The 53,160-nt window shown below is 64.4% G+C and carries 39 protein-coding genes and 6 pseudogenes; 19 read left to right on the top strand and 26 right to left on the bottom strand.

Features of this window, described 5'->3' with window-relative positions:
* A pseudogene (locus ACH49N_RS23655) lies at nt 1–791 on the top strand (MFS transporter); the annotation flags it as partial.
* A 253-nt stretch (nt 792–1,044) separates the two neighbouring features.
* Here the strand turns inward: ACH49N_RS23655 and ACH49N_RS23650 are convergent.
* Nucleotides 1,045–1,335 (bottom strand): annotated as a pseudogene (locus ACH49N_RS23650) (ATP-binding protein); the annotation flags it as partial.
* A gap of 193 nt (nt 1,336–1,528) precedes the next feature.
* Here ACH49N_RS23650 and ACH49N_RS23645 point away from each other — a divergent pair.
* The 3 genes from ACH49N_RS23645 to ACH49N_RS23635 are packed head-to-tail and all read left to right on the top strand — an operon-like array spanning nt 1,529 to nt 4,658.
* Nucleotides 1,529–2,728 (top strand): tyrosine-type recombinase/integrase, encoded by a 1,200-nt coding sequence (locus tag ACH49N_RS23645; protein ID WP_012687128.1) that lies wholly within the window; start codon nt 1,529–1,531, stop codon nt 2,726–2,728.
* Nucleotides 2,725–3,672 (top strand): tyrosine-type recombinase/integrase, encoded by a 948-nt coding sequence (locus ACH49N_RS23640; protein WP_012687129.1) that lies wholly within the window; start codon nt 2,725–2,727, stop codon nt 3,670–3,672. The genes ACH49N_RS23645 and ACH49N_RS23640 overlap by 4 nt, the downstream gene beginning before the upstream one ends.
* Complete coding sequence (locus ACH49N_RS23635; protein WP_012687130.1) at nt 3,669–4,658, top strand: tyrosine-type recombinase/integrase; 990 nt, start codon at nt 3,669–3,671, stop codon at nt 4,656–4,658. Before ACH49N_RS23640 ends, ACH49N_RS23635 begins: the two co-directional genes overlap by 4 nt.
* Here the strand turns inward: ACH49N_RS23635 and ACH49N_RS23630 are convergent.
* The 3 genes from ACH49N_RS23630 to ACH49N_RS23620 form a co-directional block, all read right to left on the bottom strand.
* Complete coding sequence (locus ACH49N_RS23630) at nt 4,628–5,320, bottom strand: ATP-binding protein (RefSeq protein ID WP_012687131.1); 693 nt, start codon at nt 5,318–5,320, stop codon at nt 4,628–4,630. The two genes, ACH49N_RS23635 and ACH49N_RS23630, sit on opposite strands and share 31 nt — an antisense overlap.
* Nucleotides 5,317–6,696: a Mu transposase domain-containing protein gene (locus tag ACH49N_RS23625; protein WP_012687132.1), complete on the bottom strand. Its 1,380-nt coding sequence runs from the start codon at nt 6,694–6,696 to the stop codon at nt 5,317–5,319. The genes ACH49N_RS23630 and ACH49N_RS23625 overlap by 4 nt, the downstream gene beginning before the upstream one ends.
* Nucleotides 6,697–6,862: 166 nt before the next feature.
* Nucleotides 6,863–8,446: an ISL3 family transposase gene (locus ACH49N_RS23620; RefSeq protein ID WP_012687133.1), complete on the bottom strand. Its 1,584-nt coding sequence runs from the start codon at nt 8,444–8,446 to the stop codon at nt 6,863–6,865.
* A gap of 152 nt (nt 8,447–8,598) precedes the next feature.
* On the opposite strand from ACH49N_RS23620, the pseudogene ACH49N_RS23615 reads away from it, so the two are divergent.
* Nucleotides 8,599–8,754 (top strand): annotated as a pseudogene (locus ACH49N_RS23615) (transposase); the annotation flags it as partial.
* A gap of 75 nt (nt 8,755–8,829) precedes the next feature.
* Here ACH49N_RS23615 and ltrA read toward each other — a convergent pair.
* Both ltrA and ACH49N_RS23605 read right to left on the bottom strand, forming a co-directional pair.
* A complete protein-coding gene (gene ltrA / locus ACH49N_RS23610) occupies nt 8,830–10,647 on the bottom strand; it encodes a group II intron reverse transcriptase/maturase (protein WP_012687135.1) in 1,818 nt (605 codons plus the stop codon).
* 667 nt (nt 10,648–11,314) lie between these two features.
* Nucleotides 11,315–12,774 (bottom strand): annotated as a pseudogene (locus ACH49N_RS23605) (IS3 family transposase).
* 290 nt (nt 12,775–13,064) lie between these two features.
* Between ACH49N_RS23605 and ACH49N_RS23600 the strand changes: the two are divergent.
* Nucleotides 13,065–13,739: pseudogene (locus ACH49N_RS23600) on the top strand (IS256 family transposase); the annotation flags it as partial.
* Between the two features lie 448 nt (nt 13,740–14,187).
* Here the strand turns inward: ACH49N_RS23600 and ACH49N_RS23595 are convergent.
* The 8 genes from ACH49N_RS23595 to ACH49N_RS23560 all read right to left on the bottom strand — a co-directional run bounded on the left by ACH49N_RS23595 (nt 14,188) and on the right by ACH49N_RS23560 (nt 22,571).
* Entirely contained in the window at nt 14,188–15,159 is a 972-nt protein-coding gene (locus tag ACH49N_RS23595) for a PDR/VanB family oxidoreductase (protein ID WP_043827445.1), read from the bottom strand.
* A 22-nt stretch (nt 15,160–15,181) separates the two neighbouring features.
* Complete coding sequence (locus ACH49N_RS23590) at nt 15,182–15,703, bottom strand: hypothetical protein (RefSeq protein WP_050785284.1); 522 nt, start codon at nt 15,701–15,703, stop codon at nt 15,182–15,184.
* A complete protein-coding gene (locus ACH49N_RS23585; RefSeq protein WP_012687145.1) occupies nt 15,688–16,713 on the bottom strand; it encodes a phosphotransferase family protein in 1,026 nt (341 codons plus the stop codon). The genes ACH49N_RS23590 and ACH49N_RS23585 overlap by 16 nt, the downstream gene beginning before the upstream one ends.
* Before the next feature lie 2 nt (nt 16,714–16,715).
* The gene (locus ACH49N_RS23580; RefSeq protein WP_012687146.1) at nt 16,716–17,522 is read right to left on the bottom strand and encodes an SDR family NAD(P)-dependent oxidoreductase; all 807 of its coding nucleotides are present in this window, start codon (nt 17,520–17,522) and stop codon (nt 16,716–16,718) included.
* Between the two features lie 33 nt (nt 17,523–17,555).
* Nucleotides 17,556–18,401, bottom strand: a complete 846-nt coding sequence (locus ACH49N_RS23575) for an enoyl-CoA hydratase/isomerase family protein (RefSeq protein WP_012687147.1) — start codon at nt 18,399–18,401, stop codon at nt 17,556–17,558.
* A complete protein-coding gene (locus tag ACH49N_RS23570) occupies nt 18,401–19,990 on the bottom strand; it encodes a class I adenylate-forming enzyme family protein (protein ID WP_012687148.1) in 1,590 nt (529 codons plus the stop codon). The genes ACH49N_RS23575 and ACH49N_RS23570 overlap by 1 nt, the downstream gene beginning before the upstream one ends.
* Nucleotides 19,991–20,227: 237 nt before the next feature.
* Nucleotides 20,228–21,337 carry a hypothetical protein gene (locus ACH49N_RS23565; RefSeq protein ID WP_012687149.1) on the bottom strand — a complete coding sequence of 370 codons (1,110 nt, stop codon included), beginning with the start codon at nt 21,335–21,337 and terminating at the stop codon, nt 20,228–20,230.
* A gap of 4 nt (nt 21,338–21,341) precedes the next feature.
* Nucleotides 21,342–22,571 (bottom strand): cytochrome P450, encoded by a 1,230-nt coding sequence (locus ACH49N_RS23560; protein WP_012687150.1) that lies wholly within the window; start codon nt 22,569–22,571, stop codon nt 21,342–21,344.
* A gap of 346 nt (nt 22,572–22,917) precedes the next feature.
* On the opposite strand from ACH49N_RS23560, the gene ACH49N_RS23555 reads away from it, so the two are divergent.
* From ACH49N_RS23555 to ACH49N_RS23535, 5 genes are all read left to right on the top strand, one after another.
* Nucleotides 22,918–23,466 carry a cupin domain-containing protein gene (locus tag ACH49N_RS23555; protein ID WP_012687151.1) on the top strand — a complete coding sequence of 183 codons (549 nt, stop codon included), beginning with the start codon at nt 22,918–22,920 and terminating at the stop codon, nt 23,464–23,466.
* 76 nt (nt 23,467–23,542) lie between these two features.
* A complete protein-coding gene (locus tag ACH49N_RS23550; RefSeq protein ID WP_012687152.1) occupies nt 23,543–24,316 on the top strand; it encodes an SDR family NAD(P)-dependent oxidoreductase in 774 nt (257 codons plus the stop codon).
* A 311-nt stretch (nt 24,317–24,627) separates the two neighbouring features.
* Nucleotides 24,628–25,821, top strand: coding sequence for an acetyl-CoA C-acyltransferase (locus tag ACH49N_RS23545; protein ID WP_012687154.1), 1,194 nt, complete (start codon nt 24,628–24,630; stop codon nt 25,819–25,821).
* A 20-nt stretch (nt 25,822–25,841) separates the two neighbouring features.
* Nucleotides 25,842–27,008, top strand: coding sequence for an acyl-CoA dehydrogenase family protein (locus ACH49N_RS23540; RefSeq protein ID WP_012687155.1), 1,167 nt, complete (start codon nt 25,842–25,844; stop codon nt 27,006–27,008).
* 174 nt (nt 27,009–27,182) lie between these two features.
* Nucleotides 27,183–27,875 (top strand): alpha/beta hydrolase, encoded by a 693-nt coding sequence (locus tag ACH49N_RS23535; protein WP_012687156.1) that lies wholly within the window; start codon nt 27,183–27,185, stop codon nt 27,873–27,875.
* Nucleotides 27,876–28,822: 947 nt separating this feature from the next.
* On the opposite strand, the gene ACH49N_RS23530 is transcribed toward ACH49N_RS23535, so the two are convergent.
* From ACH49N_RS23530 to ACH49N_RS23515, 4 genes are all read right to left on the bottom strand, one after another.
* A complete protein-coding gene (locus tag ACH49N_RS23530) occupies nt 28,823–29,968 on the bottom strand; it encodes a CaiB/BaiF CoA-transferase family protein (protein ID WP_012687157.1) in 1,146 nt (381 codons plus the stop codon).
* A 79-nt stretch (nt 29,969–30,047) separates the two neighbouring features.
* Entirely contained in the window at nt 30,048–31,679 is a 1,632-nt protein-coding gene (locus ACH49N_RS23525; RefSeq protein WP_012687158.1) for an NAD(P)/FAD-dependent oxidoreductase, read from the bottom strand.
* Nucleotides 31,680–31,742: 63 nt separating this feature from the next.
* Nucleotides 31,743–31,904: a hypothetical protein gene (locus tag ACH49N_RS23520; protein WP_012687159.1), complete on the bottom strand. Its 162-nt coding sequence runs from the start codon at nt 31,902–31,904 to the stop codon at nt 31,743–31,745.
* A gap of 901 nt (nt 31,905–32,805) precedes the next feature.
* Nucleotides 32,806–34,770, bottom strand: a complete 1,965-nt coding sequence (locus ACH49N_RS23515; RefSeq protein WP_012687160.1) for a GAF domain-containing protein — start codon at nt 34,768–34,770, stop codon at nt 32,806–32,808.
* A gap of 200 nt (nt 34,771–34,970) precedes the next feature.
* Here ACH49N_RS23515 and ACH49N_RS23510 point away from each other — a divergent pair, with 200 nt between their 5' ends.
* Nucleotides 34,971–35,300: a hypothetical protein gene (locus ACH49N_RS23510; protein ID WP_169694519.1), complete on the top strand. Its 330-nt coding sequence runs from the start codon at nt 34,971–34,973 to the stop codon at nt 35,298–35,300.
* A gap of 86 nt (nt 35,301–35,386) precedes the next feature.
* Here the strand turns inward: ACH49N_RS23510 and ACH49N_RS23505 are convergent, their stop codons facing one another.
* Nucleotides 35,387–35,836, bottom strand: a complete 450-nt coding sequence (locus ACH49N_RS23505; RefSeq protein ID WP_012687162.1) for an acyl-CoA thioesterase — start codon at nt 35,834–35,836, stop codon at nt 35,387–35,389.
* Nucleotides 35,837–36,161: 325 nt separating this feature from the next.
* Nucleotides 36,162–37,355 carry an adenylate/guanylate cyclase domain-containing protein gene (locus tag ACH49N_RS23500; protein WP_012687163.1) on the bottom strand — a complete coding sequence of 398 codons (1,194 nt, stop codon included), beginning with the start codon at nt 37,353–37,355 and terminating at the stop codon, nt 36,162–36,164.
* A 389-nt stretch (nt 37,356–37,744) separates the two neighbouring features.
* Here ACH49N_RS23500 and ACH49N_RS23495 point away from each other — a divergent pair, with 389 nt between their 5' ends.
* Both ACH49N_RS23495 and ACH49N_RS23490 read left to right on the top strand, forming a co-directional pair.
* Nucleotides 37,745–38,548 carry a crotonase/enoyl-CoA hydratase family protein gene (locus ACH49N_RS23495; RefSeq protein WP_012687164.1) on the top strand — a complete coding sequence of 268 codons (804 nt, stop codon included), beginning with the start codon at nt 37,745–37,747 and terminating at the stop codon, nt 38,546–38,548.
* Nucleotides 38,549–38,786: 238 nt separating this feature from the next.
* Complete coding sequence (locus ACH49N_RS23490; protein WP_012687165.1) at nt 38,787–39,884, top strand: CaiB/BaiF CoA-transferase family protein; 1,098 nt, start codon at nt 38,787–38,789, stop codon at nt 39,882–39,884.
* Nucleotides 39,885–39,948: 64 nt separating this feature from the next.
* Here the strand turns inward: ACH49N_RS23490 and ACH49N_RS23485 are convergent, their stop codons facing one another.
* The 6 genes and pseudogenes from ACH49N_RS23485 to ACH49N_RS23460 form a co-directional block, all read right to left on the bottom strand.
* Complete coding sequence (locus ACH49N_RS23485) at nt 39,949–40,146, bottom strand: hypothetical protein (RefSeq protein WP_043827454.1); 198 nt, start codon at nt 40,144–40,146, stop codon at nt 39,949–39,951.
* A gap of 334 nt (nt 40,147–40,480) precedes the next feature.
* Nucleotides 40,481–41,496 (bottom strand): annotated as a pseudogene (locus tag ACH49N_RS23480) (hypothetical protein).
* A gap of 326 nt (nt 41,497–41,822) precedes the next feature.
* On the bottom strand, nt 41,823–42,548 hold the full coding sequence (locus ACH49N_RS23475; protein WP_158306536.1) for a FadR/GntR family transcriptional regulator: 726 nt from the start codon (nt 42,546–42,548) through the stop codon (nt 41,823–41,825).
* Between the two features lie 145 nt (nt 42,549–42,693).
* Nucleotides 42,694–43,917, bottom strand: a complete 1,224-nt coding sequence (locus ACH49N_RS23470) for an NAD(P)/FAD-dependent oxidoreductase (protein WP_012687171.1) — start codon at nt 43,915–43,917, stop codon at nt 42,694–42,696.
* Nucleotides 43,918–43,920: 3 nt separating this feature from the next.
* Nucleotides 43,921–44,115: a ferredoxin gene (locus ACH49N_RS23465; protein WP_012687172.1), complete on the bottom strand. Its 195-nt coding sequence runs from the start codon at nt 44,113–44,115 to the stop codon at nt 43,921–43,923.
* Complete coding sequence (locus tag ACH49N_RS23460; RefSeq protein ID WP_169694525.1) at nt 44,112–45,767, bottom strand: pyruvate, phosphate dikinase; 1,656 nt, start codon at nt 45,765–45,767, stop codon at nt 44,112–44,114. The genes ACH49N_RS23465 and ACH49N_RS23460 overlap by 4 nt, the downstream gene beginning before the upstream one ends.
* A 95-nt stretch (nt 45,768–45,862) precedes the next feature.
* Here ACH49N_RS23460 and ACH49N_RS23455 point away from each other — a divergent pair, with 95 nt between their 5' ends.
* The 5 genes from ACH49N_RS23455 to ACH49N_RS23435 all read left to right on the top strand — a co-directional run bounded on the left by ACH49N_RS23455 (nt 45,863) and on the right by ACH49N_RS23435 (nt 53,117).
* Nucleotides 45,863–47,080: a cytochrome P450 gene (locus tag ACH49N_RS23455; RefSeq protein ID WP_012687174.1), complete on the top strand. Its 1,218-nt coding sequence runs from the start codon at nt 45,863–45,865 to the stop codon at nt 47,078–47,080.
* 2 nt (nt 47,081–47,082) lie between these two features.
* Nucleotides 47,083–48,585, top strand: a complete 1,503-nt coding sequence (locus ACH49N_RS23450) for an aldehyde dehydrogenase family protein (RefSeq protein WP_050785286.1) — start codon at nt 47,083–47,085, stop codon at nt 48,583–48,585.
* Entirely contained in the window at nt 48,573–49,649 is a 1,077-nt protein-coding gene (locus ACH49N_RS23445) for a Zn-dependent alcohol dehydrogenase (protein WP_012687176.1), read from the top strand. The genes ACH49N_RS23450 and ACH49N_RS23445 overlap by 13 nt, the downstream gene beginning before the upstream one ends.
* A 198-nt stretch (nt 49,650–49,847) precedes the next feature.
* Nucleotides 49,848–51,983, top strand: coding sequence for an acetate--CoA ligase family protein (locus ACH49N_RS23440; RefSeq protein WP_012687177.1), 2,136 nt, complete (start codon nt 49,848–49,850; stop codon nt 51,981–51,983).
* 111 nt (nt 51,984–52,094) lie between these two features.
* A complete protein-coding gene (locus ACH49N_RS23435) occupies nt 52,095–53,117 on the top strand; it encodes a phosphotransferase family protein (RefSeq protein WP_080512626.1) in 1,023 nt (340 codons plus the stop codon).
* The last annotated feature ends 43 nt before the right edge of the window (nt 53,118–53,160 follow it).

Raw genomic sequence — 53,160 nt, 5'->3', positions numbered from 1 at the left:
TTCTTACCGGATCGATCGTGGCTCTCTCCCTTACACGGATGCTGCCGGAGGAATCCATGCTCTCATGGGGATGGCGTATCCCCTTACTGCTCTCCCTACCGCTTGGTCTTGTCGGCCTGTACATCCGATTCAAACTTGAGGAGACCCCGCACTTTGCTGCGCTGAGCTCGCAAGAAAAGGCGGTAAACAAACCTCTGGCAACTACTGTCAAACGTGACTACAAGACGGTCATACTCACAATTGGACTCGCGGCCACGAACGCAAGCTTGCTGGCTGTCTACTTCATCTATATGCCATCAGCTTTGAAGCAATTCGGGAATTTCGAGGCCGCCGATGCCCAACTCATCACGTTCTCTGGACTGGCCGCCTACTGCCTGGCAATCGTTCCCTTCGCAAAGCTGACCGACAAGGTAGGTCGCCGCCCACAGTTGATCGCCTCGACGATCGCGCTTGTCCTCGTAATCTATCCATCCTTCCTGTTGGTATCACATGGCAGTATTGCTCTTGCTGTCTTGGGTATGGTCATCGTCACGCCGCTTATGGCAGCCAATGTAACGGCGGTGCTCCCGCTCCTTACCGAGCTATTCACTACCGCCAACCGGTACACCGGATTGTCGTTGGGCTGGCAGATCGCGACCACGCTGTTCTCGGGCCCCACTCCGGTCGTGCTGGCCGCGCTGGCCGGGGCCGCTGGCGCAACGATGCCGGCGTTCTATGCGATGGCCATCGTCGCACTGTCAGCATGTGCCGCATTTGCCGTTCGGGAAACCTTCGATACACCACTGCAGTAGGTGGTGAACCTGCTGAGAGCAGACTGAATTGTCGGGGGTCTCTACAGAACGACTGGACATCAGACGAATCGCCCGTGCAACTCAACGGCCGTCTGCAGAGCGTCAAGCATCCAGCTGCTCCTCCGCCGACCGCACACACCCACCCGCCGACGCCGGTCAAGAAGGTGCGAAGCTCTCAGGCCGCGGCGAATTGACGAGGCTCAGCGAAATTCCCCACTTCTGCTCGGCGAAATTCCCCACCTGTGAGCGGTGTTTACTGTAGCGGTTGCCGGGTTGCGGTGGTGGCTTTGCGGAGGTTTTCGGCGCGGGCGTGGTGGTCGCGGAGACGGTAGGAGTCGCCGTCGAGGTTGAGCACGACGGACCGGTGCAGCAGCCGGTCGAGCATGGCCGCGGCGACGGTGGTGTCGCCGAGGACCTCACCCCATTCACCCACGCTGCGGTTCGTGTTTACGATGATCGAAGTTTTCAGATATCGTTGCGCCACAACCTGAAACAACGCAGACGCCGCCTCGCCGGGCAACGGGAGATAGCCCAGTTCATCGACCTATACCGATGTTCACATAGATCGCTTTATGCCGCCCCCGTAACTATGCCGACATCGTCCTGTGGCGAACACGGGATGCACTGCAGCCTGGTGGTTCGTTGGAGATCACCTGCTGATCATGTCGGCATAAGCCCCACCGTCTGATCGATGCTGATCTGGACGGAGCACGGTGCTCCGGGATGGAGACACAGCCATGTCAGGTACCCGCAGAAGGACCGGGCCTCTGAGCCCGTTCGTCGAGAACTATCGGGATCTACTTCGTGGATTGGGCTACCGCAGCGAGACCATCAGAGGAATGGTCAAAGTCCTCGGCCAACTCGACCGCTGGATGATCAGCAACGAGATGTCGGTATCGAATCTCGATGCGACACAGATGGACTGCTTCCTCGCGTATCGGCGCGCCGACGACTACCGGCAATCACCGCATCGGCGAGGACTGCGGCTCCTGCTCGACATGTTGATCGAGATGCACGTCGTCGCGCCGCTGCCGGACGACCCACTGACCAGCACCGAGGTACTGCTCGACGATTACCGGCGGTGGTTGATCGAGGATCGCGGCCTCGCCGAGGCGACCGTGCAACGGTACGAGCGATCAGCGCGAAAATTCCTACTGACCGGATCCGACGCCGGCAGCGTCGACCCAACGGCGTTGACCGGCAGCGACGTCAGCGGCTATCTCCTCGCTGAAGCGGGGCGATGCAGCGTCGGTGCCGTCAAAGGCCGCGTCGCGGAAATGCGAGCACTCCTGCGCTACCTCTTCGTCCATGGCATGACCCCGACCCTGCTCAGCGGCGCGATCCCACCGGTCGCCGGCTGGCGTGAGACCTCGATACCCCGCTACTTCGCCCGCGACGACGTTGACGCACTGCTTGACACGTGCGACCGCAGCACAGCTCTGGGAGCTCGAAATTTCGCGATGCTGATGTTGCTGAGCATGCTCGGTCTACGATGCATCGAGATAGCGCGACTCGAACTCGACGACATCGACTGGCGGTCCGGGCACCTACGAGTGCGTGGTAAAGCCCGCCGGCTCGACACCCTGCCCCTGCCCCACGAGGTCGGCGACGCGGTTGCCGGGTATCTCCGAGACGGCCGACCCCACACCACGGACCGTCACCTTTTCCAGACGTACCGCGCCCCCATCCGAGGTATCCCTCCGGACCTGCTCAGCGACGTCGTCCGCCGGGCATGTAAACGCGCGGGCCTCCCACCGGCAGGGGCTCACCGACTTCGGCATTCGGTGGCGACGACGTTGCTCTCCGAGGGTGTCGCACTGGCCGACATCAGCCAGGTTCTGCGCCACCATGACCTGGCCACGACCGCCATCTACGCCAAAGTCGACCTGGCGTCACTGCGCACCGTCGCTCAGCCCTGGCCGGGAGCCCTCTCATGACCACCACCGAGAACCCGACATCCTTGCGGATGCATCTGACTCAATATCTGCTGCTGCGCAACCGATTAGGGCACGAACTCGCGTACGCAGCGCGCCTCCTGCCGCGCTTTGTGACCTACCTCGAGGACCTCGGTCACTCCACGGTGACCATCGCCGATGCACTGGCGTGGTGTCAGCAACCACCATCACCGCCCGGGAGCTCGGTCTGGCCGCGGCGGATGGGCGCAGTCCGAGGCTTCGCTCGCTACCTCAGTGGCATCGACCCGGCTACCGAGGTGCCGCCCATCGGGTTGCTGCCCAGTCGCCGCCGGTGGCGTCCACCATTCATCTACAGCTCCGACGACATCGCGGCACTGCTCGGCGCAGCGGCCGCGCTGCCCTCCCCGCGGCGGGCAGCGACCTACTCCACCCTGTTCGGTTTGCTCGCCGCCACCGGCATGCGAGTCGGGGAAGCGTTGACCCTCGATAGCTCCGACATCGACTGGGACGACGGTGTTGTGCTGGTTCGGGAATCGAAGTTCGGTAAGTCCCGTAACGTCCCCCTCTCGGACAGCACTACCGAGGCGTTGGCGCGCTACGCATCCCTACGCGAGGGCTTCGATCGCACACCCGGGAACGAGAGCTACTTCGTCTCGCTCACCGGCCGCCGGGTGATCTACGAGTCGGTGTTCGAAGTATTTGCAGACCTACGGCGCAGCAGCGGAATCGGGCGCCAATCGACGGTGACGCCGAGGATCCACGACCTCCGCCACACGTTCGCAGTGACAGTGCTGTTGCAGTGGTACCGCGACGGCGGGGACGTCGCCGCTCGACTTCCGCGGCTCTCCACCTACCTCGGTCACCGCGACCCACGATCGACCTACTGGTATCTGTCCGCGGCACCGCAGTTGCTGGCGTTGGCGGCAGAACGGCTCGAACCAACCCTGCCGCAGGTGAACTCATGACCGCCATCGCGCCGACGGTGCAGTCGTTCTTCCTCGAGCGGTTGAGCACGCAGCGCCGCGCCAGCGAACACACCATCGCCGCCTATCGAGATGCGATGCGGCTGCTGCTGGCGTTCATGGAACAACGAACCCACCGAGCCCCGTCACGGTTGGACTGGACCGATCTCGACGCCGACGCGATCTGCGCGTTCCTCGATCACCTCGAAAAGGACCGCGCCAACTCCGCACGCACCCGAAACGCCAGACTGACCGCCATCCGCTCGCTGTTCTCCTATGCCGCCCTGCGGCATCCCGAGCATGCTGCGCTCATTGCACAGGTCCTGGCGATCCCACCGAAACGGTTCGACAAAGCCATCGTCTGCTTCCTCGACGAACCCGAGGCCGCTGCGATGCTTGCCGCTGCTGACCGCAGCACCTGGGCCGGGCGGCGTGATCATGCGCTGATGACGTTGGCGATGCAGACCGGTCTGCGGGTCTCGGAACTGCTCGGACTCAACTGCGGCGACGTCGTCACCGGAACGAGCGGACACGTCCGGTGCGTAGGCAAGGGCCGCAAAGAACGGTCGGTGCCGATGACGGAATCGGTGCGCTCAGTCATGAACGTGTGGCTGATCGAGCGAGCCGGACAACGCGACGATGCGGCGTTCTGCACTCGGACCGGCCGACGGTTGAGCGTCGATGCCGTCCAACGCAGAGTCAACATCTACGCCGCACAAGCTCGGCAGTCCTGTCCGTCGCTGGTCGGAAAACACCTCAGCCCCCATGTCTTCCGGCATACCTGCGCCATGACACTTCTGCACGCAGGCGTCGATACGACCGTCATTGCCCTCTGGCTCGGGCATGCAGACGTTCGATCCACCACCGCCTACCTGCACGCCGACCTCGCGATCAAAGAGCGTGCCCTCGCGCACCTCGCGTCGTCGACATCGCCACCCGGACGCTACCGGCCACCGGATCAGCTGCTCGCGTTCCTGGAGGCACTGTGAATATGCTGAGCACATTCAGACTCGAAGTACTGCAAGTCATTGCAAGACAGGGCAGCCCACCCGGAACGCCGCCCGGCATCGGCATAGTTACGGGGGCGGCATAAATCAATTATCAGGAGGGTGGGGCCAGCGAAGAACCGCATCGTCGTCGCCCACCGGCCCTCGATCGCTGCCCGGTGACAGCGGGCGGCGAGGTCGGCGGCGGTGGTGAAGTAGGTGCGGTACCCGGCGTGCACCGCGGCCCGCGCCAACCCCACCGACAGGTGTGTCTTGCCCACCCCCGGCGGGCCGACCAGCAGGATATTCGTGGCGGTCTCGAGGTAGCGGCAGGTGCCGAGCTCGGCGATCAACTTCCGGTCCAGGCTCGGGGCGGCGTCGTGGTCGAAGTCCTCGAGCGACGCCGGGGTCGGCAGGCACGCGAACCGCAAACGCCCGGCCAAACGGCGGGCCTCGGTCGCATCGACTTCGATGGCGAGGAGCTCTTCGAGGGCGGCGGTCATCGACAGGTTGGTCTTCTGGGCGCGGTCGAGGACCGCCGGCAGCGCTTCGGCGGCGTCGTGCAGTTTGAGCACCGCCAGATGACCGCGCAGGCGTTGGTAGAGGCTGGCCGCCGCGGCGGTGTTCGGCGCCGGAGGAGTATCGGCGGCAGGGGTGGTGTTCATGTCAGGGTGTTCCTTCCGCGGGCGGCCCGCTCGTAGGTGGACAGGTCGATAACGGTCGGTGGCGTTGGCATCTGGGATGTTTCGGCTGCACCGGAGGTCGTCATGTTCGACTCGCTGGTGCCCCGACGCAGTGCTTCCGCGGCCGCGATCGCGGCGGGCCCGGGTGGGATCCGTTCCTTGCGGCGGTGCGGGCGACCGGCTGAGCCGGCGGCCGCCATGGCCGCCTGCTCGAGCGCGTAGACATGGCCGTGGTCGCGGACCGTGACGCCGGCGCCGTCCGGGGCGAGGCGGTGGCGGGCGATGGTGATCTGCGCGGTGGTGACGATGTCGATCACCTCGGCCCCGAGCACCCGGGTGACGGTGACCTGCGCCGACGCGAGCTCCGGGGGCACCGAGTACCGGTTGCCGCGGTACGACACCAGCGCCTGCCGGGATGCGGTCCGGGGTTCGGTGAGGATCGCCGGATACGGCGTGGCCGGCAGCGCCGTGAGCGGTTCGGTGGCGGCGACGGTCGCCACCGAGGCCTTGCCGTCGGCAGTGGCCCGCATCCGGGTATCGCCGCGCAGCCGGCAGAACTCGTCCAGGCGCTGCTGCGCCTGTTCGACCGTGACGTCGTCGGGCAGGGTGCGCCACCACCGCTGGGCGGCAGTGTGATTGGCCTTCTCCACCACCCCCTTGCGGTTCCCTGCCTTGGGTGGGCAAATAGCCACCGCGACCCCGTAGTGCTTCGCGGCGCCGGCGAAGCTCGCCGTCACCCGGCCCGACTCGGGGTGGCACACGGTCGCCATCCGATCGAACCGCCACACCTTCGTCACACCGCCGAGCCGTCGGCTGACGCGGTCGAGGCCGTCGACGAGGTGCGGCTGGGTCATCGCCGGCGCCAGGATCCCGCGCCAGCGCCCCGAATGCGCCAGGGAGCCGACCAGCAGGTGCGCCATCCCGCCCCAGCCCCAGGAGGCGGGTGGATTCGGCAGGTCGACCCAGTCCCACTGAGTTTCCTCGCCGGCAGGATGGGCGATGATCGCGTTCGCCCGGTCGGTGGCGGTCGCGCAGGCCTCGCACACCGGGCGCAGTCCGCGGTCACGGATCTGCCGGGTCAGCGTCGGATACGACAGCCGATATCCGAGCTCTTCGAGCTCGTCGCACAGGGTGCGAGCCCACAGATGCGGGTCCTCGGACAACCGGCAGGTGACGTAGTCGACGAACGGTTCGAACGGGTCCGGTTCGCGGCGTTTACGCACTCCAGGGGTGCGTTCGTCGTTCAGGTAGGCCCGGACGGTCTTGCGGTCCCTGCCGGTGTGGCGGGCGATCGCCGAGATCGACCAACCTCGTTTACGTAGGGCATGTACTTCCACATCGTCCTCCCATGTCAGCATGTGAACGCGGGTCTCCTTCGACTGGCTGATGTGTGGTCAGAGACCATCAGCATCGAGGGAGACCCGCCCTCGTTGGCGGAGCCACACGGGTGGGGAATTTCAGTGAGCGTTACTGGGGAATTTCAGGGATCTGGCGCACTTTTCGTGATTCTGTTGTCGGCCTTAGCTATACGGTGTGGATGACGCGCTTGCGGAGCAGGTCCAGGTTTGCGCGTCCATACATCTGGCGTTTGAGCATCTTGATGCGGTTGATGTGTCCTTCAACAGGGCCGGAGCTGTAGGGCAACGTCAGCCCTGCGGTGACGGCATCGAGATCGCGACGCAAACCTGCGACGAAGGACCGCAATGCCCGATCTCCGTTGGTGTCAACGGCCGTCATCCAGGCGCCGAGGTCGCGCCCGCGCCGCTCGATCATGATCTCGGCGAAGCCTTGGACGAGGTCTCGGGTGGCGGCCAGGGCGGGACTGCGTTCCAGCAGCGACTCGAGCTCAGTGCGTTCGTCGTCGCTGAGCCGATCCGGGTGGCGGGTCAGCCAGCCGGTGGCCTGCCGGACCGACGGCGAAGCGGGTCCTGACGGAAGCGGATTCAGAGTGCTCCGCAACGGCTGCAGGTAACGTCGGACAGTCTTGTCGCTGCCGCGGTATCCCAACAGGGCGATCTCACGAGTAAGTCGGGCGGCATCGGTGCACCCGGCGTTGAAGCGTTCGTGGAGGTGGGGCTTGAATTCGTCGAGCAGGCTAGCGCGGGATTCCGTCTTGGTCAGCAGCTCCTCGACCTCGGTGGCGCGGGCGAACCGCCGTACCGTCCTGCGGTCGAGTGAGAGCTTCCGCCCGATTGCGGAAATCGACATGCCCTGGGATGCCAGTTGCTGGACTGCGGCGTGCCGTTCGCGGGTTCGGGTGACGAGCCGACCGTCGATCGGCTCGACTTCGGCGTGGACGATCTCGTCGATGCCATCCGGGACGACGCTGACTTGATCGGCGTCCTCATCGGGCAGACGCAGGTCGGCGCGGTGACGGGTGACGGTCTTCTCCACCGCCTCGGCCAGGTTGTGCCACAGGTGCCAGCGGTCGGCCACCTGGACGGCGTCGGGAGCACCGATCCGGACGCCTTCGGCATAGGCGCCGGCGCGGTCACGGCACACCACCTCGGTGCCGGGATGCTTCTTCAGCCAGTCGGCAACGGTGTCCGCCGTGCGGTCGGCGAGCAGATCGATCGGCTTGCTCGTGACCATGTCCAGCATGAGGGTGCCGTACACGTGACCGCGGCGGATCGCGAAGTCATCGATGCCCAGGACGCTGACCTCGCCGACCTTCGGATCGCTCAGGGCCCGGACCGCCCGCAACAGGGTGTCCCTGCCGACAGCGACCCCGAGGCGAGCGGCCAGCCGGGCCCCTGCCCGCCCGGCCACGGCCAATCCGATCGCTGTGACCATCGCGCCGAGCACGGGCGTGCGTCGCGACCGTGATGTGGTCAGACCCGGCACCTGCTCGGCGAAAGTCTTTGCCGTGCAATCAATGGTGTCACAGAAGAATCGACGCACCCGAAGGTCGATCATGACCGGATGCCCACCGATCGCAGTGTCGGCCAGCTGCCGGCGGTACCGAGAATGCACGCGAGCGGACTCACCATCACAGCGCGGACACCGTCCCCCGTCGCCCTTCGGCTCTGCGGCGATACGGATCGTCGAACCTACCCGACGAACCCCCGCGACAGCGACACCAACCAGGTGAGGCAGCAACGCCCGCACGCCCTCGAAATCACACGCCGACGATCCTCACCCGCCGCAGGTCAGCGCACCGTGGCGACACGCCGAATACCTTCACGAAAAGTGCGCCAGATCCAATTTCAGCGAGCGCCGTCAGAATAGCCGCGGCCTGAGAGTCTGGCCTTCCCAACGGTGCCTGGGTGCGCAAGTCCCCGCAGATGAACGAGGTACTGCCGCTGTATCTGCACGGGCTCTCCACCAGTGACTTCGGGCCGGCACGCGAGCAGTTCCTCGGATCGGGCGCCGGGCTCTCGGCGGCCTCGATCACCCGGTTGAGGGACCCTCACCAGCAGTCGGGTAGCGGGGACGCATTGCTGCGTCCCCGCCCCCTCAGATCCGTGCGAGCGACTTTCACCGCACACGGCTCAAGCAAGCCGCAAGGGCGTCACGGATTGCTGGTTCCTCCTGCGAGCCTGAAGGCTGCGTCGGCAGGAGGCGTGCACAAGGCGTGTCGAGTTCCCCTTCGCCGCGTCATCTCGCCCGTGGTGGGTGAGGTAGTCGGCAGCGATTGCCTGCCTGACCACGCCGAGCCACCAGCGTTCCCATTCATCAGGGGAATCTGGCGGTTGATCGGGCGTGAGCAGGTGGTCTCCGCAGAGTGGACAGCGGCCGTTCTGCCTAGCGAGCAGGCCGGCGTTGTAGCTGTCGAGCGGTGGTTTGACCTTGCGCCGCCGCCTGATCCAATAGTCACGGAGGTCGGAGTCGTCTGGAGACGCCCTTCCCGCGACCGTGGTGTGACGGACGATGGGAGTCCAGGCGAACTTGACCAGGTGGGTGATGACCTCACCGTGGTCGCCACGCGGGTGGTCGGGATCGCCGAACACCCATTGGTCGTTCCTGAACTTGTGGAACCGGCCGAAGTAGCGATCTGCAATCCACCACTTCGGCTTGCCGGGGTGGCGGCGGCGGGCCCACCGCCATGTGAGCCGCCACATGTGGTAGTCCAGCGAGGCGAAAGTCTTGCTGGACACCACGCCCCGGTAGTAGGCGGTCCAGCCCCGGATGATGGGGTTGAGCCTGGCGATGACCGCCAACGCGTTCGAGCCACGCATACGGCGCATCTCGTTGGCGAGCCTACGATGGATTCGCTTGACCGCATCCGAATTCGGCTTGATGAGTAGTTTGGCGGGCCGGGTTCCGCGCCGGTATCGGCGGATGTTGTACCCGAGGAAGTCGAAGCCCTCTTCTTCGAGGTGCACGATGTGGGTCTTGTCCTCGTTGAAGGCCAGTCCCCTCGGAGCCAGCCAGCCCGCCAACCGGTCCTTGACCAGTTCGGCTTGCTGCCGGGAATGACAGCAAGCCACCAGGTCATCGGCGTACCTCACCAGAACGGGAGTCCCCGGCACCGAACGCGCATCGAGCGTGTCGGCGGCCTTGAGGTAGCGGACTCCTGCAGCCTCCTCCAGGCCGTGCAGCGCCACGTTCAACAGGAGTGGACTGATCACCCCGCCCTGTGGAGTGCCCTCCTCGGACGACGCGAACCGTCCGTTCTCAATCACCCCGGCCGTCAACCACTTTCCGATCAATTCCCGTGCTGGGAACGAGCCGAGTGTGTCGAGAAGCCGGGGGTGGTCGATTCTGTCGAACGCGGCCGACAGGTCGGCGTCCAGAATCCACACCCGTTTGGCTCGTGACCCATTGAGCGTAGAATACAGGGCGCCGATCGCATCGGCGCAGCTTCGTCCCGGCCGGAACCCGTACGAGCGGGCCTCGAACCGGGCTTCCCACTCGGGTTCCAGGGCGGTGCGGACCCGAGCCTGATGGCATCGGTCCATTACCACGGGAATGCCGAGCGGACGCCGCTTGCCGCCTGCCTTCGGAATGTACACGCGCCGAACTGGCACCGGCTCCCACGACGACCGCGACTCATGCACCCGCACCGCCATGTTCGCCCGCGCCTCCGGTGACAGGGCAGTCTCCCCGTCGATCCCGGCCGTTCGACGTCCAGCATTGCGTTGGGTCACCTGCCGAACACTGACCAACGTGTTCGACCAGGAACCCAACATCAATTTCTGCAGCGACCGGACCGCAGCCCAGTCCTGCTCCCGCGTCGCCTTGAAGATCCTGCGCCGCAACCTCACTACGTTCTGCTCATGGGCGCGCCAGTCAATGGCATCCCAGTCCAGCACGACGTCCCGGGGTCCGTTCACCTCATCGGTGTCCAACTTGCCCCTCAGGTTCATGAGGCCACAGCCTCGGTGTTCAAAGGCTCACCTGCCCACGTCAGCACCCTCACGGGCCCGACCGTTTCCGGTCGGTATCCGGCCAGTTATGCCACGGCGGTCGACGGAGGCGTCGACCACGCTGCCGCGGGTTTCCTGTCGCCTTTCGGCTACCGGCATTGGCTTCTTGGGCATCCTGTCCCGCCGAGGGATTCAGCTCTCCTTGCGGTCGGCTTACCACACGAGCGCCGACGTATGTCGGCGCTCCTGTGGACCACGGCGAGGTTTCCACGTTCCGCACACTCGATATCCGACCGGATTGGGTGCCCTCTTTACCCCGAGACCACGCGGTGCTCACACGATCGGTCATGCCCGCCCGATCGTCGCGCGCCCCCTCTGCCAGGGGCCAGGTCCTGTCACCCCGGTCACCATCCCATCGCCGGAGCTGAGAATGACGAGGCGTCGTCAAGGGTTCACTTGCGTTCACCCGCCCGGTCTTCTCCCTGACCTGGTGATCCCTGGATGGAACAAGGATCCCTTTGGGTACGATCCTCGGGCTTCGCACCCCACCGGCCAGGAGCCGGTGACGCACGCCGAGGCGGGAGACGAGCAGTTGAGCACTCGCCCGGAGCTACATGAGCGACACAGCGGAACCTGTCAACCTTTCTGAGACAGCGCTTCGGCAGGTTTAGTGTGTCGGGTTCTCCTCCTCGGTGCGTGGTTTGTTGATCCAGCTGGTGGTGGGCAGTGCCGGTGGTTCCGGTGGGTTGCGGACGAATCGTTCGGGGTGCGCGGCGTACGCGGTATCGAGGACGATGCCACGCCGGCGGCGCACCTCCGTGGCTCGGCCGTAGTGCACGTCGGCGGCGGTGTGTAGGCCGATCCCGGAATGGCGATGCTCGAAGTTGTACCAATCGAAGAATTCCTTGCCGTGCATCCGTGCGGCCTCGATGCTGTCGAACTGCCCAGGAAAGTCCGGCCGGTACTTCATCGTGCGAAACTGCGACTCCGAAAACGGGTTGTCATTGGACACGTGCGGGCGTGAATGGGACTTGGTGACCCCGAGGTCGGCGAGCAGCAACGCGACCGGCTTGGACGTCATCGACGACCCTCGATCGGCATGCAGGGTCAGCTGGTTACGGCCGATGTTCTGCTCCCGGATGGTTTCGGCGATCAGGCGTTCGGCCAGCGTCTTCGACTCGCGGGGGGCGATCATCCACCCCACCACGTATCGGGAGTAGATGTCCAAGATCACATACAGGTAGTAGTACGTCCACTTCGCCGGCCCGTGCAACTTGGTGATGTCCCACGACCACACCGAATTCGGTTGATGAGCAACCAGTTCCGGTTTCACCTTCGGCGGGTGTGTGGCCTGCCGGCGACGGTCCCCGGTCTGGTTCTTCTCCCGCAGGATCCGGTACATCGTCGACTCGCTACACAGATACATGCCCTCGTCGAGGAGGGTGGCATACACCTGCGCGGGAGCCATGTCGGCGAACCGCTGCGAGTTCAGTACTTCGAGGACCCGCACGCGTTCCGCGTTCGACAATGCCCGCGGCTGCGCACTCTCCCGCCCGGAAGCGTTCGCCGGCCCGACTTCGGGGATTTTCGGTGAGGTGCCCTGTATGCCAGCGTGTTTCGGGTGTGCACGATAGTAGCTGGCGTGTGCACGACCCGTCGAAGTGCACGCGTGGCGCACCCCGATCAGCGGCGTCAACTCGGCGATCGCGTGATCGATCATCGTCAACGCCTGCTCCCGCGATTCTCCACGCTGCTCGATGAGAGCTTCTCCAAGAGCGCGGACAGTTCCCCCTGGATGCGGATCACGTCCCGGGCCTGCTCGAGCTCCGCGGTCAGCCGCGCGTTTTCCGCAGCCAATCCGCTCTCGGTGGGCCCGGCTGCGGGCTTGGGTCCGCGCGGCACCGACAAGCCGGCGAGGGCACCCCTGTCGCGTTGACGCCGCCATTCGGTGAGCAACGACGAGTACAGGTTCTCCCGCCGCAGGATCGCCCCCCGCTCACCGTGGTCGGCTCGCTCGTATTCCTCGACGACGGCGAGCTTGTACTTCGCGGTGAACGTTCGCCGCACCGCCTTCTCGGCCACTTGGGGGTCGGGCACCTCACCGGGTCGCACACCGACCGGATCCATCCGGTCCGCGGTCTCTTCGCTACTCAATGCTTCCTACTCCGAACTCGCCCTCAAAACCTCACTGATTACAGACACAGATTGTGTCTCAGTGAAGGTTGACAGAGAGGGCAGCCGACCTCCTATCCATGCAACTCAATCGATGTGTGCGACTTCGTGTCGCACGGCATAGTTTGTCCTGCTCAAGCCTCACCTTGAGGTGGATGCCGTCGACCCACAGATAGACGAACTGCCCGAGAGGTCCCGACCCTGGAAGGCCTTGGCCTCGTCCTGCCCCTGCAGTGCTTGGGGGAATGATCGGGGTCCGCGCGGACGGCCGGAAGGAGCTCGTCGCCCTCACCGACGGGTACCGCGAGTCGACCGAGTCGTGGGCGGACCTGCTGCGTAGGTTGCCGACGCCCCGGCATGGCCGCTCCCGTCCTCTCGGTCGGTGACGACGCGCTGGGGTTCTGGAGGGCGCTGCGCGAGGTGCTCCCCGAAACCCGCGAGCAGCAGCGCTGTTGGTTCCACAAGCAGGTCAATGTGCTTGCTGCGCTACCGAAGGTGGCGCACCCAGGTGCACTTGCGGCGATGAAGGAAATCTACAACGCCGAGAACATCGACAAGGCGCAAGTGGCGATCAAAGCCTTCGAACTCGACTACCGCGCGAAGTATCCGAAGGAGGTCGCGAAGATCACCGACGACATGGACGTGCTGCTCGAGTCCTACAAGTATCCGGCCGAGCACTGGGTGCATCTACGCACGACAAATCCCATCGAGTCTACTTTCGCGACGTGCGGCTCCGGACGAAGGTCACTAAGGGACCCGGATCCCGTGCGGCGGGACTTGCCATGGCCTACAAGCTGATCGACGCCGCCTAGGCGCGCTGGCGTGCGGTCAACGCACCACATCTGGTCGCGCTCGTGCGCGCCGGCGCGGAGTTTCACAAGGGCAGACTGCTCGAACGACCCACCGACACCACCCCGGCCACATATCTCGGAAGGAGCGCCCCTCGCCCTCTATCCAGTTCACGCAGGGCAAGACATTGTCACCAGCACTTCAAACGAATTGTGATGGTCATATTGATCACATCATGGAGTTGGCATCACGTCATTGCCCTCATCAAACTGGGTAGCTGACGCAATCGCCATTGCCGCAAGGTAGCAGTCGGGTCGCGGGGGACGCATCCGGGATCCCACACCCGAACTGTGCCTTCGCTTCAACGCACACCGATCGAGCAAGCCACCTGAGCGGCCCGAAGTTGACCCCCTGCTCAACCAGCACCCAACGAGAGAAGTATGTGGAAAGCAGATCCCCGAAGGATGTCACTCTCAGGAGCCCACCTGCTCGCACGCGTTTCCTCGTTGGGGCGACACGTATCGACCACGAGAGTTATCAACGCGCGCCGAAAACGGGCTTTGCTAACTGGGGAGATGGCTATACGTCGAGGACGATGCGAGGGGTCTTCGACCTGGAGCAGCAGGGCGTGATGACCTCTCCGGATGCGCGTTGCTCCTCGGTGAGCACAGCATCTCGATGCTCAGGAATGCCCTCGAGCACTTTGGTCTCGCAGGTTCCGCAGACTCCTTCACCGCAGGAGACGGGAATGTCGATGCCGTAACCGGCGAGCACGTCGACGATGGTTTGGCCGGCGGGTATCTGTGCGGTTACTCCGGACTGTGTTGCGACGACCTCGAACGTCGCATCACGGAGAGGATCTGTCCCCGGGTTGACGGGTGCTTGGAATCGTTCCACGTGCAGTGATCCGGGGGGCCATGAGCGCGAGAGGCGTTCGACGGCTTTGATCAAAGGTTCCGGACCACAGCAATAGATGGCCGTCCCGAATTGCGGTGTACCGAGAACGGTGTCGAGGTCGATCAGGCCCCGCTCCTCTTCGGGCCAGATCTCTACCTTGTCACCGAAGCGGTCGAGTTCGGAGAGGAACGCCATGGATTCGCGGCGCCGGCCGCCGTAGACAAGAGTCCACGGTGTTTCCGGACGGGCCGCGTGGAGCTCTTCGATCATCGGCAGCAGGGGGGTGATGCCGATTCCACCTGCGATGAAAACGTACTTGCGCGCGGATTTCAGCGGGAACTTGTTGCGCGGGCCCCGTACCCGGAGGTGGTCGCCGGCTCGGATGCGATCGTGAACCCATTCGGAGCCGCCCCGGCTCTCACTGGCGCGGAGCACCGCTACCCGCCAATGGGACCGGTCGTCTCGAGACCCGCACAGGGAGTACTGCCGCTCGAGTCCGTCGTCCAACACCAGATCGATATGCGCGCCGGGATCCCAACCGGGCAACGGCCGGCCGTCGGGCGTGACCAAGGACAAGGATCGAACTCCGTCGGACTCCTCGTGCACGGTCTCGACGAGGACGTCGAATCCGGTCATGTCATGAGGTTGGGTCATGCTGTCGGTCCTGATACTTCCGCTAGTGGTCATCATCGGTTCCTGCCGCTTGTGCTTCGCGCTCAACCATGCGCAAGTACAGTTCTAATATTCTTCGGTCGAGTTGTTCGCGCAGAACTCCGTCCAGCGACTGGTCTGAACGCCAGCGCTGGTCGAAGTCTTCGAGGAGGCCCTGAAGGGCTTCGTTGACGGCCATTTCCATGGCCAGTCTGTGGTCGTGCACTCGGTACTGCTGTGTATTTGTACCGTTGCCGCCGGTTGCTTTTGCGAGGCGAGTAAAGAGGTCGCTGTAGTCCGCCCCGGCTGCGGCGGCGGCGACGTCGGCGAGGGCGATGCTCAAGGTTGCTGCAATGTCGTCGTTGTCGGCCGCCAAATTGGCCGGCATCCGATCCCAGGAGCGTTCGAGTCTGCCGAGGATGTGCAGTGCCGCCCGAAGTTGGCGGGCGGCGCCCCCGTCGGACACCTTCGGGAGGACGTCCTCGGTCAGGCCGCGACGTACCCCGCCGAGCAGTTCTGTGGTCGTGGGTTTCAGCACCAGGCCCATCCTTTCCCGTCGTCGGCGATCCAATTCAAGCTGCGTTTCAGTGAGGCGGTGACGGTTGCGGCGCGGTCCGCCAAGCGGAGGTTCCCGCTGACACCATCGGCGAACGAACGTGACGCCTTTAGGGAGATGGTTGCGAACTTCACTTCGGAGAAGACCCGGTAGAACCGCAACGCGTGTTCGGTCACCTTCGGTCCGCCGAACTCCTCGTACGAACGGACGAATTCCTCGAGGCCGACAAATCCTTCAGGACTCCACAGCGCACGGTAGGCCCAGGCGAGATCTTCGACCGGGTCACCGAGATGCGCCATCTCCCAGTCCAACAACGCGATCACGATGTTGTCTTGGTACAGAAAGTTCCCCGGGCGGAAATCCCCGTGTACCACGCTGATTTGGGTCGGCTCCGGCAGGTTTTCCCTCAGCCACCCGAATACGTAACCCAGTGCTGGATGAGGCTCCATGCGGCTGGTCCGGAACTGGGCTTCCCAGGATTCGATCTGTGCGAGTGGACTGCGGTCGGTGGGTCCGGACGCGAGGATGTCACCGAGGCCGAGTCCTTCCCAGTCCGAGGAGTGCAGTTCCGCGGCGGCCCGGGCGAGGTCGAGGGTCAGCTTTCGGCCACCTTCCCGGTCCTCGGATCGCAGGAAGCCGAGCGGATCGGCGCGCCCAGGCATCCGCTCGAGCAGGATCGACGGCGCCCCGACCACGGAGCCGTCCGCGTCGAGCGCGAAGGCGCGTGGTGCGCGGGTCGCCGAGTGCCCGAGTGCGCTGAGAACACCGAACTCCCATTTTGGGTCGGCGTCGACCTGTGATCCGTTCGTGCGGCTGAGCATGATGACCGATTCGGAGCGGCTGGCACCGGATTGGTCGGTCCAACGGACCGTCGATGCCCATGCGCGTCGGGCATTGCCGCCGAAGACACGCTCGACGCCGTCGGCCCGCACGTCGCGAGCACCGGTGATCGAGACGCGCAGCAGCTCCTCGATCCGCTCGCCGATCTCCGAATCGTCCATGGTCAGCGCACCCCGGCCGCGACTCGCATGACCTCACCGGTGACGGCGTCGGACTGTGGTTCGAGGAAGAAGGCGATTCCCTCGCCCAGATCTTCCGGTGTAGCCAGGTCACCGAGAGCGGTGTAGGCGAGGTGGCGCTCGTGATAGCCCGGTTCGATCCACGACTTGACACGCTCGCTCAGGACCAGGCCCGGGGCGATGCAATTGGCGCGGACACCCTTGCGGCCCATCGACATGCTCAAGCTGCGAGTCAATCCGACGACGGCGGCCTTTGCCGAGTTGTAGGCGGCGTTGCCGAGCTCGGGGCGGTTGGCGAAGGCGGCCAGTGAGGCGACGTTGACGATCTTGCCGTAACCCTCGTCGTAGAAATGTCCTTCGATCGCCTTCGACAACAGGAAGGCACTGTTGACGTTGAGTGCGAAGGTTCCGGCAAAGTAGTCGAGTGAGATGTCCGACAACGGCAGGTCGTACACATCCTGGTTGATGTTGACCATGCCACCGGCGACGTTGGCGATGCCTTGCACGGAGCCGAACTCGGACAACGCGTAATTGACGGCGTCCTGGGTGCCGGACTCGGTGGTCACATCGACCTTGATCGTCTTCAGCTTCCCGGGCAGATCTTTGGTCTTGTCCTCCGTCTCCGCCAGTCGTCGCGAGCTCAGATCAACCCCGACGACGTTCGAACCCACGCGCAGCAGTCGTGCCACCGCGGCGCCACCGATGCCACCACCCGCTCCGGTCACGATATAGGTCCGATCCTGCAGAGCCCGATTGGATCGGGGCGGAGCGGTAAAAGGCTGAGTTGACATGTGTGGTCGTCCTTCTGGTGTGGTCGTCGGTGATCAGATGTAGGAGCGCTGCTCGAATACGGGTGGCCGCTTTTCCTGCAGCGCGGCGAGCCCCTCTTTGGCTTCGGGGCCGGTGAAGCCGAGGATTCCGAAGGCCAGTGACGCCTCGAACGACGGCCAGGCGGCCCGAATCCAGTTGTTGAGAGCAAGTTTGGTGAATCGGATCGCGCTTGGCGCCCCTTGGGACAGGCGGATCGCGATCTCGAGAGCGCGAGCATCGACCTCATCGTCGTCCACGCAGAACGACACCAATCCGATGCGCTCGGCTTCCTCGCCGGTAATTGCGTCGCTGGTCATGAGGTAGTACTTGGCCTTGGCCATGCCGCACAGCAGCGGCCAGAGTGCGACGGCGTGGTCGTCGGCGGCAACGCCGAGGGTGGTATGTCCGTCGACGAGTTTCGCTGTTCGTCCCGCGACAGTGACGTCGGCGAGTAGTGCTGCGGCCAAGCCGCCTCCGGCGGCGGGGCCGCTGATCGCGGAGACGATCGGTTTGGTGCAGTCGAGCATGTTCTGCACCAGTGCGCGGCCTTCCTTCCACATTTGGCAGCGGAAGTCGTAGTCGTCGATGATCCGCTGGACCATGTCGAAGTCGCCGCCGGCGGAGAAAGCGCGTCCTTCGCCTGCCAGCAAGACCGCCGAGACGGTCGGGTCCTCGTCGATCCGGCGCCAGATGGATCCGAGGTCCTTGTGCATCTGGAAGTCCAGCGAGTTCATCTTGCCGCGGGAGAGCAGGACACGCAGCACATGAGGAGCGGGCCGGTCCAGTTTCAGGCTTTCGTAGTTGGGATAGACAACCGGCGGTGTTTCCGGGGCCGTCGTGGTGTTGTTGGGGGTGGACATCAGGCGGTTCCTCCGACGTATTCGATGGGTGCGCCGGTACCGAATTCACGGCGCAGAGCCTCTTTTTGGATCTTTCCGTACACGGCGCGCGGCAAGTTGTCTCGGAATATCACCGCACTGACCCGTTGATACTTCGCGAGTTGGTCGTTGCCCCAGACCCGCAGTTCCTCGTCGGTGATCACGGCACCGGCGCGGGGAATGGCGATCAGGATCGGGGTCTCTCCCCACTTGGGATCCGGTTTGGCGATCGCCGCGACCTCGAGGACGTCGGGATGGCGCATGAACACCTGCTCGATGTCCACGGCGAAGATGTTGATGCCGCCGGATTTGATCATGTCCTTCTCGCGCCCGGAGACGTAGAGGAAGCCGTCTGCGTCGACGTGACCCACGTCGCCGGTGCGCATGAAGGAACGACCGTCCGGCGCGTACCAGGTCGCCGCTTCGGTCAGCTCCGGGTTGTTGTAGTAGCCCTTCATCATGCCGATGGAGCGGGCGACGATTTCTCCGGTCTCACCGACGGGCAGTTCGGTACCGTCGCCGCCGACGATACGTACCTCCTCGAGCATGATCGGCTTGCCGACCGACGTCCGTTTCCCTCGGGCCGCGTCCTCCGGGATACGCAGGTAGGCAAAGCCTTCCGAGAACCCGTAGACCTCGTAGATGCCGGCGTTCTCGAAGGCGCGGTCGATGGCGTTGTAGGTCTTCTCGGCGATCGGCTGCCCGGAAGTGACCAGGCATTGCATCGAACTGACATCGAAGTCGCTCAGGTGCGGATCCTCGAGCAGCGCGATGTACTGGGTGGGCACGAGGAAGGCGTGTGTTCCCCGTTCCCGTTCGACCGCCGCGAGGAAGGCGTTCGAGGTGAACTTCTCCAAGATCACGATCTTCCCTCCCCGGTACATCGTGGGGATCATCGTGATCCAGGTACCCGACGCATAGGGCGGAGTGGCCAGGATGGCGGTCGAGTACCGATCGATGCGCAGCCCCATGCCGAAGCCGTAGGGATACATCATCCGGCTGAGATGAGTGTGTTCGATGCCCTTCGGCATCCCGGTGGTTCCGGAGGTGTAAAGGATCGTGATGGTGTCCTGCGGCTTGATCTTCACCGGCGGCGCCTCAGGTGAAGCGCCCTCGATCAGGGGCCGGATATCGGACCATCCCGTCCCGGTCTCCCCGAACGTGAAGAACCGATCTGCGGGAATGTTGGTCAGCGTCGAGCGAACGGAATCGATCTGGGCCGCGGTCTGCGAATCGACGAAAATGATTTCGGCATCGGAATCGTTGAGCAGACGGGCCAGGGAGTCGCCGTCGAGCAACACGTTGAGCGGAACGGTCACGCACCCGGCCTTCGCGCTACCCCAGAACGCGATGAAGGTGTCGATCGAGGCGGGCATCAGGAGTGCGACTTTGTCGCCCTTGTCCAGTCCCAGCTCCCGGAGGGTGTTGGCGAACCGATTGGTCGCCTCGTCGACCTCGCGCCAGGTCATCCGGGTGTCACCGCACACCAACGCAGTCTGATCTGTGAAGACGCGACCGTTGTGGCTGATCACGTCCGGACACATCAGGGGGAAGTCGTACTCGAGGGTCATGGGGTGCTCTCCTGTGCGGTGGTAGCGCTTCATGCGGATTGGGAGGTCGGTGCGTGTTGTGCCCTGCGGTCGTGACACATGCACCGGGTGCGGGAGTCACACTGTGGTGGTAGCCACACTAGGGAACGAAGGCGAAATTCTTTGGACTAGTCACCTCTGACCTTTGTGCACAAGTCCAAAATCCGGTTGCCGGTCGGCCGGCACCCGGGTCGTGGGCTCTGATCGGCACACCGGTGATCAGAGGAAGGCCCACCCGCGCTCACCGCGGGCACAGGACTCGTAGGCGTCCGGTTCCAGTGGTTGCAAGATTCCCGTGGTGGTGCGGTCCTCACAAATGATTCGGCAATGGTGCTCATTGAGACCGCTCAGTTTCGAACGCACCGAGGCCTCCCGGACATCGAATTCGTCGCCCTCCACCATCGGCTCGCCGACGTATTCGCCGTGGTGGAGGCCTGTTTCCGGGCTCCCGCCGTAGAGGCCGCACTTCATGTACGCGGTCTGGAAACCCAACCGTTCGAAGTGCACCTGCCGCTGCTCGCCGGTGTCGAAGGTGTAGTCGATCACGCCCTCGGTGAAGATCTTGGTGTCTTCCTCGAACCGGAGTCGGCGTTCGACGTTGACCACCCTTCCCGCTCCCGGGCGGGGATCACCGAAGTCGTAGAGGACGGTGCGACCCCAGATCGCGAAGTCGTCGAACCAGATCCAGTTCCCGCCCTTCCAGCCGGCCTTCACCGTGCGGCCCGGATGCATTCCGGGTCCGCCGACACCGCGCCCGATACCCCAATGCCGATCCCGGGTCCCGCGGGCGGCACCTTTCGGCCATTCGACCCGGACGTCGCCGATCTGCACCCACCCGGTCACATCCCCGAAACCCTCGAAACCCGCGGTCACGTGCTTCTGCGAACCCGTGGGGGTGGCTGATTTGAGAGATCCGTAGGCGGCGCTGTAGACCTGCCGCCTGCGGTCGACCCAGTCCAGCTCGTAGGAGATGTCCCAGTCATTGGGTGCGAGTACATGCCGCCATCGTCGAAGCCCCTCGACGATAGACGGCCGGATCGGACCGACTTCCAGGTCCATGCGGTCGACGCCGAGCGGACGAAACGCCCGGACGGAGCGGTGAATGCCGCGATAATTGACGATCGCGTACGCCTCCGCCAAGTCGAGGTTCGGGTAGAAGGTCCCCCCCGCGGCGATCAGCAGATCACCCACCTCGTCATGGAAGACATTCCAGTACCGCTCGTAGAACCGGGGGTCCGAGGACCAGGCCACCCTGATCGGATCCGGGGTCTGATGAATGAGGTGATCATCGAGTGGCGCCAGGGGAAACTGCTCGTCTAGGTGCTCCACGGGATCAGCTCAGCTTCACTGGAAGTCGGGTGGGGCCACGGGTGACCATCGAGTTGCTCCACGCGATCTCCTCGACCGGCTCACTGATCCGGTAGTCCGGGAAGCGCCGCACGATCTCGGTCAAAGCGATCTGCGCCTCGAGCCGGGCGACGGGGGCTCCGAGGCAGAAGTGTGCACCCTTGGAGAACGCAACGTGGGCGTTCGGGCGACGCTGAAGATCGAGTTCGTCGGGTCGATCGAACACGGCAGGGTCACGGTTGGCGGCAGCAAGGATCGCGAAAATGCGGTCGCCCTCGGCCAGGTGCTGTCCACCGAGTTCGGTGTCCTCGGCAACGATCCGGGCTGTCGAGAGCACCGGACCGTCGTAGCGTAGGAATTCCTCGATCGCCCCGGGTGTCACCTTGGCCGGATCGGCGCGCAATTCAGCCAGCGTTTCCGGGTGCTCCTGCAACGCCAGCAGGGCATTGCCGATCAAGTGCGCGGTGGTCTCCTGGGCGCCGTTGCCGATCATCATCATCGAGGCGACCAGTTCGTCCTCGGTCAGTGTCTCGCCGTCGATTTCGCTGGTGATCATGCGGGTGAGCACATCATCCTGCGGCGCCGCCTTCCGGTCCGCGATCAACCCGCGGAACAGTTCCGCCATCGCCAACGCGCCGTGGCGGGCGCGGCCGTACTTGTTCTCCACCGAGCGTGCACTGCCGATGAACAACATCATCTCGTCCGACCACTGTTTGACCTCCGGCAGCCGCTCCCGAGGGACGCCGAGCAGGTCCATCACGACATATCCGGGCAGCTGCAGGCCGAAGTCGGTGTAGAAGTCGAACGACTCGTGCTTCGGGAGACCGTCGAGCAACTCGGTGGTGATTTCCTGGATCGGCTCGCGCAGAGTCTTGGTCATGTTCGGGTTGATCACCTCCGCCAAATGGCGGCGCAGCCGGGTATGGTTCGGCGGGTCCTGGAACACCATCCAGATCGACAACCACCGCATGACGTCGGCGGCGGAGGCCTGATCTTTTTCCTTGAGCCGATCGAAGACCGGCACCAGGCGGTTCGCCGAGAACACCGTCGGTGTCGTGAGCACCGTCTGAACGGACGCCGCGTCCACCGCCAACCAGGCTGACAGCTCCGCGCTCCAGTGCACGGGCGCCTCGGCCCGCATCCGCGCGAACGTGTCATACGGGTTGCGAAGGGTCGCAGGATCCGTCGGGTCGAATTTAATAGTCGAAGTAGGCACTGTTTTCTCCAGATCATGTGGCTGGGGCCACCACCTCTGCCCGCGGCTGGGACGTGGCCGGCTCGTGTTTCGAGCATCACACGGATGAGTGCGGAGCCGGTGCGGCCAGCGTCGAAAACTTTGGACATCGGCACAAATAGTCATCGACCCTGGTGGAGGACGAGATCCAGGCTCGGATGGCCGGAGAGTCGAGGACGGCAGGCGCGCTGCGAGGGTTCTCCTCGCCCTGCAGTCCTTCCGGTACGCAGGCCCGACGACAAAGGTGTCCTCGTCTAGTTGGATAAGGGCACAAAAATTCGTCTCGTGGGCGGCACGGTAAACGAGAGCGTTATGAGACTGTCGTCACATGAGCCTTCCAATCAAACGCGTGGTCACCGGTATCGATTCCAATGGCAAGTCGGTCGCCTACGAAGCGGCGGATGTTGAACCCGTCGAGTTGGCGATGATGCCCGGCGCCCAGTTCTTCGCGATCTGGGGCACCGAGGGAGCCCTCGAGAGTCCGGTCGTCTCCCCGCAACCGGCCAACAAGACCTTCTTCCCCGGCCCGGGGGGCACCCGGTTCGGGTTGCTCCGTTTCCCTCCCGAGTCCGCGGCAGAGCCGGACGCCCCCGCTCCCACGGAAGAGGAGATTTCCGAGTGGGCCGCGGAGGCCGAAACAAAGCTTCCCGGCCTGGTCGGAGTCTTCGAGCCCGACGCCCCGGGTATGCACCAGACCACGACGGTCGACTACTCCATCGTCGTCGAAGGTGAGCTCTACCTCGAACTCGACGACGGCGCCGAGGTGCACCTTCCCACCGGGGCGACGATCGTTCAAAACGGCGCACGCCACGCCTGGCGCAATCGAAGCGACCAGCCGGCGACCCTCGCCTACGTGATCCTCGACGTCGACAAGTAGGAGTCGGCTGGACCTCACATTGCCGCCGAGACAGATCCTCACCGCCCGGGCATCCCGGGATACCTAGGAGATGGTTGTGCCTACCAACCCTTACAAGTCGCTCGATCTGACGGATAAATCGCTGATCGTCACCGGCGCCGGCAGCGGTATCGGCCGCGCCAGTGCACAGCTGTTCGCTGCGCGCGGTGCAAATGTGATGGTCGCCGACATCAATGAGCAGAACGCGAAAGAGACCGCAGAGCAGATCAAATCCGGCGGCGGCCGGGTCGAATACCTGCGCATCGACGTCTCCGTCGAAGAAGAGGTCGAGGCCCTGGTGCACACCACGGTCGAGAAATTCGGTGGCCTGCACGGCGCGTTCAACAACGCCGGAATCGGGCCACAGTCACCGCTTCACGAGACCAGTGCGGAAGACTGGTACCGCACCCTCGGCATCAATCTGACCGGTGTCTTCTTCTGCCTCAAGCATGAAATCGGATACCTGCTACAGCACGGCGGCGGGTCGATCGTCAACACCGCATCCCTGGCCGGATACAAGGCAGTTCCCGGGATGCCGGCGTACGTGTCGAGCAAACACGGCGTCGTCGGACTCACCCGCGCCGCCTCACTCGACTACGCATCCCAAGGCATTCGGGTCAACGTCATCTTGCCCGGCACCATCGCCACGCCGATGCTCGACTCGGTGCTGCACGATCCGGTGCTGGCGAAGTCATTGGCAGAGGGTCAACCGATCGGACATGTCGGGAACTCGATCGACATCGCCGAGCAGGCTGCCTGGCTACTCTCCGACGCCTCCGCCTTCTCGACGGGTTCACTGTTCTTCGTCGACGGCGGCAGCAGCGGTGTCTGACCGGCTTCCTCACTTATACGAGTCCAGGACATCGTGGTGGTTGCTTGTGGGACTGTCCAATTCTGCCAAGCGGCCGCCGAGGTGACCGCGCCAATGCCCTGCTACACAGGGAACATCGGCATCACCTTCGGTGAATTCCTCGAGGATCGGTTCGCTGCCACCACCTTTCGCGCCACCGGTGTCGTACCAGCTGGTGCCGAGAAGCGGGCCCCCGCCCGCCAGGGCGTCGAGTCCTCGAGCCGGTCGGTGCCCAGGAAATCGCCTACGCCGGGGCGCCGACCGCTTCCATCCGCAACGAAAGAAGTTCACTCATGACCAACGCGGTAATCGTCGATGCCGTGCGCCTCGCCTCCGGCAAGGGCAAGCCGGGTGGTGCCCTGTCCGGCACCCACCCCGTCGACCTGCTCGCCCACGTGCTGCGCGCCGTGGTCGACCGCAACAACCTCGACCCGGTTCTGGTCGACGATGTCATCGGCGGCTGCGTCTCCCAGGTCGGGGAACAGGCGCTGAACATCTCCCGCACTGCGCTGCTGTCGGCCGGATTCCCGGAGTCGGTGCCCGCGACGACCGTCGACCGCCAGTGCGGCTCGAGCCAACAGGCCGCGCATTTCGCGGCGCAAGGCATCATCGCCGGCGCGTACGACATCGTCATCGCCTGCGGGGTGGAATCGATGAGCCGCATCCCGTTGGGTGCCGCGTCGATCGGTCAGGACACTTCCGGCCCGGGCATCGCCGCCCGCTACCGGCAGGGCCTGGTCCATCAGGGCATCTCCGCCGAGCTGATCGCGGCCAAGTGGAAGTTCGACCGTGAGGCCCTCGATGCGTTCTCGGCCGAATCCCACCGCCGGGCCGCCGCCGCGGCCGCGGCCGGATTCTTCGACGGTGAGATCGTGCCCATCGCGGTACCCAACGCCAACGGCAGCGTCATCGAACACACCGTCGATGAGACGGTGCGCGCCGCGACCACCGCCGAGGGCTTGTCCGGACTCAGGCCGTCGTTCCGCACGGACGGGTACGCCGCCCGGTTCCCCGAGGCGCAGTGGCTGATCACCCCGGGCAATTCGTCGCCGCTGACCGACGGGGCGTCGGCGGTGCTGATCATGAGCGAGCAGGCCGCGGCCAAGCTGGGCCTGACTCCGCGGGCGCGGTTCCATTCCTTCGCCGTCGCGGGCGACGACCCGCTGTTCATGCTCACCGCCCCGATTCCGGCCACCCGCAAGGTGGTGGCCAGGTCGGGGCTGGGCATCGACGACATCGACGCCTTCGAGGTCAACGAGGCCTTCGCGCCGGTGCCGTTGATGTGGGCGCACGAGTTCGGTGCCGATCCGGCCCGGATGAACCCCCGAGGCGGCGCGATCGCCCTCGGGCACGCCCTCGGCTCGTCCGGCACCCGGTTGCTGACCACGCTGGTCAACCACCTCGAGGTCACCGGTGGCCGCTACGGCCTGCAGACCATGTGTGAGGGCGCCGGCCTGGCCAACGCCACCATCATCGAACGCCTCTGAAACGAAAAGTCGGAACAACAATGCAGCGCACCTTCTTCGAAGAAGACCACCAGGCGTACCGGGAGACGGTGCGCGAATTCCTCGCCCGCGAGGTCGAACCGCACTACGAGCGGTGGGAGACCGAACGGCTCATCGACCGCTCCGCCTGGCTCGCCGCCGGCAAGTCCGGGATCGTCGGCCTCGCCATACCAGAGGCCTACGGCGGTTCCGGCGTGACCGACTACCGATTCCGTAACGTGGTCGCCGAAGAGATCGCCCGCACCGGCACCACATCCTTCGGCGCGGGTATGAGCCTGCAGGACGACGTCGCACTTCCGTACATCATCGATCTGGGCACCGACGACCAGAAGCAGCGCTGGCTGCCCGGCATGGCGGCCGGCGAACTCATCGGCGCCATCGCCATGACCGAACCCGGCACCGGATCGGACCTGCAAGGAATCAAGACCACCGCCGTCCGCGACGGTGACGACTGGATCCTCACCGGACAGAAAACCTTCATCACCAACGGCATCCACTCCGACGTGGTGATCGTCGTCGCCCGCACCGACCCCAGCGCCCGCGCCCGCGGCTTCTCCCTGCTCGTCGTCGAACGCGACATGCCTGGCTTTACCCGAGGACGCAAGCTGCACAAGGTCGGCCTGGCCGGCCAGGACACCGCCGAACTGTCCTTCGACCAGGTGCGCGTACCAGGATCGAACCTGCTCGGCACCGAAGGCCGCGGCTTCCTCTACCTGATGGAGCACCTTCCCCTCGAACGGACCTCCATCGCCGTCACCTCGATCACCGGCGCCCGCGCCGCGTACGAATGGACCAAGAACTACGTGTTCGAGCGCAGCGCGTTCGGCGCACCGATCGGCGACCTGCAGAACACTCGCTTCGCTCTCGCCGAGATGCTCACCGAAATCGAAGTCACCCAATCGCACATCGACCGGTGCGTCCTGGCCCTCAACGCCGGGGAGCTGACCGCCGTCGACGCCGCCAAGGCCAAATGGTGGGCCAGCGAACTGCAAAAGCGTGTCGTCGATCGGTGCGTGCAACTGCACGGCGGCTACGGCTACATGCTGGAATACCCCATCGGCCGCGCCTACGTCGACACCCGCGTCCACACCATCTACGGCGGCACCACCGAAATCATGAAGGAAATCATCGGCCGCGACATCGCCGCCGACATGTCCGCACCTGCGTAACCCGAACACCGGACAACAGCTCCGTGACCGGGCTCGTCCCAATCCAAGGAAGACGTGCCCGGCGGGCCAGTTCACGTGAACTGATCCAGCAACACCACGGGCGACCAAGTAACCAACTGCCGGGCGCTGTTTTGATGCGGCCACCCGGCGTAACGCGAAACTGAGGTGAAACGTATGGCCAAGCCCGTACTTCTCGTGCACGGTGCCTTCACCGGAGCATGGGCATGGGACAAAGTGATCGCCGAACTGGAACAGCGCGGGATACGGGTAAATACCGTGGATCTTCCGAGCCGCGGTCCGGACGGAACGCTCGAGCGAGATGCCCAGGCAGTCCGCGACTCGCTGAAGGTTTTCGATGAGCCGGCCGTCTTGGTGGGCCATTCGTACGGCGGTGCCGTGATTACCCGTGCCTCCGCGGACAACGACGGCGTGGCACATCTCGTCTACGTCTGTGCCGCTCTGCCCCAGACCGGCGAATCCGTAAGCGACCTCCTTGGCCGCGACCCGGAGCCACAGGGCGATCTCGGTGTAGCGCTCGAACCGCGGGAGGACGGCACCGCCACGCTCGAGCGCGAGGCAGCACGGGAAACCATGTTCAACGACGCCCCAGACGAGCAAGTCGCCCACGTATTGGACAAGATGGGCCCACACGCGCTCGGCACGCTCGGCGAGACCGCCACTGGGCTCGGCTGGCAGCAACACCCCGCCACCTACGTGATCACGCTCCAGGACAAGATGTTCTCCGTCGCCTTGCAGCACGAGTTCGCGAGCCACGTCGACACTGTCGTCAAGGTGGACGCGGGACACGGACCGATGTTCACCAAACCGGTCGAGATCGCCGAGGCGATCGCCGCAGCGGCGAGCTGACCCTGTCCAAAAGTGCCGGGCCGGAACGAATTCCGCCCGGTCCGGCGACGCGTAGTCAGCCGATCTAGAGGAAGCCCCTGGCCCTTTTCGCGGGGACACGCCTCGTACTCGACGGGTCGATGGTCTGGCCGAAGGCCGTCCAGCGGGGTGCCTGTCCGATACTGGCGGGCGCGTCGTCTCAACAGCACCGTGGCGTGCCATCGAGTCACCCCCGGCGCGTCTGAAGGGGGACAGCGACGACGTCGAAGCAGCGGCCGGGCGCTCGGTGTCGATCTAGGCGAGCGGGCGGGTGGTCTGCCTCGGTGCCGCTGTGCGCGGGCCCTCCCGACTCAGTTTCGGGTCACGTCCAGCGGCGGCGCAGCTCTCCGCCGATCGCGACTGCCCGTCGGCGACATCTCTACCGAGCCGGGCTGTTGAGGTGGGTGAAGAATCGCGAAGACCCGGCGTGTTGGGGGAACTGACGTTCAAGCGCATTGGGGATGGTGTGGGCCGGCCTGAGTTCGACTGGCGAGGTGTGCGCATCGATCTCGGCGGTGGGAGACGACAGAAGCCACGAATCAGCCCGATCGGGATGCGCAGCAGGTGCTGAGCTGGCCGGGCGAGCACCCGTTCGACGCGGCATCAGGATTGCGCTCGGTCGACGAAGCTGGTGCGGCTCGGCTCCTGCTGGATCGCCTGCGGGGGGAGGCCCCACATCCCGAGATGCGCTCGGATTGCTGGTCCGGACCGTCGGGTCATGGCCGAGCAGTTTGCTCGAGGCCCCTGGAGTCGTTCCTCATGTGGGGCGGGAAGCGTGCGCTGACCGTGCCGGCGAGCTCGGCGTTCATGCGAACACGGTGCGTGAGCGTTTTCGGCGGCGTCGCCGGCTCGCTTGCCGATCACGACCCGGCGATCGCGACTACATGACGGCCCGGACGGCGTTCCCCGTCCGTGGCTCGGGCGAACCGCTACTGGGCCGGCTCGAGGCCGTTCCGGCCACCGGCTGACGGTTCGTCGAGGATGCCCGTCTCGTCGATCTCAAGCTCTGCGAGCACTTGACGCGTTTGGTCGCTTCCCCGCGCGGTGGTGCCCAGCGGCCGAAGCGCCGTTCGGCTGAACCGGGGCGCCGGCGAGGGAAGGAGATCGTCGCCGGCTCGGGTGAAGACCCCACGTTCCCGGTTGTGCGGATGGTCCGCGGCCTCCGCCCCCGTCAACACCGGCGAGATGCAGGCACCAGCGGCCTCCGCGTGCTCGGACCACTCGGATTGCGTGCGCTGGGCGAAAGCGGCCCCGAGTCGTTCACGCCACCAGGGCCAGGTGGCACGATCCCACCGATCCGGCCCGTCTCCAATGTCGAGCAGCGCCAGTAGGAACTTCCAGTACCGCTCCTCCACGGCTCCGACCGCGACAAGGCGGCCGTCAGATGCTGGGTATACGTCGTAGAACGGGGCGCCGGAATCGTTGAGGTTCGAACCCCGGTCTTCGTTCCACCGTCCCTCGTTGCGCATCTCGTGACTCATGGTGCTGAGCAGCGCGTGGCCCTCGAGCATCGACGTGTCGACCACCTGTCCCATACCTGACGCGCGGGCCTCCAACACGGCAGCCGTCACCCCTAGCGTGAGCAACATTGCGCCACCGCCGTCGGCGAGCAAGTTCATCGGTGGTGCCGGCAGGGTGCCGGCGCGTCCCAGGTGGGCGAGTACGCCGGAGACGGCTAGGAAGTTGATGTCGTGGCCGGGCTGGTTCGCCAAGGGCCCGGTCTGCCCCCAACCGGTGATGCGTCCGTAGACCAGCCGGGGATTTGCGGCCATACAGTCAGCGGGTCCCACACCGAGGCTCTCGGCGACTTCGGGTAAGAAACCCTCGATGACGGCATCGACCCGGCTCGCGATCGCGAGCACGACCCGCCGCCCCGCATGGGTGCGCAGATCGAGACTCACTCTCCGCCTGCCGCGCCCGAGCCCGGCGTCTCCTAACGGCGTGATGTCATCGGCGGGCCGAGGGCGGCAGATGCTGATCACCTCGGCGCCGAGATCGGCTAGCAGCATTCCGCTGAAGCGCACCGGACCTCGGCCCCCGAGCTCGAGCACCCGCAGTCCATGCAGGGGTCCCACGTTGCATCCATTCCCGTACGGATTATCGCGCTTCGAGGGTCCGCTCGCGCTACTGCACGAGCGGACCCTCAAATGTCAGCTAGGCAAGAACGGGCGCGGCATCAAGCACATAGCTCGAGAACCCGCCCTCGACCTCCTGATTCACGGCTGTGACGTAGTTGCCCAAGCCGCCCAGATAGCACAAGGTGCTCGGCTTCTTTCCGGGCACGTTCGCGCCCAGGAACCACGGCCGATCGCCCAGGCCCTGCTCGAGCAGCGTCGCCTTGAGGACCATGTCGCACTGGTCCGACCAGGCCTCGACCCCCTCCGGAGTGGCCTCGACACGGGTGGCCTTCTCGGCTAGGGCGCGTTCGAGGATCTTTTCGATGAGATCGACCTGCGTCTCGATGACCGGTGGGTGGCTGGCGAAAGGCGCCTGAGGTCCCAGGATCGTGAACAGGTTCGGGAAGCCGGCCGCCGACAGACCGAGCAGCATCTTGGCCCCATCTGCCCACTGCTCCGCGATCGTGCGACCTCCGACTCCGCGGATGTCCAGGTTGGACAGGGGGCCGGTGATGGCGTCGAACCCTGTTGCGTAGATGATCACGTCCAGCTCGTACTCGGCGCCGCTCGCAGTACGTAGGCCGGTCGGCGTGATCTCGTGGATCGGATCCTCGCGCACACTCACCAGGGACACGTTCGGACGGTTGTACGTCTCGTAGTAGAAAGTTCCCAGCGGTGGGCGCTTGCCACCGATCGGGTGGGTCGTGGGGCAGAGCAGCTCGGCTGTGTGCGGGTCCTTCACAATGGTCCGGATCTTGCGGCGGACGAACTCCGCAGCCGTATCGTTGACGCGCTGGTCTACCAGCAGGTCGTCGACGGTCTCGAAGATGAACCGGAAACCGCCGGCCTCCCAACCCGCCTCGAAGACCTTCTCCAGCTCCTCGTCGCTGAGCTCGGAACCAAGCCGCTCCGGGGATTCCATCGGGAAGCCGAAGACGTGCTTGAACGCCTTGTCCCAGACAGTCTCGTAGTCGCGACTGAGCTCGGCCTTCTGCTCGGGCGACAACGCATGATTGCGGGTGGGCACCACGAAGTTGGGGGTGCGCTGGAAGACCGTCAGATTCTCGGCGACGTGCGCGACACTCTGGATGACCTGGACTCCGGTAGCCCCGGTACCGATGACGCCGACCCGCTTGCCGGCCAGGTCGACCGGCTCGTGGGGCCACTGGGACGTCGAATAGAACTCGCCCTGGAAGGAGTCCGCTCCGGGGAAGGGCGGCTTGAAGGCGACACCCAGCCACCCGAGGCCCGTGATCAACCAGCGGCAGCTGACCTCGAGGCCGTCCTCGGTGACCACGGTCCAACGGTTCGTGTTCTCGTCGAAGGTTGCGCCCGTGACACGCGTGGAGAACCGGATGTGCTTGCGCATGTCGTGCTTGTCGGCGACATGGCGAAGGTAGTCGAGCGTGTCGGGCTGCGCGGAGAAACGCTCACGGAAGTCCCATTCCTCCCAGCCCTCACGGTCGAAGGAAAAACAGTAGGCCCAGCTTTCGGTGTCGGTCCGTGCCCCGGGGTACCGGTTCCAGTACCAGGTTCCGCCGACGTCGGTACCGGCCTCGAACACTTGCATGGACAGCCCGAGCTTGCGCAGGGCGTGGATGGTGCGCAGGCCGGCGAAGCCTGCGCCGATGACGACGGCGTCCACGTCGGACAGGGTCTGCAATGGCATAACGGGTGGTCCCTTCGATCTTTCAGGTTTTGTGTTACTGGTGCGCCAGCTTCGGCGGTCGACCTAGATCGACGAACTGCGTCGAGGATCAGGTGGGCAAGGTGTGGCCGGCACGCTGCCGTGGTTGCCAGCCGGGCCGGACTCGTCCTGGACGCAGCCGCCCACCGGAAAGCGCATGCCGTCGGTGGTGACGCCAGTGATGACTCGCTGGAGGGGAACAGTCATGACGCAACTGTGACACGCATCTCAGAACCGGTCATCCTCGTGCCCACCACAAGTTTGTGCACTAATACAGAAGCGGTCCGAACAGCGCCTCCGCTGGAATTCCCGCGGTGATTAGTGCGGGTCTGGATTGAATTACGGTTCGACTGCGGAGAAGGCGACTCCTCTGCCGGCACGCGACCCGCGGCCCCGGCGCCCGCCGGTGTTGTCGGCCAGGTTGAGCGGGGGCTGAGGGTTGACCTCGACAGAAGATCTTCCTGGCCGGTGCCGTCGACCTCACCTCGACGACGGCACCGCCCGCCAGCCGCGTCACGGGGCTCGACCATCAGGTGACCTAAGCGGCGGCTTCCACCAACACTTCGGGCAGCGGTCTGCATCACGGGGAGTACGACGGCCCCGAGCGGGTCGAGTCGGACTGGTTTGCCGTGACGGATCCGGATGTCGAGGCTCAGCTCGGGGAGGGAACGAGCACTACGACCGGGTCGTCAAAGGGAGCCCGCACCACCACTGGCATCCTGCAGCCCCTGCAACCCGACACACGCGTCACCTGCATCGACCGGCAGTTGGGCTGGTGACTGTGGGACGACCACTGCACCCTCTTTGTATGTATACACAGAAATGCAGCGTCGGAATCATGGCCTGCGAACCCTGGGGAGACTCGCCGCCGAGGCAGACACCGCCGCGGCCCGGCTAGAACAATCATCGGGCCAGCTCGGACTTCGACCCGGCTACCTACGGAGGGAGCTGGAAAGTTGAGAGTCCACGACTTCTCCCTGATGTGTCCAAACCTCATCAAACACGCTCACCAGCCACAACAGGTCCACTTCGAGCCGACTCTCGTACAGCACTTTGGTGCGCCCGTCGAATCGGCGGACGGTGAATCAATCGATTGGATTAAGAGTTGCTATTCCACGTCCGCGTCGTCGGCCTCGTCGGCCTCGTCGGCCTCAATCTGATCGCTGGTTTCGGTGGGGTGATCTGTCATGGGTAGGGCGGATGTCGGGGGGAGCAGGCCATTCATCCGCAGAATGAGGAGTGCGAGCTGCGCAGTCAGCTGGGCGTGTGCATCGGTGGCGACGTCGAGGCCGGTCAGCTGCTCGATCCTGGCGGTGCGATAGCGGATGGTGTTGGCGTGTACCCCCAGAAGTCGTGCGGCGCGTCGAACGCTCCACCCGGCATCCAAGAAGACGCTGAGCGTGGTCAACAACTCTCGGGTTTTGGCGCTGTCCGACGCGAGGAGCGGGCCAAGTGCGTCATGCGCGTAGCGCAAGGCATCAGTCGGGTCGGTGGAGGACAAGAGCAGACGGCCGGCGCCCAGTTCGTCCACTGTGAGGAATTGAGTGCCGGGAATGCCTAAATGGTGGTGCATGCAGGACAGGACCTGACGGGCCTCGTTAAAGGCGCGGGTGTCCTCACCCGGGGCGTAGGCCACGGTGGAAATGGCAACGTTCAGAGCGTCCTCGGAGGCGATTCCGGTGACGGCTGCACGGACTCGATCTTTGGCCCAGGCGACGCCGCGGCGGTGATCGGCACTCTCGGGAAGCTCGAGAATCAGGGCAATGTCGTTCCCGGATGGCGCAGCCATGACCGCCGAGGGTGATTCACGATCGGTGAGCCGTTTTGCCAGCATCTGAGGTGAGATTTGCAGGGGCGCGTCCTTCTGCCGCGCGGCAACCAGACATACGACGCGCGGAACGTCCAGACGCAGGCCCAACACCTCGGCCCGCTCCTCGAGGGCCGCGAGCGACTCATCGCCACGTAACAGACTTCCCGTGAATGCCTCGATTGTGTGCCATTGAACGGTGCCGGCGCGTCGCTCACCGGATCTTTCCAGCGCGATGTTCAGTGCGGCGCGGCGAACCACGGCCTCGTCGAGCGGGCTCAATCGACGACCGTGCTCGGCTACAACGACATAGCCCCAGCAATCCCCATCGAGCATGACGGCGCAGAGGAGGAGACGGTGATGCAATCCAAGCCAGGGGAGGGGTTGGATCACCGTGGGCGTTCCGGGCTTCAATTGGGCGAGCGATTCCCTGACCGCTGGAGCCTCGCGAATATCCTTGTCCAACAATTTCGGGGTGAAGTTCTGCGCGGACTGGGCAGGAGAGGACAACACGCGTCGGCGGAATGCGTTGTCGTAGATCGCGCACGGTTTGCCCAGAAGGCGGGCGACCGTGTCACCAATCTCCCTTAGGCTCGACCCTCGAAGCACTATCTCGGTCAACTGCTCTTCCAGGCTGGCGGCTTGCCGCAGCTGTTCGATCTGAGTGGCTACCGTGGACAGACTCGAGCGCAGTCGAGTAGTTAACTGTGTCTGCCGGATCGCCGTGGCCCCCAGGTCCGCGAACGCGACAGCGAGTTCCTGGTCCGCGGCGCTGAACTCGACAGGGGTGTTTTCGCTGTCGAGGTAGACGACCCCGATGACTTCATCGTGAAGGACCATCGGAACACCGAGGACGGATTGGGCGTTCCATCGGCGCATCGCGGATTTGATCGGTCGCGGGTCAGATAAGGTGTTCGATAGGGCCACCGGTCGGCGAGTCGAGAGGATCTCCCGGGTGAAACTGTCCTGCATCGTGCCGCTGACCAGCTGTTTGACTTGAGCGTCGATGTTGGTCGGGGCATGCGCCGCCCGACCATGCAGAAGCCCGGTTTCCTTATCCACCAGATGAATGCTGCACCGGTCGGCACCGGTCAATAGGCACAGCTTCTCGGCGATAACATGCAATACGACATCGAGATCGCGGCCCTCGGCCAACGCCTCGGCCACCTCACGAAACGCGGTGCACGCCCGGATGTCGGCGCGGTAGGAACCTTGTGCCGTGCCAGCTGATTTACATTTATCAGGCAAGGGGGCTGCAGTGCTCACACGAATCTCCGTTGATCTGGGTCACGCCTGGAGGCAACCCGTAATGTGAAGCCTGCCACATGACCCATGTAGCGCCATGCTCGCGATGAGAAACCCTGATGTCAAATCTCCGCGCGGCTTCATCCAGGATGCCCGCATAGCGGCGTGTCTGTCACGTCGGTGCGGTGGTCGAGGAGTAGGGCCGGATGATGGAACTGGCCATGGCTGACCGTAGGGCCGTCGCCACGGCGATCGCGACCCGACGAGCCGGGTATGGCGAAAATCTCGACGAGCTGTGCGCCCGCGACCGGCGGCATAGCGACCATGCCCGCAAGGCATTGGGGGTAGCTTTGATCCCGAAGGCGGTACATCCCCGGACAGCAGGCCCGCCGACGTACGAGCCGAACGTTGTTGCGGCGTTGATCTTCTGCTGGGCGGCGCTGGCAATGGGCGGCAAGCGGCTGGCGCCGACGTTGGCCGATCTCGTACCAACCTCGTACCCACTGTGCGGTCGTTCGATGAACTTGACGGCAGGTCTGCGGAGCCATTGACGGAAGGCCGAACGCATGAAGTAGCGTCCTTGCGAGGCTGGATGTCCGTGTTTCTTCATGACACCGCCACACAGGACCGTGGGCTCTCAAAGTTGGATCTGGGGCAGCAGGCACTTGTGCAACGCGAGCCGGTAATCCTCACTCAACCCGGCTGCGCCGGCTTGACCCTCGATGGTATTCACGTCGACAGACCGCGACACGGCCACACAGCGGTCCCCCTGGAAGAGAGCAGCTCCTTGCCGTACCGAGGTTCTGCCGATCTCATGGACGCCGATTCCGAGCTGCACCTCGCCGGGGTAGGAAACTTCCGCGGCATAGTCGATTTCGACGTGTGCCAGCACCATCCTCATCGGGCGTTTCTCGGAAAGATAGCTGTCTACCATTCGATACAGATGGACCCGTGCCTCTTCGAACAATCTCGCGATCGCCACGTTGTTCACATGGCCGACGGTGTCAATGTCCCCGAACACCAGGCTGAGGTCGCGCTGACACGGGTACTTGTCGAGCGGCAGGCGAGCCAGGGGATACATGGTCATGAAGTACTCCAGGCGCCCGTGTTGGTGTGACGAAGAAGCTGACTACCCCAGGCCGAACGCATTCTGCGCGTCGTCGGACGTCGCGGAACCAGGTCGGACATCGCCGACTCAGATAGTGGGGTGGGTCTCGGACCAGCAAGCATGTGCTGATCCTCTCAGTAACGTCAGTGACAGGTTGTTCCGCGGCGGGCACACGCTGTGCACAACTCCAAAACCCACGTCAGCAGGATGAACCGGCACGATCAAATCGCCATCTGGCCACCACTCACGATTGTCCGACGATTCTTATTGACTCACCCAACACCCAAAATGCGCGGCCACCACATCAACGATCCTGCGCCGGGGATAGGTCGACCCTTTGCTGCTTCACGCGTATTCGATATAGCTGACTGCCCCCGGTCAATCCCTTCAGTTGATATGTTCCCGCCGATTCAATGGTTATTTCAGCACTGTCAATTCGGCGCATGGCCTCACTGTCTACAAGCACCTCAAGAGGCTCGGCTATTGTTGCGATCCTGCTGGCCCGATTCAGCGGCTGGCCAATCCAATCGCCAGCACTGCGGACAGCGGTACCCCACGCAATGCCGGCATGTATGGGCGGAAGGCCCTCCTGTTGGGCGGCGGTAACAATTTTGAGCACAACCGCAGCCAGACGGGTTGGATCGGGCGAGAGTAACATCACCGCGTCGCCCACTGTTTTGACGAACTGGACCGGCGGCTCGACCAAATCGGTAGTTAGGGTGTCAAGTCGATCAGCCAAGTCGCCCAGTTCGGTCGGCGTCAACTGTTCGCCTAAAACGGTGAATCCGACCATATCAGCGAAACACGCTGCAATGACATGTGATTCAGACGTGTGTTCAGTAGTTATGTCTGCACGAATTTGTTGACTGATTTGCTGTCTAAGGCGAGTGGCGACCGCCCCGTGGAGAAGTTGGGATTGAAATTCGGCGAACCGTTGCAACTCACGCGCAAATTGTAAAGCGATTTCTGGTCGATCGCGGTTGGTGTCCAGATTGTTCTGTATCAATGACTTGCTCGCGTCGGCTAAAGTCGAGGTATTTCTGCCCACGATCCGGGCGAACGCGAACAACCCAGCGTCTGCGATACCCAAAGCGCGATACTCGTTGAGTAGTTGCGCAAGGCGCAGGTCGTCATCGTTATAATCTACCGAAGTACTTGCAGACACGCCGCGACCCATCGACCTAAACCATCTTTCCACGTCTTCCGGCGATATATTGGTCGATTGTGAAATCTGCTCCAACGAGTATATGGCGCCGTGGGGCGAAAGGGTCACGTCGAGCAATTGGTGACCTAACTGGCCTTCACGAGTTGCGGACGCCAGGCTATCGGTACTGATCCCTCGGTCGGCGAGATGTTGCAGTACCCGGATCCGGGTAGATCGTTCTGTTCCGTCCAGGCCATCTAACAAGCCCGCCTCTGCGAATTCGCGAATACGCCGGTGTCGTCGAAGAACTCGGACGAATGCGGACCACAGAAATCTACCCCTTGACGACGGCACGTCAAGATTGTCTCAGGCCGCGCCCGAGGCGGCTCAGGACCAGACTCCACTCAGCGCCGATTCCATGCCCAGCGGGGGGTGCGGTCTTCTCGAGCTTCCATCATGGCGTGGTCGGACTGGGGGCGGTCGGCTTCCAATTCGTGTTGAGGTTGCGCGTGCGAGGGTTCGGGACGATGACCCATGAGCCTGCACAAGGCGGCGACTGACTCTGCGAGTGATCGTAGGGTCGCCCAGCTTAAGGCTTGTCCGGCTTACGCTGCATGCCGACGAGATGGGCACGTCGTCGACCGACTACCCGAGTGTTTCTGTAGAAATAGTTATTGGAATACCGTCCAGGGATCTTTCGCCCGGTGGGGGATGTAACGTGGTAGGACGGCTAGATTTCCCCCATGGGCGAAGACAGGGTGCGTGTCCGAGTAGGGGATAACGGTGTCGCGACGGTCACCATGGTCCGCAGCGACAAGCACAACGCGTTGGATCATGCAATGTTCGAAGGATTGCTGGAGGCTGCCGACGAGTTGGCTGCCAACCGACGTGTTCGAGCAGTCGTGCTCCATGGGGAGGGTAAGAGTTTCTGCGCGGGTCTGGACGTTCCGAGCTTTCTGGCTGGTCCAACGGGTATCGATGTGCTACTCGTCCGAGAACACGGTCGTAAGGCCAATTTCGCCCAGCGCGCAGCTCATGACTGGTCGCGCGTCCCTGCGCCGGTGATCGCCGCCATCACCGGCAACTGCTTCGGAGGAGGCATGCAGATCGCACTCGGCGCCGACATCCGTATCGCCGCGCCCGACGCGAAACTCTCCATCATGGAGGTCAAGTGGGGGCTCGTGCCGGACATGGCGATCACACAGTCGCTACCCAGGTTGGTCGGCATCGACGTCGCCAAGGAACTTACTTTCACCGGCCGCATCCTCTCCGGCGATGAGGCCGATGCGCTTGGTCTGGTCACTCGCACGGCGGAAGATCCGCTCGCATCGGCGTTGAGATTGGCAAACGAGATTACCCAGAAGTCCCCCGACGCGGTCCGCGCGGCCAAGCGCCTGTACGACGAGACCTGGTCCGGCGCCGACGCCGCCGCGGCACTCATGCTGGAAACGGACTTGCAGACCGAACTTTACGGAAAACCTAATCAGGTCGAGGCCGTCACAGCGGGCGTCTGCAAACGAGCTCCGTCATTCGCCGATCTAGACTGAGGCCTGCCCCAGGGAGTTCAAGACACAGTAGGCGGAGGTCCGACGGCGCATCCCTCACAGGGTGGGCGACAGGGGCGTGTGCTCGTTCCTGTTGGTGGCCTCAGTTCGAGTGGGATGAGAATTTGGACAACACACCAGGGTTGAGACAACACACCAGGGTTGATCTGCCGAGCCAGCGGCCCGCTCTTCACCTCAGATTAATGTCGGCGGGATACGTCGTCCGTCGGGAGGAACTTGAGTGTCTGCTCCAGTTACAGAGAAGAAGGGCCCCCTCGCGGGCATTCGCGTCGTCGAATTCGCAGGCCTGGGCCCGGGCCCGCACGCCGCCGCGCTCCTGGCCGATCTCGGCGCCGACGTGGTGTGCGTCCAGCGTCCCGGAGTGATTCCGCCGGACGGCCCGTACGACCAGATCCAGCGGGGTCGTCGCGTCGTCGAGGCCAATCTGAAGGACCCCGAGCAGGTGGAGAAGGTTCTCGGTCTGATCGAGCGCGCCGACGTCGTGATCGAGGGCTTCCGCCCCGGTGTCACCGAGCGCATGGGTCTCGGCCCCGACGTGTGCCTGGAGCGCAACGAGCGCCTGGTGTACGGACGGATGACGGGCTGGGGACAGGAGGGCCCGCTGGCCGGCGCCGCCGGCCACGACATCAACTACATCTCGCTGACCGGTGTCCTGCACGCCATCGGCCGCAAGGGTGAGCGTCCCGTGCCGCCGCTGAACATGGTCGGCGACTTCGGCGGCGGCTCGATGTTCCTGATCTTCGGGATCCTGTCGGCGCTGGTGGAACGCCAGACGTCCGGGAAGGGGCAGGTCGTGGATGCGGCGATGGTCGACGGCGCGCTGGCCCTGTCACACATGATGTGGGCGTTCCGTGGACGCGGCGTGTGGTCCGACGAGCGGGGTGTCAACCTGCTCGACACCGGTGCGCCGTTCTACGACACCTACGAGACGTCCGACGGCAAGTACATGGCCGTCGGATCGATCGAGCCGCAGTTCTACGCTCTGCTGCTGCAGGGCCTCGAACTCGACCCCGCCGAACTGCCGCAGCAGATGGACGTCTCGGCGTGGCCGCAGATGAAGAAGGTGTTCGCGGAGAAGTTCCTGTCGAAGACCCGCGACGAGTGGGCGGCGATCTTCCTCGGCACCGATGCCTGCGTGTCGCCCGTGCTGACGTTCGCGGAGGCGCCGTCCAACGAGCACATCGCCGCGCGCGGGTCGCTGGTCGATCTCGACGGCGTCACGCAGCACGCCCCGGCGCCGCGGTTCTCCCGCACCCCGGCCGGCGCACCCACCCCGCCTGCCCGCGAGGGCGTCGACATCGACACCGTCTGGGCCTGACCTGGAACAGGCGGAAGCATGCAAAGGCGGCGGCGCCTGTATCGAGGCTGCCCTTGATTACTGGCTAACTCCGACGGCCTCGAGCACTGGAGCTGGTCGTCACCGGCGGGCAGGACTTGCTCTTGATCTCGCCGGCGACGCCGGCGAAGTACCGGAACAGGTTCGCCAGGGTGGCGATCTCGGGGCGCGCCTGGGTGTGCAGCGCATCGCCGGTGTCCAGAGCGGTCATGCGGGCCAGTTCCTCGGCGCGCGCGTTGGCCATACCCAAGCCCCATGTTCCCGAGCCCGAGCCCGAGCCCGAGCCCGAGCCCGAGGAAACGGTAAACCGACCGATCCCCCCTCGACGGCGGAATAAACGATTCCTGCGGCTCTGCTCGATCCGTCGCACTCGCTTGCCGCGGACTGTGCACCCCAGTCCTGAACCGGGATCGTCAGAAGTCAACTGCAGCAGTCGCAAAGTGCCAGCTAGCGGTGCAGTCGTCTTCTGAATCTGACACCGCAGGCCGGTTTCCGGCCACTTGGTCGACAAACGCGGCTAAGGCGTGAGCGCGCCGACAGGTACCGCCGACGCGCTCTCCGTCTCTGGACGTGCTGGGTCAGCCAGCCAGGATAGGACAGTATGTGTAGGACGACGAGCGTGAGAGCGCGAATTCGAAGATCCCGTAGCCGGTCTGCCCGTTCCACTCGAACTCGCAGCAACGGTCGGTCAGGGCCGAGTCGAGAGTCTTCGGACCCACGGTCCCGTCGAGCGGGTAGACGTCTAACTCTTCGTGGTCGCGGCCACGAACCTTGCCGTGATGCCCGCCGTAACCGCCGCCCGCCATGTAGCCACCGCCGGCCGAGGCGTCCGAATCGATGCGGTAAGTCCTACCGCCGGCAGTCACGACCTCCACCGCGCCACTGGCGAGGTCGTTGCCCGCGGTGAACACCAAGTCGTGCCGGACGTCGGTGATGTCGTCGAGTCGGCCGTCGTCATGCATGACGGCACCCTCCAACAGGATTCGCCCGCCGTCACGATCCTCGACGAGCAGGAATCCGAACGTGCGGTCCGGGAACTGCGCCTGGTACCAGATGTGCAGACCCTGGCCCCGGACATGGTGCGAACCCCGCGGGAACGGTCCCGCAGTCCGTACCAGCCCGCGACGTCGGTGGTGGTTCCGTCGAGGGTGAGTGTGCCCTCGTACCGGCCGGGGTGGAACAGATGGTCGAATGAGGTGACGTTTCCGTCGGTGTTCTCCACATCCACCGACCCGAGCCAATAGGGTGCGCGGGCGTGCCAGAGCAAATCCAGTGTGAGGCCGGTCTTGTTCTCGCCCAGCTGGATTCGCCAGGTGGAATTGTCGTCGACCGTCTCCCACTTCAACGGTCCGACGGAGGCGGCGTCGGTCTCGGAGTGTTCGGTGGAGTAGCGGAGATTGCGCTGCTCGGACTCCGTGGTGAGGACGACGAAACCGTCCACGACGTTGCGGGGCGGGTAGACACCGGCGCCGAGGATTACCGACGGTGTGGTGCCGCTGTCCGGGTGGAGATTGAACATGAACCGGTCGAAAAATCTCTCCGGCATCTCCGAGGTGGCCTGCGTTACCAGGGCGTCGTGGAATCCGTCGGTCATACGTGCTCCTTCTGGTTGACGGCAGGTGTCAGCGGGAGACAGGCGCGGTCGTCTCCTGTTGACTTTTCGATGGAATCGACCTCTTTGTGGTCGAGGGTGAACCGGTAGGAGCTCCTCATCAGCAGGGAGGCGAGGGAAACGCCCTCCAGCGGGAACGCCTCGGTTTCGTACGCGGACCACATCCCCCGCGGCCGGACCGTCCGGGGGGGCTCAATTCGGCGGCGGTACCCAGTGGCGAGATCCGCCCCCCCAAACCGGATCAAGTCGACCTACATAGAGTCCGGCAACTCGCGAGAGCCATACACAAAACACTGCATCAAGCTCGGTCAGTTCTGATCTTCGCTCCCTCGGATGTGCTGTGTCATCAGTTCGCGCGCACGGCCCGAATTGCGGTCGGCGATCGCTTCCGTGATCTCGCGGTGAGCCGTTAGCGAGCAGAGACGGGACTCGTGCGAACTGAAGCGTGCACTATTGGTTGCCGCCATTAGTACCTCGGCAGTGGCGTGCATGAACGCTGCCAATAGTGTGTTGTGACTTGCATCACTCACTGCGACGTGCCAAGCCTGACTTGCTGAGAGATACTCGGGGATGTTGTCGAGCGAGTGTGCCTGGCGATCCTGGAAGAGGTGAATCGCATCGAGTTCGGCCGTGGTCCGCCGCTGTGCCGCCAGAGCGGCGCATGACGGCTCGATGATTTCGCGGGACTCAGTCAGCGTGGGAGTCTCCGGTCCCCAACCCTGCGCCTGGAGAAAGACATCGAGCGATGTAATCAGGTCTTGCTGCGTTGGGCGAGACACAACGGAGCCGCCGTGACGTCCGGTTAAGGTGACGATCAGTCCTTGTTGTTTCAGGATGGCGAGGGCGTCGCGAACCGCCGCACGGGTGAGTCCACCCTGCTCGACGAGGACTCGTTCGGGCGGTAGGTGATCGCCGGACTTGTATTCCCCGTTGAAGATTTTCGTACGCAGATGCTCGGCGAAGAGCTGCGCGGCTGTAGGTACCCGCACAGGGCCGAATGGGGTGTGTCGCTGCGTGTCATGTTCCACGTCCACGGTGCTCCAATCGGGTTCAATATCGACTGGTCCAACCATATCCGGTCTACTTCGGTGCAGCTGGTGCAGCTAGAGACTTGTGATTACTTGGACACTGCCTGCAAACGTAATATCCGGGACAACGACGCTAATAGCACTGGTTGGGTCATTTGGAATTCGTCGTCAGTGAATTGTTGCGTGTTTGGGCCAGCTTCAATCCGTCCTCCCATGTCGCGGCACGGGCAATGAGGGCCCGGTATTTCATGATGTCGCTGCGACGGTTGAGGGTGAGCGCGCCGATCAAACGGTGGCCGTCTCGGTAGAGGGCAGTGAACACGTCTGTGGCAGTGTCTCCGGTAACGACTGTTGGTTCGCCGATAGGCCGACCAGCGAGTTGAATGCGGTTGCCATACCAATCGGACCAGAAGTAGGGAATGTGGCGGTAGGGCGTTGCGTTGCTGGGATCGAGCAGGTTACGCATGGCGTGCGCCCCCTGTTCTGCGGCGTTTGTCCAGTGTTCGATCCTAAGTGGTGTGTCGAAATCCTGGCTGTACCATCGCGCAACATCCCCGGCGGCCCACACATTGCCCCCCGCGTGCATCGTTGCATCGCAGACGATGCCGTTGTCGAGGGTTAGTCCCGAACCCGTCAGCCAGTCGGTGGCAGGTGTGGCCCCGATTCCGACCACTACGAGGTCGGCGGGGAGATGTCGTCCATTCGCCAGACGGACCCCTTCGACGCGGTGATCGCCGGAGATCGACTCGACCGCGACACCGCAGATCAGCTCAGTTCCGTTGCGTTCATGCAGTGCGCTGAGCCACCGTCCGGCGGTCTCGCCGACCGCGCGGACGAGCGGTATAGGGAGCGCCTCCACGACGGTGACTGAGCGACCCCGCTTACGAACGGCGGCGGCAACCTCGGCGCCGATGAATCCGGCGCCGACTATGACCACTCGTGCGCCCTGGTCCAGAGCCGAACGCACGATTCGCGCGTCGTCGATTGTGCGTAATGTGACCACCCCGTCGAGGTGGGCGGCAGCGGGTATGGTGCGCGCGATGGCGCCGGTCGCGATCAGGGCCGCGTCGTACGGCACCGTGCGGTCCCCGACATGTACGATGCCGTTGGCAAGATCGAGTGAGGTGGCTGGTTGGCCGAGCATCAGGCTCACTCCGAGTCCGTCGGCCAGTTCTTCTACGCCAGTGAAATGGGTGATATGGGAGTCCTGATCGCTGTCGATGTACTCCTTCGACAGCGGTGGACGATCGTAGGGCAGATGCGTTTCCGCCCCGATCAGGGTGAGTCGGCCAGCGTATCCGGCGCGGCGGGCAGTCTCCAGTGCACGCAGGCCAGCCAGCGAACCGCCGACAACGACGATATGTTCCGGTGCCATCGTTCAATCCTGCTCGAGGATGAGTGCGGCGGTTGGGCAGGCCGCGACCGCCTTCTCCACCAACTCGCGCTCGTCCTCGGGGACGTCCTCGCGCAGAAGAAGGAGATCCCCCTCGTCTCCGACTTCGAAGTAGGTGGGGGCAATCGCTTCGCAGTTTCCCAGGGCGGTGCACTTGGCGCGGTCGACTACAACTTTCACTGTTCTTCTCCTTCGTGCGCGTACTGTCGTGCCCATTCCTCAAGGGCGGGGAGTTGAGGAAGTTCGTGTTCTATTGCGCGGATGACGATTTCGTCCGTCGGCGTCGTTACGGCACCACGCCAAACCTGGCCCGTGGTGCCGTCGATGGTGATGACATCTCCCACGCGAATCAGCAGCCCGGAAGGGGCGTGGATGCCGTTCGCGCTGCAGGTCAGGTCTTGCGCGCCCACGACTGCCGGGATGTTCCAGCCGCGTGCGACGACGGCGGCATGGCTCACCAGGCCGCCCTTGGTGGTGAGCAGACCCACGGATGCGGCCATGCCCGCGACGTCCTCGGGCTTGGTTTCGGGACGGACGAGAATGACGTCATCGTCGGCGTCCGCGGCCTCATCGCTGGTCAGTACGACGCGGCCGACCGCCCGGCCGGGAGACGCTCCGAGTCCTGTTGTAACGAGATCGTGGGCGGCGTCATCCGCTCCGACGTGGGCAAGGGCCTCGTCGCGTGCCCGCTGACGAACGGCGGCAGGTACACGGCTGACTGCCTCGGTGGGAGTCAGCCGGATATCCGGGTCGTTCACGAGGTCGACCGCAATTCGTACGGCGGCGACCGCGCTCCGTTTGCCGGCACGGGTCTGCAGCAACCACAGTCGACCGTTTTCAATGGTGAACTCGACATCGCACACGTCGCGGTAGTGCACCTCCAGGCGGCGCAGGGTCTCCTGCAATTCGGTATAGATCGCGGGGTGCAACTGTTCTAGGTCGGCGATAGGCAAGGTATGTGCAGTGCCCGCGACCACGTCCTCGCCTTGAGCCATCGGGAGGTAGTCGCCGTAGAGGACTGCCTCCCCGGTCGACGGGTCCCGGGTGAAGACGACACCGGTTCCCGAGTTGAGCCCTCGATTGCCGAACACCATTGCTTGTACGTTGACCGCGGTGCCCATCGACTCGTCGATGCCTTCTTTTGCGCGGTAGGTTCGGGCCCGCTGGCTATCCCACGAGCGGAAGACCGCCTCGACCGCTTCACGCAATTGCACCGTCGGCTCGGCCGGGACGTCCCGGCCGGCTACCTGACGGATGCGTTCACGCAGCAAAACGACATGCTCGCGTAAAGACTCCGTGGTGTCGCCGCTGTGGCCGACGTACAACTCGTCGCAGTGCACGCCCATGACGGTGGTGGCATACATGTGCAAGAACCGTCGGTAGCTGTCCCAGGCGAACTTCTCATCACCGGAGACCTTGGCCAACCCTTCGACGGTGTACTCGTTGAGTCCGAGATTGAGCACCGTGTCGAGCATCCCCGGCATGGAAACCGGGGCTCCGCTCCGAACCGCGACGAGCAGCGGATCGTTGTGGTCACCGAACCGGCGGCCCATCCGGTCACCCAGCCGGCTGGTGTGCAGGGTGATGGCCTCGTCCAACCCCTCGGGCCAGCCCTCCCTCCGATATCGCTGGCAGAGCGGAACCGAGATGGTAAAGCCCGGCGGGACGTTGATCCCGAGTGTCGAGATCATCTCCGCCAGGCCGGCCCCTTTGCCACCGAGCAGATCCGTCAATGCCCGCGGACGAGCACGGTGCGGGTGATCGAACGGATAGATCGCCGCGGTCAGCGGGGCGGCGTCCCCCAATGCATTCGACTTATGAGCAAGCGGCACGTCAGATCCTTTGGTCATGCCATTTTCAATGGTTGACAGAAACGTAACAGAGATCATAGCGTCTGGGGAAGAGAGACGTAGAAAACAGACGGGAAGTGGACAAAGTGGCGGCAACCGAGGCGGCATCTCGCGCGGACTTGATGGACATCTCAATATTCGGCCAGGACCGCGAGATGCCGGTCTTCGACGAATTGCGGGCGCACGATCCGGTGCATTGGAACGCACCGTCCCCTCTCGGCCCCGGATTCTGGGCCCTGACGAAGTACGCCGACGTGAAGTCGGCCGCGTCCGACAACATCAGGCTGTCCTCCGCGGGAGGCACGCAGATCCTCGACCGGAAGGTCGAAGGCAAACTCGCCAGCCTGCACAACATGGACGATCCGGAACATGCCCAGCTCCGAAAAATTGCGGTCCCACACCTGCGTGCCCTCCGCGTCCAACAGTGGCAGGACGCGATCGACGAAGCGGTGAAGTATCTGCTCGACGACGTCGCGAGCCGAGCAGGCGAATTCGACATGGTGCACACGGTCTCCGCGAAGCTGCCGATGCTTGTGCTCTCCCGAGTCCTCGGCGTGCCCGCAGCCGATGCGCCGAGAATGGTCGACTGGACCAATCGGCTCACCAGCTCCGACCCAGCCGACGAGGTCGATCAAGCGGCACTGGCCTCGGCTCGCGACGAGGTGATGGCGTACTTCGAGAAACTGACCGAGTTGCGTCGACGTGAGCCCACAACCGACCTGATCAGCGTCCTGGCCAACGGCAAGAAGGATGGTCGGCCGCTTACTTGGGAAGAACTCGCGGCCTACTACATCCTGCTGGTCGCCGCGGGAAACGAGACGGCCCGACATGCAGTCTCCGGCGGCACCATGCTGTTGCACCGGCACCCGGAAACCTGGCAACGCCTGGTCGCCGATCAGAGCCTCCTCCCTTCGGCGGTCGAAGAGATCCTCCGGTGGGTCACCCCCGTCGCAGCAATGCGGCGTACCGCGCTCGAGCCACTTCGGATCGGTGACAAGGACATCGCGGCGGGCGACAAAGTGGTGTTGTGGTTCTCCGCGGCCAACCGTGACCCCGAGGTATTCGAGGCGCCACATGAGTTCCGTATCGATCGAACTCCCAACGAGCACCTGACCTTCGGCTGGGGTATCCACTTCTGCCTCGGCGCACACCTGGCCCGCGCAGAGATCCGCACCTTCTTCGGCGAGGTACTGCGCCGCGGGATCCGATTCGAGGTGATGGGTGAGCCTACGCGAGTGCAGCACAACATCTTCCGAGGTTGGACCCAACTGCCGGTCCGCGTCGGAAAGGCATAACGATGTCCACGACCATGCCGGGCTCCGACACGATGCCCTTCCCACCGAATTCGGTGTATATCGCTGGTGAATGGATTTCATCCCCCGACCTGGAACGGTTGCCGGTGCTGAACCCGGCCTCGGAGGAGGTAATCGGTTCCATCGTGGACGCCTCCCCAGCCGAGGTGGAGGCAGCTTTCGCCGCCGCCCGGGCCGCGCTACCGAAATGGTCGGCGACGGCACCGGGCCAGCGAGCCGACGTTCTCGACCGACTTGCCGACGCGTTCCGTGAGCACGGTGAGGAGTTGGCGGTTCTTGCCTCCCGTGAGATCGGCATGCCCATCAAGGAGTCCCGCGCCGGTCAGGCCGACCTGCCCGAGCGCGTGCTGCGTAGCACCGCAGATATCGCCCGGAACTTCCCATGGGAAGCCCGCGACGCATCCGGAACTACGGTCATCCGCGAACCAGTCGGGGTGGTACTCGGCATCACACCGTGGAATTTCCCTGTGCACCAGATCGTCGCCAAGCTGGCGCCGGCGCTCGCGGCAGGCTGCACTATCGTGCTGAAGCCCGCCGAACTCACCCCCTTGAACGGACTGTTCGTCGCAGCCCTCTGTGAGCGGATCGGGGTGCCGTCCGGCGTCGTCAATGTGCTGACCGGTAGAGGGGCGACGACGGGGGAGGCGTTGGTTCAATCCGGCCAGTACGACCTCGTCTCGTTCACCGGCTCACTGGCAGTTGGTCGCCACATCGGTGCGGTCGCCGGTGAGCGAGTCGTTCGCGCGACGTTGGAGCTCGGAGGAAAGTCGCCCGCTGTGGTCCTTGACGACGCGGACGTCGAGGCAGCTGTGCGTGCCACCGTGCGCAACTGTTTCACCAACGCCGGCCAGAAGTGCAACGCCCCCACCCGCCTCATCGTTCCGGAGGCTCGACGTGAGGAAGCTGTTTCTATCGCCGCGTCGGCGGCCGCGGCGTACGTACTCGGGGACCCGCTCGACGAGAACTCCACGATGGGCCCGCTGGCGTCCGCTCTGCAGCGCGAGAAAGTCTTGAGCTATGTGGAAGGTGCACGCGCGCGCGGTGCACGCGTTGCAGGCGGTGGTGCGGTGGACGGGGTCAATCGCGGCTACTTCGTTCGCCCGGCGATCATCACCGACGTCGAACCAGACGACCCGGTCGTACAGGAAGAGATCTTCGGTCCCGTCCTCGTCGTTCTCGGGCACGAGGGTGAAGACGATGCGGTCAGGCTCGCCAACGACACCCCGTACGGTCTGTCCGCCGAGGTGTGGTCGGGGAACCCCGCCCGAGCCGCGGACCTAGCGCGCCGAATCCACGCCGGGCAGGTGCGCGTGAACGGGGTGCGGACACCGGCCCTGCCGATCTCGCCGTTCGGCGGTTACAAGGCGTCCGGGCTCGGCCGTGAATTGGGGCCGTTCGGCCTCGAGGAGTACGTCGAGGTCAAAGCCGTTCTTGGCGACCCAAGTGATTCGATCCCATCGAAAGAGGAGCCGCAGTGCGTGCTGTAGTCATCTGGAACCCGGGCGAGCCTTTTACCATCCACGACAACGTCTGCCGCCCGGCACCTGGGCCGGGTGAAGTGGTGGTGCGCATCCGCGCGGCCGGTGTGTGCCAGACCGATATCGCGTTGTCGAAAGGTGCTTTCGGGCAGTCGACACCGGTCGTCCTCGGCCACGAAGGCGCCGGCGAGATCACCGAACTCGGGCCGGGCGTAACCGGCCTCATCCCCGGTGACCGAGTGCTCGTCACCTGGGTACCGCCATGTGGTCGTTGCTACCACTGCGTGCGAGGGGAAACCTACATCTGCTCCAATCGTCGCCGCTCTAGTGAGCGAGGCGACGAGGGAAGTCTCTCGGTCAGCGGAGTGCCAGTCCAAGCCGGAATGGGCACCGCAACCTTCGCGGAGGAGACCGTCGTCCCGGCCACCGGAGTGCTGCCGCTTCCAGACGACATCCCCTTCGAGTACGCCGCATTATTGGGATGCGCCGTACCCACCGGATGCGGTGCAGCACTGAACTCGGCGCGGGTGCGAGCCGGAGAGTCGGTGCTGGTCATTGGTTGCGGCGCGGTGGGGTTGAGCGCTATCCAAGGCGCTGTCATCGCCGGTGCGGCCGACATCGTTGCGGTGGACCCACAAGATCCTCGTCGCCGAGCGGCGCTGGAGTTCGGTGCGACTGCGGCCCTGCCACCCGGTTCGGATCCGAGGGAGAGTTTGGTGGACGCGCCCGGATTCGACGTAGTGATCGACGCCGTCGCGCGGTCATCGACCATTCGCGACGGGTGGCAAGCAGCTCGACGCGGCGGTCGCGTCGTCGTCGTCGGCGCCGGCAAGCCCGACGACATGGTGCAGTTCAGTGCACAGGAGCTGTTCCACGACGGGAAGCAACTCATCGGGTCCTTTTACGGTTCTTCGGATATGCGCCGCGAACTTCCGCGACTCATCGCCCTGTGGAGGGCCGGGCGACTCGACCTCAGTCGCATGGTCTCCGAAGTCGTGGACCTCGAACGGATCAACGACGTCGTGGCCCGGCAGACAGCAGGCGAAGTCGTGCGTTCCGTCCTATTGGTTTGACCAGTGTCTCCCGGTAGACGCGACGCAACCACGCAGGTCACGCGATTGATCGGCGAAACCAGTGGGCGGGCGGGGCCTGGGACGGCGTCGACGGCGCGGGCACCTCTGAGTTCGCAGACCGTCGCAGCCGGTCCTACATCTATTCAGCAACGTTGCGCGACACGGCGTCAGCCGGTCCGTTTGAAGGAGACCACATTCATGGGCAATCAGACGCTCGCAAACACACCGCTCGACCGTGAGGCGCTTGACCGGTTGCTACGGCCCGAGCGGATTGCCTTGGTCGGCGCGAGCGACAAGAACCTGTTTTCTCGTCGAGCATTCGCACAGCACCACAGGGTCGCAGCGGCCAAGCAGCTGATCCTGGTCAACCCGCGCAGTCGGCAGGTTCACGGCGTCCACACGGTGCCGACGTGCGGTGACATCGACGGCGGTATCGACTGCGCGTTCCTCATGACACCGCAGCATGCGACCGGCGAAGCGCTGATAGATGCCGCTGCCGGTGGTGTGAAGGCGGCTGCCGTGCTCGGCCAGGGCTGGGCGGAGGAGGGATCCGAAGGCTTACAACGGCAAGAGGAGCTTGTCGCGCTCGCCGAGGAACTCGGGGTTGTGCTGCTCGGGCCCAATCACCTCGGGTTTGCGAATCTCTGGGACGGCGTGGCTCCGTGCGCTCTGGGTTTGGACATGCCGGTCGAGCCGGGCGCCTTCGCTCTGGTTTCCCAGAGCGGCGCAGTGGGATCGTCGATGGTCGGCTACGCCGGCCGGCAAGACGTCCGATTCAGCTTCGTCGTGACTACCGGTAACGAGGCGATGGTTACGGTTGCAGATGTAGTGCGCTACCTCGTGGAGGACGAGCACACCCGCGCTATCGGCATCTTCGCTGAGACGATCCGCAAGCCCGCGGTCTTCCGTGCTGCCGCCCGGCGCGCAGCCGAGCTGGGAAAAGCACTCATCATCCTCAAGGCCGGGTCGAGCGAACTCGCCGCACAGACTGCTCAAGCACACACCGGTGCACTTGTCGGCGACGATCGGGTGATCGACGCGGTATTGCGGCAGGACGGTGTGATCCGAGTGCGCTCGGTCGAGGACCTGATCTGCACGGGAATGCTCTGCGCTGGTACCGGACCGTTGCGTGCCAGCGGCGTCGGAGTCATGTCGGTCTCCGGTGGCGCTTGCGACCTCATCGCCGACCGCGGTCAGGACGTTGGACTCCGGTTGCCGCCGCTCTCGTCGGCGACCAAGGACCAACTTGCGCAGGTACTGCCAGCATATGGCCACCCCCAGAACCCGCTCGACGTCACCGGATCGGCCGCGACCCGGCCCGAGGTGTGGCGCAGCGCGTTCGAGTCGCTGGCCGCCGAGCCCACGATCGGGCTGATCGGCGCAGTCACCTCGCTACCGACGCCTGGCGAACCGCAACGCGACGACACCTTTCATGCCGTCGGCGCGGCAATCAGGGCCACCGGCGTCCCCGGCGTGATCTTCCCGCAGATCGATCAGATTCAGAACGATCATGTGCGCGAGGTCAAGTCAGCGTCCGGAGTGGACATCGTGCTGCCGAGCGTCGAGCGCTTTGCTCTTGCCGCCGCCGGACTCGGGCGTTGGTCGGACTGGCTACGGACCCGGCCGGGCCGGCCTGCGGCGTCTTCGGCGTCGCACGGCGATATCACCCTGCCGGGCAGTGGGCCGCTCAGCGAACTGGCCGGACGGGACCTGCTCGAGCGGGCCGGCATTCCTGCCGTCCCAGCGACACTCGCAACCAGCACTGACGACGCCGTTGCCGCCGCGGTCCGATTGGGTGAACCGGTGGCGCTCAAGATGTGCTCAGCGCAGGTAGCCCACAAGACCGAACTCGGAGGCGTCGAACTCGGCGTCTCCGGTACGACAGCGGTCGCTGCGGCATACGAGCGTCTGGCCGCTCGGGCTCAGGCGGCAGGTGTCGAACTCGACGGTGTGCTCGTCAGCCCCATGCGAACGGGCGGCGTGGAACTTCTCGTGGGAGTGACACACGATCCCGACTGGGGTCCCGTCCTAGCCGTTGCGGTCGGTGGCGCATTGGTGGAACTGCTCGACGACAGCGCCCTACGGGTGCTGCCGGTCGGACCGGACGAAGTTCGATCGATGTTCGAAGAACTGCGCGGCTACAAATTGCTGACCGGATTCCGGGGAAGCAAGCCCGCAGACATCGACGGTCTTGTCGACGTGGTACTCCGGCTGTCGGAGTTGGCGCTAGCACTCGGGCCATCGGTCGAGTCGGTCGAGATCAATCCGTTGTTGGTGGACGGCGACCGGATTGAGGCACTCGATGTCCTCGTCACACGGTCCGTTCCATCCTGAGTCAGGCCCTACCCTTCCTTGAACTGATGATTGGAAACGAATATGGTTAGACCGCCTTTGACAGGAAACCGTATTACTCCCGCTGCAGCCGAAAGCGCCGAGGCGGACCGTATGGTGCACGCGCTGCAAAGTGCTGGGATGGCGGTGCCGAGTGCCGAATTGATCGGCATGGAGAAGGCACCTATCGGGATCGGCGCCATGGCCGATACCTTCCGAATCCAGCTAACTTGGTCGGAAGAATCCGCCGGTCCTCGCTCACTCGTCATCAAGAAACCATCCGCAGACCCGGCTGCCGCGGCGACGGCTGCTTCGCTCGGCGCCTACGAACGCGAGGCCAAGTTCTATGTTGAGTTGGCGCCACGCACTGCGGTTCGGGCGCCGCGGCTCTTCGGTGTCGAACTCGACGACGGCATTCCGAGCACCGTGCTGCTGGAAGACCTGTCCGAGGACTACCAGCCCGGCGACCAGTTCGCCGAGCTGGCGCTACCGCTGCTGCGCCGGGCGCGGCATCAGCTGGTGCTGTTGCAAGCGCCATTCTGGCAGAATGCGGACACCGCCAACCTGGACTGGCTGCACCGGCGCCTCGGCGTACCGATCCCGGCCATCGTCGAGCGGATGCAGCGCTCGTGGTGGTCGGCTCGCTCGACAATCGGGAGCGGCCTGACCAGCGACGAACGAGCCTGTGTCGACCGATTCGTGAGTCACGCTGGGGAATGGGCGTCCGGCCTGAATGGACCGTGTTCGCTTGTCCACCACGATTTTCGCGTCGACAACATGCTCTTCGGGCAGAACGAGATCGTCGTGCTCGATTGGCAAACCATCGGCTGGGGTCCCGCGATGTTCGACGTGGCCTACCTGCTCGGTACCTCACTTGAACCGGAGCGCCGGCGCGCTGTCGAACGGGACGAAATTGCCCGTCACGTCGACGAGCTGGCCGAGCATGGCGTGGACTGGGACGTTGCCGAAGCCTGGCAGGCATATCGGCAGGCGGCGTTCGCCGTGCTCCTGATGCTGGTGCCGCCCATCGCAAGTGTCAAAACCAACGCGCGTATGGAGGCAATGTACCGCCGCCTGATCGCATTCGGAGCGCGCATGGCAATCGATCTGGATGCTCTCGATCTCCTGCCCGCTTGACCAAAGATCTTGACTTACTTCCGCTATCTCCATCTGGGTACGA

Origin of the sequence: Rhodococcus sp. NPDC019647 (assembly GCF_044389235.1) — a bacterium.
GTDB classification, from domain to species: domain Bacteria; phylum Actinomycetota; class Actinomycetes; order Mycobacteriales; family Mycobacteriaceae; genus Rhodococcus_F; species Rhodococcus_F oxybenzonivorans.
The sequence above is the reverse complement of the archived record's forward strand: the minus strand, read 5'-3'. Positions and strand labels throughout refer to the sequence as shown.

What these genes read in the sequence shown, in the direction of transcription:
- ACH49N_RS23645 (WP_012687128.1), top strand. Translation starts at nt 1,529, where the DNA reads ATGTCAGGTACCCGCAGAAGGACCGGGCCTCTGAGCCCGTTCGTCGAG.
- ACH49N_RS23640 (WP_012687129.1), top strand. Translation starts at nt 2,725, where the DNA reads ATGACCACCACCGAGAACCCGACATCCTTGCGGATGCATCTGACTCAA.
- ACH49N_RS23635 (WP_012687130.1), top strand. Translation starts at nt 3,669, where the DNA reads ATGACCGCCATCGCGCCGACGGTGCAGTCGTTCTTCCTCGAGCGGTTG.
- ACH49N_RS23630 (WP_012687131.1), bottom strand. Translation starts at nt 5,320, where the DNA reads ATGAACACCACCCCTGCCGCCGATACTCCTCCGGCGCCGAACACCGCC.
- ACH49N_RS23625 (WP_012687132.1), bottom strand. Translation starts at nt 6,696, where the DNA reads ATGCTGACATGGGAGGACGATGTGGAAGTACATGCCCTACGTAAACGA.
- ltrA (WP_012687135.1), bottom strand. Translation starts at nt 10,647, where the DNA reads ATGAACCTGAGGGGCAAGTTGGACACCGATGAGGTGAACGGACCCCGG.
- ACH49N_RS23595 (WP_043827445.1), bottom strand. Translation starts at nt 15,159, where the DNA reads ATGACCCAACCTCATGACATGACCGGATTCGACGTCCTCGTCGAGACC.
- ACH49N_RS23590 (WP_050785284.1), bottom strand. Translation starts at nt 15,703, where the DNA reads ATGGGCCTGGTGCTGAAACCCACGACCACAGAACTGCTCGGCGGGGTA.
- ACH49N_RS23585 (WP_012687145.1), bottom strand. Translation starts at nt 16,713, where the DNA reads ATGGACGATTCGGAGATCGGCGAGCGGATCGAGGAGCTGCTGCGCGTC.
- ACH49N_RS23580 (WP_012687146.1), bottom strand. Translation starts at nt 17,522, where the DNA reads ATGTCAACTCAGCCTTTTACCGCTCCGCCCCGATCCAATCGGGCTCTG.
- ACH49N_RS23575 (WP_012687147.1), bottom strand. Translation starts at nt 18,401, where the DNA reads ATGTCCACCCCCAACAACACCACGACGGCCCCGGAAACACCGCCGGTT.
- ACH49N_RS23570 (WP_012687148.1), bottom strand. Translation starts at nt 19,990, where the DNA reads ATGACCCTCGAGTACGACTTCCCCCTGATGTGTCCGGACGTGATCAGC.
- ACH49N_RS23555 (WP_012687151.1), top strand. Translation starts at nt 22,918, where the DNA reads ATGAGCCTTCCAATCAAACGCGTGGTCACCGGTATCGATTCCAATGGC.
- ACH49N_RS23545 (WP_012687154.1), top strand. Translation starts at nt 24,628, where the DNA reads ATGACCAACGCGGTAATCGTCGATGCCGTGCGCCTCGCCTCCGGCAAG.
- ACH49N_RS23540 (WP_012687155.1), top strand. Translation starts at nt 25,842, where the DNA reads ATGCAGCGCACCTTCTTCGAAGAAGACCACCAGGCGTACCGGGAGACG.
- ACH49N_RS23535 (WP_012687156.1), top strand. Translation starts at nt 27,183, where the DNA reads ATGGCCAAGCCCGTACTTCTCGTGCACGGTGCCTTCACCGGAGCATGG.
- ACH49N_RS23525 (WP_012687158.1), bottom strand. Translation starts at nt 31,679, where the DNA reads ATGCCATTGCAGACCCTGTCCGACGTGGACGCCGTCGTCATCGGCGCA.
- ACH49N_RS23520 (WP_012687159.1), bottom strand. Translation starts at nt 31,904, where the DNA reads ATGACTGTTCCCCTCCAGCGAGTCATCACTGGCGTCACCACCGACGGC.
- ACH49N_RS23510 (WP_169694519.1), top strand. Translation starts at nt 34,971, where the DNA reads ATGGCTGACCGTAGGGCCGTCGCCACGGCGATCGCGACCCGACGAGCC.
- ACH49N_RS23505 (WP_012687162.1), bottom strand. Translation starts at nt 35,836, where the DNA reads ATGACCATGTATCCCCTGGCTCGCCTGCCGCTCGACAAGTACCCGTGT.
- ACH49N_RS23495 (WP_012687164.1), top strand. Translation starts at nt 37,745, where the DNA reads ATGGGCGAAGACAGGGTGCGTGTCCGAGTAGGGGATAACGGTGTCGCG.
- ACH49N_RS23485 (WP_043827454.1), bottom strand. Translation starts at nt 40,146, where the DNA reads ATGGCCAACGCGCGCGCCGAGGAACTGGCCCGCATGACCGCTCTGGAC.
- ACH49N_RS23470 (WP_012687171.1), bottom strand. Translation starts at nt 43,917, where the DNA reads ATGGCACCGGAACATATCGTCGTTGTCGGCGGTTCGCTGGCTGGCCTG.
- ACH49N_RS23450 (WP_050785286.1), top strand. Translation starts at nt 47,083, where the DNA reads ATGTCCACGACCATGCCGGGCTCCGACACGATGCCCTTCCCACCGAAT.
- ACH49N_RS23440 (WP_012687177.1), top strand. Translation starts at nt 49,848, where the DNA reads ATGGGCAATCAGACGCTCGCAAACACACCGCTCGACCGTGAGGCGCTT.
- ACH49N_RS23435 (WP_080512626.1), top strand. Translation starts at nt 52,095, where the DNA reads ATGGTGCACGCGCTGCAAAGTGCTGGGATGGCGGTGCCGAGTGCCGAA.